The sequence below is a fragment of the Nocardioides ultimimeridianus genome (genome assembly GCF_054777895.1).
This window is the reverse complement of record NZ_BAAHAB010000010.1, coordinates 110,436-168,106: the sequence shown is the minus strand read 5'-3', so window position 1 is coordinate 168,106 and position 57,671 is coordinate 110,436. Positions and strand designations below refer to the sequence as shown.

At 70.5% G+C, this 57,671-nt stretch carries 48 protein-coding genes (2 of these 48 cut by a window edge); 25 read left to right on the top strand and 23 right to left on the bottom strand.

Features of this window, described 5'->3' with window-relative positions; translation table 11 throughout:
- Positions 1-415 carry the 5' portion of a hypothetical protein gene (locus ACYU8V_RS11415; protein ID WP_460792988.1) on the bottom strand. The gene continues 80 nt to the left of window position 1, outside the view, so only the first 415 of its 495 coding nucleotides appear in the window; the start codon lies at positions 413-415; its stop codon lies beyond the left edge, outside the window.
- Between the two features lie 1,218 nt (positions 416-1,633).
- Entirely contained in the window at positions 1,634-3,913 is a 2,280-nt protein-coding gene (locus tag ACYU8V_RS11410) for a cutinase family protein (protein ID WP_460847452.1), read from the bottom strand.
- A gap of 919 nt (positions 3,914-4,832) precedes the next feature.
- Here ACYU8V_RS11410 and ACYU8V_RS11405 point away from each other — a divergent pair.
- The 4 genes from ACYU8V_RS11405 (at position 4,833) to ACYU8V_RS11390 (ending at position 11,871) form a co-directional block, all read left to right on the top strand.
- Positions 4,833-5,729, top strand: a complete 897-nt coding sequence (locus tag ACYU8V_RS11405; RefSeq protein WP_460847450.1) for a DNA polymerase beta superfamily protein — start codon at positions 4,833-4,835, stop codon at positions 5,727-5,729.
- Between the two features lie 569 nt (positions 5,730-6,298).
- Positions 6,299-7,858: a TROVE domain-containing protein gene (locus tag ACYU8V_RS11400; protein WP_460847449.1), complete on the top strand. Its 1,560-nt coding sequence runs from the start codon at positions 6,299-6,301 to the stop codon at positions 7,856-7,858.
- A 91-nt stretch (positions 7,859-7,949) separates the two neighbouring features.
- The gene (locus ACYU8V_RS11395; RefSeq protein WP_460847447.1) at positions 7,950-9,362 is read left to right on the top strand and encodes a 3' terminal RNA ribose 2'-O-methyltransferase Hen1; all 1,413 of its coding nucleotides are present in this window, start codon (positions 7,950-7,952) and stop codon (positions 9,360-9,362) included.
- Complete coding sequence (locus tag ACYU8V_RS11390; protein ID WP_460847446.1) at positions 9,355-11,871, top strand: polynucleotide kinase-phosphatase; 2,517 nt, start codon at positions 9,355-9,357, stop codon at positions 11,869-11,871. The genes ACYU8V_RS11395 and ACYU8V_RS11390 overlap by 8 nt, the downstream gene beginning before the upstream one ends.
- A gap of 39 nt (positions 11,872-11,910) precedes the next feature.
- Here ACYU8V_RS11390 and ACYU8V_RS11385 read toward each other — a convergent pair whose 3' ends face one another.
- From ACYU8V_RS11385 to ACYU8V_RS11335, 11 genes are all read right to left on the bottom strand, one after another.
- Positions 11,911-12,846 carry a glycine betaine ABC transporter substrate-binding protein gene (locus tag ACYU8V_RS11385; protein ID WP_460847445.1) on the bottom strand — a complete coding sequence of 312 codons (936 nt, stop codon included), beginning with the start codon at positions 12,844-12,846 and terminating at the stop codon, positions 11,911-11,913.
- On the bottom strand, positions 12,843-13,592 hold the full coding sequence (locus ACYU8V_RS11380) for an ABC transporter permease (RefSeq protein ID WP_460847442.1): 750 nt from the start codon (positions 13,590-13,592) through the stop codon (positions 12,843-12,845). Before ACYU8V_RS11380 ends, ACYU8V_RS11385 begins: the two co-directional genes overlap by 4 nt.
- Complete coding sequence (locus ACYU8V_RS11375; protein WP_460847440.1) at positions 13,589-14,281, bottom strand: ABC transporter permease; 693 nt, start codon at positions 14,279-14,281, stop codon at positions 13,589-13,591. Before ACYU8V_RS11375 ends, ACYU8V_RS11380 begins: the two co-directional genes overlap by 4 nt.
- On the bottom strand, positions 14,278-15,399 hold the full coding sequence (locus tag ACYU8V_RS11370; RefSeq protein WP_460847439.1) for an ABC transporter ATP-binding protein: 1,122 nt from the start codon (positions 15,397-15,399) through the stop codon (positions 14,278-14,280). The genes ACYU8V_RS11375 and ACYU8V_RS11370 overlap by 4 nt, the downstream gene beginning before the upstream one ends.
- 88 nt (positions 15,400-15,487) lie before the next feature.
- Positions 15,488-16,663: a GGDEF domain-containing protein gene (locus tag ACYU8V_RS11365; RefSeq protein ID WP_460847438.1), complete on the bottom strand. Its 1,176-nt coding sequence runs from the start codon at positions 16,661-16,663 to the stop codon at positions 15,488-15,490.
- A gap of 288 nt (positions 16,664-16,951) precedes the next feature.
- Entirely contained in the window at positions 16,952-19,582 is a 2,631-nt protein-coding gene (locus ACYU8V_RS11360; protein WP_460847437.1) for a YDG domain-containing protein, read from the bottom strand.
- A gap of 153 nt (positions 19,583-19,735) precedes the next feature.
- Positions 19,736-19,957 (bottom strand): CDGSH iron-sulfur domain-containing protein, encoded by a 222-nt coding sequence (locus ACYU8V_RS11355; RefSeq protein ID WP_460847435.1) that lies wholly within the window; start codon positions 19,955-19,957, stop codon positions 19,736-19,738.
- On the bottom strand, positions 19,954-20,910 hold the full coding sequence (locus tag ACYU8V_RS11350) for an iron-containing redox enzyme family protein (RefSeq protein ID WP_460847433.1): 957 nt from the start codon (positions 20,908-20,910) through the stop codon (positions 19,954-19,956). Before ACYU8V_RS11350 ends, ACYU8V_RS11355 begins: the two co-directional genes overlap by 4 nt.
- Positions 20,907-21,545, bottom strand: a complete 639-nt coding sequence (locus ACYU8V_RS11345) for a hypothetical protein (RefSeq protein ID WP_460847431.1) — start codon at positions 21,543-21,545, stop codon at positions 20,907-20,909. Before ACYU8V_RS11345 ends, ACYU8V_RS11350 begins: the two co-directional genes overlap by 4 nt.
- A complete protein-coding gene (locus ACYU8V_RS11340; RefSeq protein ID WP_460847430.1) occupies positions 21,542-22,771 on the bottom strand; it encodes an NRAMP family divalent metal transporter in 1,230 nt (409 codons plus the stop codon). Before ACYU8V_RS11340 ends, ACYU8V_RS11345 begins: the two co-directional genes overlap by 4 nt.
- On the bottom strand, positions 22,768-23,229 hold the full coding sequence (locus ACYU8V_RS11335; RefSeq protein WP_460847428.1) for a hypothetical protein: 462 nt from the start codon (positions 23,227-23,229) through the stop codon (positions 22,768-22,770). The genes ACYU8V_RS11340 and ACYU8V_RS11335 overlap by 4 nt, the downstream gene beginning before the upstream one ends.
- Positions 23,230-23,273: 44 nt before the next feature.
- Here ACYU8V_RS11335 and ACYU8V_RS11330 point away from each other — a divergent pair, with 44 nt between their 5' ends.
- From ACYU8V_RS11330 to ACYU8V_RS11320, 3 genes are all read left to right on the top strand, one after another.
- Positions 23,274-24,482 (top strand): alpha/beta fold hydrolase, encoded by a 1,209-nt coding sequence (locus ACYU8V_RS11330; protein ID WP_460847426.1) that lies wholly within the window; start codon positions 23,274-23,276, stop codon positions 24,480-24,482.
- A gap of 173 nt (positions 24,483-24,655) precedes the next feature.
- Positions 24,656-25,429, top strand: coding sequence for a hypothetical protein (locus ACYU8V_RS11325; protein ID WP_460847425.1), 774 nt, complete (start codon positions 24,656-24,658; stop codon positions 25,427-25,429).
- A gap of 113 nt (positions 25,430-25,542) precedes the next feature.
- Positions 25,543-25,896, top strand: a complete 354-nt coding sequence (locus tag ACYU8V_RS11320) for a hypothetical protein (RefSeq protein WP_460847424.1) — start codon at positions 25,543-25,545, stop codon at positions 25,894-25,896.
- A 5-nt stretch (positions 25,897-25,901) separates the two neighbouring features.
- On the opposite strand, the gene ACYU8V_RS11315 is transcribed toward ACYU8V_RS11320, so the two are convergent.
- Positions 25,902-26,501 carry a phosphatase PAP2 family protein gene (locus ACYU8V_RS11315; protein ID WP_460847423.1) on the bottom strand — a complete coding sequence of 200 codons (600 nt, stop codon included), beginning with the start codon at positions 26,499-26,501 and terminating at the stop codon, positions 25,902-25,904.
- 118 nt (positions 26,502-26,619) lie between these two features.
- Here ACYU8V_RS11315 and ACYU8V_RS11310 point away from each other — a divergent pair, with 118 nt between their 5' ends.
- The 11 genes from ACYU8V_RS11310 (at position 26,620) to ACYU8V_RS11260 (ending at position 40,420) form a co-directional block, all read left to right on the top strand.
- Positions 26,620-27,975, top strand: a complete 1,356-nt coding sequence (locus ACYU8V_RS11310) for a pyridoxal phosphate-dependent decarboxylase family protein (RefSeq protein WP_460847422.1) — start codon at positions 26,620-26,622, stop codon at positions 27,973-27,975.
- 360 nt (positions 27,976-28,335) lie between these two features.
- A complete protein-coding gene (locus tag ACYU8V_RS11305) occupies positions 28,336-28,689 on the top strand; it encodes a type II secretion system protein (RefSeq protein WP_460847421.1) in 354 nt (117 codons plus the stop codon).
- A gap of 86 nt (positions 28,690-28,775) precedes the next feature.
- Complete coding sequence (locus tag ACYU8V_RS11300; RefSeq protein ID WP_460847419.1) at positions 28,776-29,879, top strand: type IV pilus twitching motility protein PilT; 1,104 nt, start codon at positions 28,776-28,778, stop codon at positions 29,877-29,879.
- A gap of 4 nt (positions 29,880-29,883) precedes the next feature.
- Entirely contained in the window at positions 29,884-31,617 is a 1,734-nt protein-coding gene (locus tag ACYU8V_RS11295; RefSeq protein ID WP_460847418.1) for a GspE/PulE family protein, read from the top strand.
- 1 nt (position 31,618) lies between these two features.
- Positions 31,619-32,824 carry a type II secretion system F family protein gene (locus ACYU8V_RS11290; RefSeq protein ID WP_460847416.1) on the top strand — a complete coding sequence of 402 codons (1,206 nt, stop codon included), beginning with the start codon at positions 31,619-31,621 and terminating at the stop codon, positions 32,822-32,824.
- Positions 32,824-33,321, top strand: coding sequence for a type II secretion system protein (locus ACYU8V_RS11285; protein WP_460847414.1), 498 nt, complete (start codon positions 32,824-32,826; stop codon positions 33,319-33,321). The genes ACYU8V_RS11290 and ACYU8V_RS11285 overlap by 1 nt, the downstream gene beginning before the upstream one ends.
- Positions 33,321-34,010: a prepilin-type N-terminal cleavage/methylation domain-containing protein gene (locus ACYU8V_RS11280; RefSeq protein WP_460847412.1), complete on the top strand. Its 690-nt coding sequence runs from the start codon at positions 33,321-33,323 to the stop codon at positions 34,008-34,010. The genes ACYU8V_RS11285 and ACYU8V_RS11280 overlap by 1 nt, the downstream gene beginning before the upstream one ends.
- Entirely contained in the window at positions 34,007-36,235 is a 2,229-nt protein-coding gene (locus ACYU8V_RS11275; protein WP_460847410.1) for a hypothetical protein, read from the top strand. The genes ACYU8V_RS11280 and ACYU8V_RS11275 overlap by 4 nt, the downstream gene beginning before the upstream one ends.
- Positions 36,236-36,240: 5 nt before the next feature.
- Positions 36,241-37,065 carry a prepilin peptidase gene (locus ACYU8V_RS11270; protein WP_460847409.1) on the top strand — a complete coding sequence of 275 codons (825 nt, stop codon included), beginning with the start codon at positions 36,241-36,243 and terminating at the stop codon, positions 37,063-37,065.
- A 530-nt stretch (positions 37,066-37,595) separates the two neighbouring features.
- Positions 37,596-39,671: a glycosyltransferase gene (locus ACYU8V_RS11265; RefSeq protein ID WP_460847408.1), complete on the top strand. Its 2,076-nt coding sequence runs from the start codon at positions 37,596-37,598 to the stop codon at positions 39,669-39,671.
- The gene (locus ACYU8V_RS11260) at positions 39,668-40,420 is read left to right on the top strand and encodes a PIG-L deacetylase family protein (protein WP_460847407.1); all 753 of its coding nucleotides are present in this window, start codon (positions 39,668-39,670) and stop codon (positions 40,418-40,420) included. The genes ACYU8V_RS11265 and ACYU8V_RS11260 overlap by 4 nt, the downstream gene beginning before the upstream one ends.
- Here ACYU8V_RS11260 and ACYU8V_RS11255 read toward each other — a convergent pair.
- Complete coding sequence (locus ACYU8V_RS11255; protein WP_460847405.1) at positions 40,406-41,266, bottom strand: SDR family oxidoreductase; 861 nt, start codon at positions 41,264-41,266, stop codon at positions 40,406-40,408. The two genes, ACYU8V_RS11260 and ACYU8V_RS11255, sit on opposite strands and share 15 nt — an antisense overlap.
- 47 nt (positions 41,267-41,313) lie before the next feature.
- Here ACYU8V_RS11255 and ACYU8V_RS11250 point away from each other — a divergent pair, with 47 nt between their 5' ends.
- The 4 genes from ACYU8V_RS11250 to ACYU8V_RS11235 all read left to right on the top strand — a co-directional run bounded on the left by ACYU8V_RS11250 (position 41,314) and on the right by ACYU8V_RS11235 (position 48,173).
- A complete protein-coding gene (locus tag ACYU8V_RS11250) occupies positions 41,314-44,058 on the top strand; it encodes a penicillin acylase family protein (protein WP_460847403.1) in 2,745 nt (914 codons plus the stop codon).
- A 194-nt stretch (positions 44,059-44,252) separates the two neighbouring features.
- A complete protein-coding gene (locus tag ACYU8V_RS11245) occupies positions 44,253-46,376 on the top strand; it encodes a DEAD/DEAH box helicase (protein ID WP_460847400.1) in 2,124 nt (707 codons plus the stop codon).
- Positions 46,377-46,450: 74 nt separating this feature from the next.
- Positions 46,451-47,416, top strand: a complete 966-nt coding sequence (locus tag ACYU8V_RS11240) for a hypothetical protein (RefSeq protein ID WP_460847398.1) — start codon at positions 46,451-46,453, stop codon at positions 47,414-47,416.
- A gap of 10 nt (positions 47,417-47,426) precedes the next feature.
- Positions 47,427-48,173, top strand: coding sequence for an SDR family oxidoreductase (locus ACYU8V_RS11235; RefSeq protein ID WP_460847397.1), 747 nt, complete (start codon positions 47,427-47,429; stop codon positions 48,171-48,173).
- A gap of 148 nt (positions 48,174-48,321) precedes the next feature.
- Here the strand turns inward: ACYU8V_RS11235 and ACYU8V_RS11230 are convergent, their stop codons facing one another.
- The 4 genes from ACYU8V_RS11230 to ACYU8V_RS11215 form a co-directional block, all read right to left on the bottom strand.
- On the bottom strand, positions 48,322-48,927 hold the full coding sequence (locus tag ACYU8V_RS11230; RefSeq protein ID WP_460847395.1) for a hypothetical protein: 606 nt from the start codon (positions 48,925-48,927) through the stop codon (positions 48,322-48,324).
- Positions 48,928-48,994: 67 nt separating this feature from the next.
- Positions 48,995-49,960 carry an L-histidine N(alpha)-methyltransferase gene (gene egtD, locus ACYU8V_RS11225; protein WP_460847394.1) on the bottom strand — a complete coding sequence of 322 codons (966 nt, stop codon included), beginning with the start codon at positions 49,958-49,960 and terminating at the stop codon, positions 48,995-48,997.
- Positions 49,957-51,252, bottom strand: a complete 1,296-nt coding sequence (gene egtB, locus ACYU8V_RS11220; RefSeq protein WP_460847393.1) for an ergothioneine biosynthesis protein EgtB — start codon at positions 51,250-51,252, stop codon at positions 49,957-49,959. The genes egtD and egtB overlap by 4 nt, the downstream gene beginning before the upstream one ends.
- Positions 51,253-51,465: 213 nt before the next feature.
- Positions 51,466-52,962: an MXAN_6640 family putative metalloprotease gene (locus ACYU8V_RS11215; protein ID WP_460847392.1), complete on the bottom strand. Its 1,497-nt coding sequence runs from the start codon at positions 52,960-52,962 to the stop codon at positions 51,466-51,468.
- A gap of 109 nt (positions 52,963-53,071) precedes the next feature.
- On the opposite strand from ACYU8V_RS11215, the gene ACYU8V_RS11210 reads away from it, so the two are divergent.
- Both ACYU8V_RS11210 and ACYU8V_RS11205 read left to right on the top strand, forming a co-directional pair.
- The gene (locus tag ACYU8V_RS11210) at positions 53,072-54,340 is read left to right on the top strand and encodes a DUF445 domain-containing protein (RefSeq protein ID WP_460847391.1); all 1,269 of its coding nucleotides are present in this window, start codon (positions 53,072-53,074) and stop codon (positions 54,338-54,340) included.
- A gap of 53 nt (positions 54,341-54,393) precedes the next feature.
- Positions 54,394-54,627 (top strand): RNA-binding S4 domain-containing protein, encoded by a 234-nt coding sequence (locus ACYU8V_RS11205; RefSeq protein WP_460847459.1) that lies wholly within the window; start codon positions 54,394-54,396, stop codon positions 54,625-54,627.
- Positions 54,628-54,639: 12 nt separating this feature from the next.
- Here the strand turns inward: ACYU8V_RS11205 and ACYU8V_RS11200 are convergent, their stop codons facing one another.
- A complete protein-coding gene (locus ACYU8V_RS11200; RefSeq protein WP_460847389.1) occupies positions 54,640-54,984 on the bottom strand; it encodes a hypothetical protein in 345 nt (114 codons plus the stop codon).
- An 85-nt stretch (positions 54,985-55,069) separates the two neighbouring features.
- Complete coding sequence (locus ACYU8V_RS11195; RefSeq protein WP_460847388.1) at positions 55,070-55,444, bottom strand: FKBP-type peptidyl-prolyl cis-trans isomerase; 375 nt, start codon at positions 55,442-55,444, stop codon at positions 55,070-55,072.
- 274 nt (positions 55,445-55,718) lie between these two features.
- Between ACYU8V_RS11195 and ACYU8V_RS11190 the strand changes: the two genes are divergently transcribed.
- On the top strand, positions 55,719-55,982 hold the full coding sequence (locus tag ACYU8V_RS11190; RefSeq protein WP_460847387.1) for a hypothetical protein: 264 nt from the start codon (positions 55,719-55,721) through the stop codon (positions 55,980-55,982).
- Positions 55,983-56,011: 29 nt separating this feature from the next.
- Here ACYU8V_RS11190 and ACYU8V_RS11185 read toward each other — a convergent pair whose 3' ends face one another.
- Together ACYU8V_RS11185 and ACYU8V_RS11180 are read right to left on the bottom strand one after the other, a co-directional pair.
- The gene (locus ACYU8V_RS11185) at positions 56,012-57,535 is read right to left on the bottom strand and encodes a sulfatase-like hydrolase/transferase (RefSeq protein ID WP_460847386.1); all 1,524 of its coding nucleotides are present in this window, start codon (positions 57,533-57,535) and stop codon (positions 56,012-56,014) included.
- Positions 57,532-57,671: the 3' end of a CBS domain-containing protein gene (locus ACYU8V_RS11180; RefSeq protein WP_460847385.1), read on the bottom strand. Its footprint extends 292 nt past the window's final position; 140 of the gene's 432 nt are visible here — the last part of the coding sequence; its start codon lies beyond the right edge, outside the window; it ends in the stop codon at positions 57,532-57,534. The genes ACYU8V_RS11185 and ACYU8V_RS11180 overlap by 4 nt, the downstream gene beginning before the upstream one ends.

The window sequence follows — 57,671 nt, the reverse complement described above, 5'->3', positions numbered from 1 at the left end:
AGACCTCGACCTGGATCACGGGCTGCTCCGGGACGTTCTCGACCGTCCAAGAGAACTCGACGCCATGCTCATCGGCTGTGCCGCCGCTGAGTTGGCCGGTCGCGAGGATCTTTCCTGAGGCGTCGTAGACGGTGACGTCCGCGCCGTCGCGGATGTCGTCGTAGCCGCCGCCCGGACCGGCTGAGCAGGGCTGCGAACGGTTCCTTGTCAGCATCTTGTCCATCTGGTCGAGAGCTTCCCCAGCACTCAGGATCTGGCCGCACCATTCGTGATCCGAGCTCGGATACACCGCGTCGACCAGGAGCGTTCCGCGCAACGTATGGACTGGGTTTCGGGTGCTTGAGTGCCTGCCGGTGAGTGTGAAGATCGCTGCACCGGCAGCCAGGACGATGACCACGCTGGCCGAGACGAGCATGACCAGGGGCCCCCTCGTGCTGGCTGCCGGACCTCGCGGACGCGGAGCTGTGCCCGCGGTCGCTGGTAGGGCGTCGTGGAGACTCGATGCCGTCGACGGAAGGTCGCGTCGACAGAAGGGGCACACGACCGCTTGCACTCGGATGTCGCTGGCGCAGAACGGACAGCGCTTGGTTGCATCGTTGTCCTGGTGAGGCGACGGCTCATTCATGGGCACAGTGTCGATCGCAGGTCGGGGGCCTGAGGGCGAATTCGGCAATTCGCCTACCCGAAGATCGACCGCGTGCCCCAAGCGGCTCGCCTCAGAAGCCGACCGGAGCGGGGGCGGACCCCTTCTGTGCGAGCCGGTATTCCCGACTGTCGGCAACCGGGCGTACCGTCGGAGCCGGTGCAGCAAGGGGTGGCAGATGCCATGGCACCACCACAAACCCCGCTTGGAAGGCATCGGCGGAACGGCGAAGCGCTAGGTGCGCGGAGTACCCCCGCTACAAAGAAAACCGGGTCTGACCTGCGGAAACGCGAGTCGGACCTGGTTCGTTTTTTGACTCGCGAAGCGTTACTCCCCGCTTCGTCGGAAGTGACCGTGAAATCGGCCGCTGAAGGTGGTCCGCTGGCAACCGCTCCGGTCTGTCCGGGCGGTCGACCATGGCAGGCTGCTCACGTGACTCCGTCGACGAGCCACGTCGCATCGCTGTCGTCCCTCCGTGAGAGGTCTGGCCGCACGAGGCACTGAACTTCACTCCGTAGTTGCTCGACAATGGCGACGTCCTGAGCGACATGCTCGGGATGGAACTAAGCCCTCGAAGTTGCCGAGCATCCGGTCGATGACTTCTCGCTCGACCTGATCGGTCGCGACGAATTGACTGGGCGGACCGTGATCGTTGAGGACCAGTTGGGTCCTTCACGACGACGGCACGCTCCGAGATCCAACGGATCAACAAAAGCCCGAGCGGTCTGAACCAGATTGTCGCGGCCTGCGAAGAGGAGATTGGCTATCAGTTGCGGGAGAAGCGCAACTGCGACGCCGCATTCGCATGCATCAGGCTTCGTGATGACGTTCTGACTTGGAAGCCGAACAGGCGATTCGTCTTGACACCCGACGGGATGATGCATGCTGAGGACGACCTGTTCGGCGAGTGATGGGAGCCCGGGTCGGTGTGACCACAGCGGTGATGCTTATGCGCCCCGCCGCGCGACAGTGGGTAGGACTAGATGGTCATCAACCCGCCGGCTTCGTGGGCAGCGCGAACGGCGTAACCGCGGGCGACGTGCCGCCGTCGCCGACCGACCCATACGTGTTCCATCCCCAGCACCACCCTGTGTTATCGGTGCGCACGCCACAGGATGTCGCGCCCGTCACGAGACTGTCCCACCAACCTGGAAGTTGCGCGGGAGTTGTGACTACCGGGCTGGTTGTTCCGCTCCCAACTTCACCATGCGAGTTGGCTCCCCAACACCACGCCGTGCCGTCCGCCTGAATTCCGCAGGTTCGCGCCCAATCCGAAGAGATCGTGGCCCACGATCCGGCAACCTGCGACGGCGACGCCATGATCCCGCCGCTCGTCCCATTCCCAATCTTGCCGTTGGTGTTGTCCCCCCAGCACCAACCCGTTCCGTTCGTTTGCACACCGCAAGTCGATGCAAAGTTGCTGTCAACGTCGCCTGCCGTGTCGAGCATCGACCACAGGCCCGGAAGCGGGCTCGGCGAAGAGACGACCCTGTCAACGCCGGATGAGCCATCGCCGACCTGTCCGACATCGTCGGAGCCCCAACACCACCCTGTGTGGTCGGTCTGGATTCCGCATGTCGTGTATTCGGTTGGTTCGAGGCTGAGCCAGGTACCGGCAAGCTTGTACGGCGTGGTCACGACGTTTCCGCTCATCCCGTTGCCGATCTGACCTGAATAGTTGCTACCCCAACACCAGCCGGTCCCGTCCGTTTGGACCCCACACACTGTCGCTGCACCCGCAGGCCCAGGTTGCAGGTTGAGACTGGTCCACGAGCCGCTCAGTTGCGTCGCCATTCCGACGCTACCGCCGCTGGCGCCATTACCGACCTGGCCAGCAGAGTTGTCCCCCCAGCACCAGGCGGTGTCGTCCGTCCGGATGCCGCAAGTCGACATCCCGTCTGTTGTCAGGCTCCTCCATTGGCCCGGGATAGCCACAGGCGAGGAGACTATGTCACCGGTCGCACCGTTCCCTATGGCGTCGAATCGGTTGTCCCCCCAGCACCAACCCGTGTCGTCGGTCTGCACGCCGCACGTGGCTTCGCCGGTCGTTTCGATCGCGGCCCAAGTTCCAGGCAAGCGCTCCGGCGATCGGACGGACATCGGGTCTCCATTGTTGTCGTAGCCACCGGTTCCGTCACCGACAGCGCCGTATTCGTTGTCCCCCCAACAGAATCCGCTTCCGTCAGTCCCAATGCCGCAGGTGGTGTTGCGACGCGAGCCCGACACGGTCGACCAGGCTGGAGGGCCATCCCCTCGGGCAGGGGCGGCGTAAAGGGCCTCCTGAAAATCGACCGCCTGCCCGCGATGATCCCGAGCCTGGACTGTGATCAAGGTGTACTCAGCGGTGGCCAACCCCTCCAGGGCTCCGGTTGAGGAATTGATGCTTAGACCCGGAGGGCCTGCCTTAAGGCTCCAGGCGTATGGTCCGGATCCGCCATGCGCGTGAAACGAGCCGACAAAGGGCTTCCCGACGGTGCCAGGGACGATGTTGTCATCGATGGTCATGGGCAAAGTGGGGCTCCGGGACATGGTGCGTTTCGCAACATTGGCGGCCGCGACCCGCACAAACGTTGCGTTCTGGCCGACGTACTGGGTGCTGTGGATCCTCAAGCCATGGACGAATCGAATCAGGTCGGTCACCGGATCGGAGGCGATCACGTACGAGAAGTCGCACACCAAGTCCCCATGGTCGCAAACGGAGTGAAACCTTTTCGCCAAACCGTTGGGGATTGCCTTGTGGGCCGCTTTCGAGTTGAAGAGCGCGGCGGTGCGGAAAACTTGCCCAACCCCTTCACCACCACGTGCAGTGCTGTAATTGAGCCCTCCTCGGTAGCGGTCGCCGTCGGCGATCGCAATGACCCCATCGAGGCGGCCGTATCCGATCGCGGTCTGAATCAAAGTTGACCAGATTGCCCGGTGCATGATCATGGCGCCTTGCGAATATCCGGCGAGGATGTAGTGCTCGTGAGGGCAAACAAAAGATCGTTTCCTGAGGAAGTCGAGGGTGTCGCCGAGTCCGTCGTCCAGTCCGTCGAGAAAGTGTCGCCAGGCGGCAGGGCGCCAGAACTGAGAGCTCTTGGTCGGCACCGCGTACGCCGGGTAAGCAATCGGCCGGAACGCGATTCGGCGTCCAGAGACGCCCTTGAGATATGCATGAAGCGCCACGTCGACTGGGCCGCCCATTCCATCGTCACCAGTTGGTGGCGCCGTGGGCCTCAACGGTTCACCTGAGCCGCGAGCACCGAGAAAGATGACATCGACACACGGCATGCCCGGACGAAACTTGCCCTCCCACGGTTGGGTGAGGGCCGGTTCGGCTACTGCTGGGGCGACGCCCGTACTGATGCCTGGGACCGGCAACAGAGCGCCCAGAACAATCGCGAATGCGAACCAACTACTCCACCGCGCCATGCTTCCCCCAGATCAGACTTGCTGTCACCCGGCGTCAGTCAGTATCGCCTTCGGCTCGGGTCGTGGTTCGCCTTTCCCCGATCCGCCTTTCACGGACGATCGCCTAGCTGCCGCAGTTCGGCCGCACGAGCGTCATGACGTCGTCCTCCTGGGACTCGATCTGCCAGCCCGGCCCGTGCTGCTGCTCGATACGAGCGAGGAGCGCACGGAGTTAGCGAGCGAGTCGAAACCGGCCGGAACCGTCACCCGCTTCCGCTCCGGGTCCGGTGGCGGTGTGCCCTCTGGGTGCTTGACGGTGGTCTGGCATATCCTGGTCAGCTTCCATCGCTTGAGGACCCGGCACGTCATCGTGACGGGGATCCCGTCGACGCCCAGCTTGCGGACGAGCGGGTACATCATTTTCCGGCAGGTTCGCGTGGGACAGGTAAGGCGCCGCACGGCTGAGGACCTCGTTCTCCTGCTCGAGGAGTCGGTTGCAGTGCCTCCGCTCACGCAGCTCGGCATTCTCGGTCACGTTCGCCCCGGGCTTCACATCGTCCTCGACGTCGGCGGTCTTCACTCAGCTCGTTAGGCGCGACTCGCTGATGCCGAAGGGGCAGCGATCTGCGTCAGGTGGACACCCTGGATCACGGTTCCGTTGCTGGGGGATCCGCAACGAACGCGCACGCCGCACATGAAGCTCCCAGTCCGGAACGCCCGTGAGTCTGTGGTACGGCTGTTGGAGGCCGCGGTCGAAAGCGTTCGCCCGTCCCGAACGCATGCGGCTACGGTTCGCGACATGGCGCACGCAGCAGAGATCGACGGTGAGCGGTCGCTGCCGCTCGGGTTCGATCATCCGCACGCGTCGGAGGAGGCGCGGGCGATCGCGGAGGCGGGCCTGATCCTGCGTGTGCAGGTCGGGTCCGGCGTACACGGGACGTCCATCAGCGGTCAGGACGATCGCGACGAGATGGGGATCTGCCTGGAGCCGCGGGAGTTCGTCACCGGCCTCGCCCGCGTGCCCCGCGGCATCGAGGGCGAGGCGGAGGTCGAGTTCGAGCAGTTCCAGCGCCACACCGTGTGGGACAAGCCCGGGGGACTCGCGAACCGATCCGGTGCCGGCGATCTCGATGTCGTCGTCTACTCGGCGCGGAAGTGGTGCCGGCTCGCTCTGGCGGGCAACCCGACCGTCCTGCTCGCGCTATTCGTCCCTGACGAGGAGGTTGTGTTCCGCAACGCTGTCGGCGCCGAGCTCGTCGACAACGCCCACCGCTTCGTCTCCAGGCTGGCGGCGGCCCGGTTCCTCGGCTACCTGCAGAGCCAGAAGGCCGCGATGCTCGGTGAGTCCGGTGCCCACACCAACCGGCCGGAGCTCGTCGCCGTGCACGGCTACGACACCAAGTTCGCGATGCATGCCCTGCGGCTGGGCGTACAGGGCGTCGAGCTGCTGCGTACCGGGCGGATCACGCTTCCGGTGCCCGAGCCCGACCTGTCCTTCCTGCGGTCGGTACGCCGCGGCGAGGTCCCGCTGTCCGAGGTGCTGGATGCGCTCGACAGGTCCGAGGCCGCGCTGGTGGCGGCCGGTGACGACGGCGCGGTCCCGGACCAGCCCGATCGGCGGTGGGTCGACGACTGGCTGCACCGGTCGCACATCGCGTACTGGGAGTCGCGCGGCGAGGAGCACCCGGGCCGTTAAATCGCTTGGCCCGGCGCCCCGGCGCGGGCCACACTTCTCTCCGCGGCACCGTGCCGCGAAGAGAAGTCGAGGAGTCCCGGTGACGCGCAAAGAGCAGTTGATGTGGTCGGCCGGCAGGCCTGCCGCGAGCCTGCCGTGCTCGCACCTGGGTCGATGCGAGAACGAGCCCCCGGGGTCTCTCCTGTAGTGCATCCGTGCACCCCAGGGGAGCCGCCCGCTGCTGTCGCAGCCGGCGGCTCTCGTCGTTCCGGGGCGGCCACAACTGAAGACGTCGCAACGCGGCAGTGCCGGTGCGAAGACGAGGGCTACTTCCACTTCTCATGGGGTTGTTGCGGGTTCGAGTCCCGTCACCCGGTTCGGCCGGGTGTAGCTCAAGGGCAGAGCACCACGATCCTTCGTCGACCTCGGTCCTCGGCACTCCGCGTTGCGTCCGGTGTCCGGTGCGCAGACAGCGGCTACTTCGATGACAACGAACTCCTTGTGCTGGAGACGACGCCGCCGTCGCCCCTGTCCTCGGACACCACCCACCCACCACCACCCCACCCAGCCCTCGGAAGGAGGGACATGAGATGAGCAAGTTCAACCTGCGGGGCATCCTCCGCACCGGCACCAGCGGTGTCGTCACCGGTGAGCGCCCCAGCGGCGCCACCTTCGAGGGCGCACCCGGCTACGCACGGGACGCCCAGGGCGAGCTGTTCCTGCTCGCGGTCACCTCCTTCGTCGCCGAGGACACCTTCTACGAGGCGGCCGCGGAGCGGGACGCGCGGCTGCGCGGGCTCGTCGCCCGGGTCGCCGTCGAGGACGGCGACTCGGTGCTGGGGCTCGTGCGCTGGCTGCGCACCGGCGTCAACCTCCGGTCGGTCGCCCTGGTGGTCGCCGCGGAGGCCGTTCGGGCGCGTCTCGCGGCCGGCATCGACGGCGGCAACCGCGGCATCGTGGACGCCGCCCTGGACCGCGCGGACGAGCCGGGCGAGTTCCTGGCCTACTGGGCCGGGCGCTACGGCCGGGCGTTCCCGAAGCCGGTCAAGCGGGGTGTGGCCGACGCCGCGACGCGCCTCTACACCGAGCGCTCCCTGGTCAAGTACGACGGACAGGCCCGGGGATTCCGGTTCGCCGACGTACTCGAGCTGACCCACCCGTCGCCGCGGGACGACCGGCAGAGCGCGCTGTTCCGGCACGCGCTCGATCGCCGTCACGACCGGGCCGACGCGATCCCCGACCAGCTCGGGGTGCTGCAGGCTCGGCAGCGTCTGCTGTCGCTGCCGGTGGAGCAGCGGCGTGCCGTTCTCACGCAGGATGAGCAGGCCCTGGCGGCGGCCGCGATGACCTGGGAGCAGGTCGCCGGCTGGCTGCAGGGTCCGCTGGACGCGTCGGCGTGGGAGGCGCTGATCCCCTCGATGGGCTACATGGCGCTGCTGCGCAACCTGCGCAACTTCGACGAGGCGGGAGTCTCGGACGAGGTCGCGGTCCGGGTGGCGGCGCGGCTGGCCGATCCGGGCGAGGTCTCCCGTTCGCGGCAGCTGCCGCTGCGGTTCCTCGCGGCGTACCGCACGGCGCCCTCGCTCCGCTGGGGCTGGGCGCTGGAGCAGGCGCTGCAGGCGAGCCTCGCCTCGGTGCCGTCGCTGCCCGGGCGGACGCTGGTGCTCGTGGACCGCTCCGGGTCGATGTTCACCCGGCTGTCCCGGCGTTCGACGGTCACCCGTGCGGACGCGGCGGCCGTGTTCGGCGCGGCCCTGGCCGTTCGTGCGGGCACGGCGGACCTCGTGGAGTTCGGCACCGACAACCGTGCGGTCCGGATCCAACGCGGTGAGTCGGTGCTGGCGCTGGCGGGCCGGTTCGGCAACCTCGGTGGCACCAACACCGCGGACGCCGTACGCCGGCACTACCGGGCCCACGACCGGGTCGTGATCGTCACCGACGAGCAGGCCTGGGCCGGTTGGCGGGGCGCGGAGCCGACGAAGGCGGTTCCCGAGAGGGTGCCGGTGTACACGTTCAACCTCGCCGGCTACCAGTACGGCCACGGCCCGTCCGGTGCCGGCAACCGGCACACGTTCGGTGGCCTGAGCGATCAGGGCTTCGCCGCGATCCCGCTCGTCGAGGCGGGACGCGACCAGCACTGGCCGTTCTGATCGGTACGGCGGCCGCCCCCTGCGGGCGGTCGCCGTACCGATGCCTTCCGAATCCACCCACCCGACTTCCGACGTCAGACAGGATGGCGCTGTGCTGCTGACCGTGACGACCACCCACCAGCCGGCGACCGACCTCGGCTACCTGCTGCACAAGCACCCCGACCGCGTGCAGGAGTTCACCCAGTCGTTCGGCACGGTCACCGTCTTCTACCCGGAGGCCGGTGAGGAGCGCTGCACCGTCGCGCTGATGCTCGACGTGGACCCCGTCCGGCTCGCCCGGTCGCGGGGCAAGAACGCTCCCGACTTCAGCCTAGGGCAGTACGTCAACGACCGCTCGTACGCCGCCTCGTCGCTGCTCGGCGTCGCCATGGCCGACGTCTTCAGCACCGCACGCAGCGGTCGCTGCAACGCGCGCCAGGAGCTCGCCGACTCCGCCATCCCGCTGGAGATCGCCATCCCGGTGCTGCCGTGCCGGGGCGGGAGCGACATCGCCCACCGGCTCTTCGCGCCCCTGGGCTGGACCGTCGAGGCCGAGCCGATCCCGCTGGACGAGGCGTTCGCGGAGTGGGGCGACTCCCGCTACGTCCGGCTCCGCCTGACGGGCACCGTCCGGCTCGCCGACGCCCTCAACCAGCTGCACGTGCTGCTGCCGGTGCTCGACGAGTCCAAGCACTACTGGCAGGGGCCGGACGAGGTCGACAAGCTCCTCCGCTCGGGGGAGGGGTGGCTCGCCGGCCACCCGGACGCGGGCCTGATCACCCGCCGCTACCTGGGTCGTCGCGCCGCGCTCACGCGCGTGGCGCTCTCCCGGCTGGCCGAGCTCGGCGACGAGGTCGAGGAGGCCATCGAGCCGGCCGAGGACGAGGAGGTCCTGCAGCCCGCGGCGAAGCGGGTGCCGCTCAACACCCAGCGGCACGAGGCCGTGCACCAGGTGCTGCTCGACCTCGGCGCGCGCTCGGTCATCGACCTGGGCTGCGGCCCCGGCCAGTTCCTCGACCGGCTGGTCAGGACACCGGGGTTCGCGCGCGTCGCCGGCAGCGACGTCTCGACCCGCTCGCTCCAGCACGCCGCCCGGCGGCTGCACCTGGACCGGATGGGCGAGCGGCAGGCCGAGCGCGTCCAGCTGTTCCAGGGCGCGCTCACCTACGAGGACGAGCGGTACGCCGGCTTCGACGCCGCCGTGCTGATGGAGGTCGTCGAGCACGTGGACCCGCCGCGGCTCGGCGCCCTCGAGCGCGTCGTCTTCGGGGCGGCGAAGCCGGGCGCGGTCGTCGTGACCACCCCCAACGGCGAGTACAACGTGCTCTACGACGGCCTGGTCGGGATGCGGCACCCGGACCACCGCTTCGAGTGGTCCCGCGAGGAGTTCGCCGCGTGGTCGGACCGCGTCGCGGCGACGTACGGCTACACCGTCGAGCGCCGTGGCATCGGCGAGCGCGACGAGACCCTCGGCACCCCCACCCAGATGGCGATCTTCACCCGGAAGGAGAGCACCGATGACTGACACCGCGCAGCGGCGGATCACCGTCCCGGCGATGGGCCTGGTCGTCCTCGTCGGTGTGTCCGGAAGCGGCAAGTCCACCTTCGCGCGCACGCACTTCAAGCCCACCGAGGTGATCTCCAGCGACTTCTGCCGCGGCCTGGTGGCCGACGACGAGAACGACCAGTCCGCCACCCCGGACGCCTTCGACGTCCTGCACTACATCGTCGGGACTCGCCTGCGCCGCGGGCTCCTCACCGTCGTCGACGCCACCAACGTGCAGCAGACAGCCCGCGCCTCGCTGATCGCGCTGGCCCGGAGCCACGACGTCCTCGTCGACGCCATCGTGATCGACGTACCCGAGGACGTCGCGATCGAGCGCAACCGGCTGCGGCCCGACCGCGACTTCGGCCGGCATGTCGTGGCCCGGCAGCACCGCGACCTCAAGCGGTCCGTCCGGCGCCTCGCCAAGGAGGGGTTCCGCCGGGTCCACGTGCTGCACGGCACCGACGAGGTCGAGGGCGCCGAGATCGTCCGCGAGCGGCCCTGGAACGACCGGCGGGAGGTCCACGGTCCCTTCGACATCATCGGCGACGTCCACGGCTGCGCCTCCGAGCTCCGCACGCTGCTGACCCGCCTCGGCTGGCGGATCGAGTACGACGGCGCGGATGCCGTCGGGGCGACGCATCCCGAGGGTCGCCAGGCCGTCTTCGTCGGGGACCTGGTCGACCGCGGTCCGGACACCCCCGGGGTGCTGCGCCTGGTCATGGGCATGGTCGCCGCGGGCACCGCCCTGTGCGTGTCCGGCAACCACGAGGCCAAGCTCGTGCGGGCGCTCAAGGGCTCGAAGGTGACGGTGTCGCACGGTCTGGCCGAGTCGCTCGCCCAGCTGCAGGCCGGCTCCGAGGACTTCGTCGCGCGGGCGCTCGCGTTCATGGACGGGCTGATCAGCCACTACGTCCTCGACGACGGCCGGCTGGTCGTGGCCCACGCCGGACTCAAGGAGTCGTACCACGGCCGGTCCTCGGGCCGGGTGCGCGCCTTCGCCCTGTACGGCGACACCACCGGCGAGACCGACGAGTACGGGCTGCCGGTCCGCTACCCGTGGGCACAGGACTACCGCGGGCAGGCGATGGTCGTCTACGGGCACACGCCGGTCCCGAAGGCGGAGTGGATCAACAACACCATCTGCCTCGACACCGGGGTCGTGTTCGGCGGCGAGCTGACGGCGCTGCGCTATCCCGAGCGGGAGATCGTCGCCGTACCTGCCGAGCAGCAGTGGTACGAGCCGGTGCGGCCGCTCGCCCCCTCGACCTCCGCCCGCGAGGCGACGGTCCTGCGCATCGACGACGTCGCCGGCACGCGCTGGCTCGAGACCACGCACGCCGGCAAGGTCAAGATCCCCGAGGAGAACGCCGCCGCCGCGCTGGAGATCATGAGCCGCTTCGCCGTCGACCCGCGCTGGCTGATCTACCTGCCGCCGACGATGTCGCCGGTCGCGACCTCGAGGATCGAGGGCTACCTGGAGCACCCCGAGCAGGCCTTCGAGGAGTACGCCGGCTGGGGAGTCACCCGCGTGGTGTGCGAGGAGAAGCACATGGGCTCGCGGGCCGTCGCCGTCATCGCCAAGGACGCCGAGACGGCCGAGCGCCGCTTCGGTGTCGGCGATGGCAGCACCGGTGTCGTCTACACGCGGACCGGCCGGCCGTTCTTCGACGACACGACCGAGCTGGTCGACCGGCTCCGCGTCGCGGCCCGGCCGCTCCTCGAGTCGCTCGACAGCGACTGGGTCGCGCTGGACTGCGAGCTGCTGCCGTGGTCGGCCAAGGCCATCGACCTGATCAAGGCCCAGTACGCGTCAGTGGGGGCCGCCGCGCGCGGCGCGCTGCCGGAGGTCCTCGACGTGCTGGCGCAGGCGCAGGACCGCGGACTCGACGTCTCCGCCCTCGCGGACAGGTCCCGGCGCCGACTCGCGAACGCGGGTGCGTTCCGCGACGCCTACGCGGCCTACGTCCGGCCCACCGACGGCCTCGAGGGCGTCACGCTCGCGCCCTTCCAGATCCTCGCGGCGGAGGGCCGGGCACTCGCACTCACCGAGTCTCACGAGTGGCACCTCGCGGAGCTCGCCAGGCTGCAGGGCGAGCTGATCACCCCGACCCGGCACCGATTCGTCGACCTCTCCTCGCCCGGCGAGCGGGAGGCGGCCACGCAGTGGTGGCTGGACCTCACCGCGGGCGGGGGAGAGGGCATGGTCGTCAAGCCCGCGCACCTGACCGAGGGCCGGGTCCAGCCCGGCATCAAGGTGCGCGGCCGCGAGTACCTGCGGATCATCTACGGGCCCGACTACACCGACTCCCTCGACGTACTCCGGAACCGGTCGCTGGGCAAGAAGCGCCAGCTCGCCCAGCGCGAGCACGGTCTCGGCATCGAGGCGCTCACCGCGTTCGTCGAGCACGAGCCGCTGTGGAAGGTGCACCAGGCCGTGTTCGCCGTACTGGCGCTGGAGTCGGAGCCGGTCGACCCGCGGCTCTGACGGATCGGGGCCGGACGGCCCCGATCCGTCGACCAGGGACTAGCTCGCCGCCTTCGCCAGGTCGGCGATCGAGGTCAGGTGGTACTTGTCGGCGGTGGCCTGGGTGACGACCACGGCGTCGCTGTCCTGGGCCTCGGAGTACTTCAGCGCCTTCAGGCTCGCGGGAAGTGCCTTCTGCAGCGCCGCGTAGACGTCGGCCGGGGCGGAGGCGGTGGCCTTCGGGTCCAGGTAGGTGAGGGCGGTGCCGGTGTACTCGGCGAAGAGGTCCAGCGAGCCGGACTCCAGGGCCGGGAAGTACTTCTCCCGGCTGCCGATGTTGAGCTTGGTGCTGATCTGCGCGCCCTGGTCGGTGAGCGCCTCGGCGTAGATCTCGGCGAGGACGACGTTCTCGGGGAAGTTCGCGGAGCCGACCGTGAGGCTGGTGCCGGCCGCCGCCGTGCCCTTGCCCGCCAGACCGTTCTCGCTGAGCCACGCGGACGCCACGTCGGCCGGGTCCTCCTTGTCGTTCTGCACCTTGCCGACCAGCTCGGTGAGCCCCGCGGTCGTCAGCTTGGACGAGATCGCCTCGAGCGTGGACGTGACGCCGGGGGTGGCGAGCTTGGCGTTGATGATCGGCACGATGTTCTGGGCCGCGAAGACGCTCTTGGGGTCCTGGAGGATCACGAAGTGGTTCGCGGCGATCGACGGGTCGGTGGTGAACAGGTCGGCGGCGTCGATCTGGCCGTGCAGCAGCGCGTTGACGGTCACCGGGCCGCCGGTGTCGGTCACGGTGAACTTGCCGAACTCGACGCCGTACTTGTCCTTCAGGCCCGGCAGGCCGGTCGCGCGCGTCTTGAACTCCGCGGGGCCGCCGAAGATCAGGTTCGACGCGACCGTCCCGCCGGTGTTGTCGGCTGCGGTGTTGTTGCTGCCGCAGCCCGCCAGCGTGAGCCCGGTGAGGAGGGCGAGTCCGGTGGCGATGATCTGCTTCTTCATGATGTTGCTCCTTCGACGGGTCCTGGGAGATGGGCCTGGCGTGTCCTGGTCGAGAACCTACGGGTGATGCCACGGGAGACGGCGTACCTCTGCACCACGGCGAGCAGCAGGTCGACGAGAAGGGCGAGTGCGGCGACGAGTACGGCGCCGCCGATCATCTGCGGGTAGTCCTGCTGGGCGAGACCGTCGTAGATGAACCGGCCGAGCCCGCCGAGCGTCACGTACGACGCGATGGTCGTCGTGGCGATCACCTGCAGGGTGGCCGAGCGGAGCCCGGAGAAGATCAGCGGCAGGCTGCTGGGGAGCTCGACCCTGGTGAGCACCTGGCGGCCGGTCATGCCCATACCGTAGGCGGCGTCACGGACACTCGGGTCGACGTTCTGGATCCCGGCGAACGTGTTGGCCAGGATCGGCGGGACCGCCAGCAGGACCAGCACGGCCTCGGTCGGGATCAGGTAGCCGGCGTCGGTGCGCCCGTAGAAGTGCGGGGCGATGATCACGACCAGCAGCACCAGGATGCCCACGGTCGGCAGCGCGCGGACGGTGTTCACGATCGTCACCAGCGAGGTGGCGCGGCCGGTGTGGCCGATGACGAGGCCCAGCGGGAGCGCGATGACCAGGGCGATGCCGAGTGCCATCGCCGAGAAGAGCAGGTGGGCCTGGATCTGGGTCCAGATGCCGGTGTCGAAGCGGGTGTCGGACCAGTGGGCCGGGTCGGTCAGCCAGCCGAACGTGTCGTTGATCATCGCTGCACCGCCTTCCGCCACGGCGTCAGCAGCCGCTCGAGCAGGACGACGGCGAGGTCGAGGACGAGCGCGAGCAGCACGCACAGCACGATGCCGAGCACGATCGGCGGGTAGTAGGGCTGGTTCGTGGACAGCTTGAAGCCCTGGTCGAACAGCGCGCCGAGGTTCGCCATCCCGATCGTGCCGGCGATGGCGACGATGCTGACGTTGGCGACGACGGCCACGCGCACGCCGGCGCTGATGACCGGGACGGCGATGGGCAGCTCGACCTTGAACAGCCGGCCCCACCGGGTGAACCCGAGCGCGGTGGCGGCCTGCAGGGTGTCCTCGGGCACGGCGGCCAGGCCGTCGGCGACGACCCGGACCAGCAGCGCGACCGAGTAGACGGTCAGCGCGATGGGCACCTGCAGCGGGCTCAGCGGATCGAGGCCGAGGGCAGGCGGGACCAGCACGAACAGCGCGATCGACGGGATCGTGTAGAGCAGCCCGGTCACCGTCATCAGCGGCGGGTAGAGGATCTTGTAGCGCCGCGCCAGCCACCCCAGCGGCAGCGACAGGACGAGCCCGGCCAGCACCGGTACGACGGACAGCCAGGTGTGCGCCCACAGCCAGCCCAGATCCTCGGACATGTGGTCGTGGAAGTAGGCGACGAAGGCCCAGGGCGACGAGCTGGCCGCGAGCACGGTCATGACGCGGGCGCCTCGCGCTGCTCGATCAGGGAGATCACGTCGCCGAGGCCCGTCGTACCGAGCAGGCGTCCGTCGTCGTCGACCACGACGCCGCGCCCGGAGGGCGAGGACAGGCAGGCGTCGAGCGCGGCGCGCAGGGAGCTGCCCTGGACGACGGTGGTGCCGCTGCGGTTGATCCGGCCGTCCTCCGCGTCGCCCTGGTCGCCCTGGTCGCCGGCGGACAGGTCGACCCAGCCCAGGGGAGCGCCGGCGTCGTCGACGACGAGGATCCAGGCCCCGTCGCGTCCGGAGGCGGCTGCGGCGCTGGCGGGAGGGAGGGCAGCACCGTGGAGGACCGTCGGCTCGTCCTGCGTCGGCAGCACGGCACCGTCGGTGAAGCCGAGCGCGCGATAGCCGCGGTCGCGGCCGACGAACCCCGCCACGAAGGCGTCGGCCGGACGGGCGAGCAGCTCGGCCGGCGTCGCGAGCTGCGCGAGCCGTCCGCCGTGCTGCATGACCGCGATCTGGTCACCGAGCTTGATCGCCTCGTCGATGTCGTGGGTGACGAACGCGATCGTCTTGCCCAGGTCCGCCTGCAGGGCGAGGAGCTCGTCCTGGAGCTGCTCGCGCACCACCGGGTCGACGGCGGAGAAGGGCTCGTCCATCAGCAGGACCGGCGGGTCGGCGGCCAGCGCGCGGGCGACGCCGACGCGCTGCTGCTGCCCGCCCGAGAGCTGCGCCGGGTAGCGCTTCGCGAAGTGGCTCGGCAGGCCGACCCGCTCGAGCAGCTCGGCGGCGTGGGCGCGTGCCTCGCGCCTGCCCTGGCCGAGCAGGTAGGGCACCGTCGCCACGTTGTCGATGATCGTGCGGTGCGGGAACAGCCCGGCGTGCTGGATGACGTAGCCGATCCGGCGGCGCAGCTCGTGCGTGGCGAGGGTCTCCGCGTCGATGCCGCCGATCTCGATGCTGCCCGAGGTCGGCTCGACCATCCGGTTGATCATCCGCAGGCTCGTCGTCTTGCCGCACCCCGAGGGCCCGACGAAGACGGTGATCTGCCCGGCGGGCGCCTCCATCGTCAGGTCGTCGACGGCGACGGTCCCATCCGGGTAGCTCTTGGTGACATGACTGAAGCGGATCATCGAACGGCCTCCTGGAGCCGGCTTCGGGGGCGCGGCCGCTGGCAATGCCGGCAACCCTAGCGGGCCGCGCGGACAGGATCAGGTCGCGTCAGCCGCGCACGGCGCAGTTGCGACCCGATCGCTTGGCCCGGTACAGGGCCTGGTCGGCGCGGTCGAGCAGGGTGGCGATGGAGGTGTCGTCGGTGGCGGGGGCGATGCCGATGCTGAAGGTCGGGATCCGGCCGTCGGACAGGTGCACCGAGCGCTCGAACGCCTCGACCATCGCGTCCAGCTGCCGCTCGGCGTCGTCGACGGAGGCCGCCGGGAAGAGCAGCGCGAACTCGTCTCCGCCGAGCCGGCCGCAGATGCCGGCGCGCCCGACGGTGGCCTGCGCGGCGTGGCCGAGCGCACGCAGTACGTCGTCGCCGGCGCGGTGCCCGAGCTGGTCGTTGACGTCCTTGAAGTGGTCGAAGTCGACCATCGCCGCGACGGTCACCTCGCCCTGGCGGGCCAGGTGCGGCAGGGCTGCGGCGGCGTACCGACGGAACTCCTGGGCCCGCATGAGGCCGGTCAGCTGGTCGTAGAGGGCGCGCTGCCGCAGGTCGGCCAGCTGCTGCAGCGTGCTCAGCGAGGACATGCTGAACGACACGGTGGCCAGCTGGATGATCAGCAGCAGCGTCGTGGGTCCGGCGCCGAAGTACGTGGTGAAGGTGTGGCTGAACGGCCCCACCCAGAGGTACGCCGCCGCGCGGGCCGCGTAGTAGACCGCCAGCAGCCCGGAGGCGTAGCGGAGGGCCGCGACGAGGACGAGCAGGCCCTGTCCATCGGTCTCGCGGCGGTCGGTGGTCCGCTCGGTCAGCGAGCGTGCGGCCGCGCGCATCTCCAGGCTGGCCCCGGCGAAGCCCGCGCTCATCAGCACCAGGAAGGTCAGCCCGCCGGCCCAGGTGTTGTGGGCCGGGTCGTCGAGGGCGCCGGCGATGACGGCGAGCGCAGGTCCGACCAGGAGCAGGCGCCGCGGCAGTGGGCGCGTGTGCAGGGACCGCGCGCCGCACCAGGCCGCCTCCGCCCCCGCCACGGCCAGCCCGCTGCCGAGCGGGTTGAGGACCGCCTGCCCGTGCGTCCCGTTGCCGAGGAAGGCCACGGCGCTGCACAGGAACAGGGTGAGCGCGAGGGTCCACCATCCCGAGAACGGGGCCCGGGTCGGGCGGTAGGCCGCCGCGTAGAAGAGCACGACGAGGACGGCCGCGAGCATCGCGAATGCGATGCGCAGTGTCGCAACGTCCACCGTCGTGCCGCCCTTCGCATGGCGCCCGTGCCTGCTGTCTCGTCCGGTCCCATCGGCGGCCGGATCGGCTCCCTGAGCGATGGGCGACGCGTACCTGACGAGGTCGCGGAGGGCTGCGAAAAAGCAAGAGACCGGCCAGGCGTCTCGGGTCACCTGGCCGGTCAGGAAGAGCATGCCGCGCCGTCCCGGCCGTTGTCACGAGAATCGCGTGATCCAGCGGATCCGAGGACAGCAGTCGGCCCCCGCCCGGAGCGATCCGGGCGGGGGCCGACGAGGTGGTGCTGGTGGCTACTTCGTGACCTGGAAGTACGCCGGGCCGATCGTGCTGCCGTCGACCGTGGTGACCTTGACGGAGTAGCAGCCGACCGTGGTCGGGGTCTTCCAGTTCTGGATGTACTGGCCGCCCGTGGTGTCGTAGCGCAGCGAGGTGCTGCCGGTCGTGGTCATCTCGACCGCGTCGACCGGGGCGCTGGTGTTGCACGCCACGGTGCTGACGCTGAACGCGTTCGCCGCAAAGATCGACAGCGTGGTCTGGTTGACCCCGTTGGCGTCCGCCTCGTTGAACTTCAGCGGGACGGTCTGACCACCCTTGATCTTGTTGAACACCCCGTTCATGTCGACCGGCTGGTAGAAGCCGGTGCCGACGTACGCCGCGGTGATCTTCGCGGTGGCCGTCGCCGTGGTGTTCGTCAGGTGGTAGTTGCCGGCGTCGGTGCCGCTGATGGCGAGGTTGGTCGAGGTGACCGTCCAGGTGCCCACGCTCGAGCTGCTGAACGTGCCGGTGCCGGTGACGTTCACGACGTCGCCGCTGATGACGCCGCCCAGGGTCGGGTGGATGACGGCCGTGGTGGTGCCGTCCCAGACCTTGTTGTCCGCGGTGATGCTGGCGGTGACGTCCTTCGCGGAGATGTTGGCCGTGGTCGTGCCGAAGGTCGGGGCGAGGACGTACTGCGGCGCCCGTGCACCGGTCAGGCTGAACGTGCCGTTCACGATCTTGGCGGTTCCCACGTTCCGGTCGATGAACGCGACCGGGTCGACGACCAGGCTGACGTCCTCGTGGTTGACGACGTTGGTGAGCGCCGTCGAGTGGACGGTCGCGGTGGTGGTGCGGTCGTACACCTTGTTGTCCACGGTGAAGGAGCCGCTCGTCATCCGCTGGTAGATGCTCGCGTCGTGGCTGACCGAGGTGCCGGCGCCGAGGGTGTAGTCGCCGAGCGCGTTGTCGGTCAGGTGGACCGTGGCCGTGACCGTGTGAGCGCCCACGTCGGTCCCGTCGAACGAGGCGGAGGTGATGGCCACGCCCACCGTGTCGGGGGAGACGACGTCGCCGTCGGTCAGGTGCACGCTGACGTCGGTGGCGTCGGTGGTGCCGTCGTACTCCTTGTCGCCGGCGTACAGGACCGCCGTCACGAGCCGCGGGTTGATCGTGGCGGTCGTGGTGATGGCGTCGTCGGAGAGCGTGTAGTTGTCGGCCGCGGAGCCGGACAGCCCGGCACCGGTGAGCGTGACGTCCTGGGTCCCGGCGTCCTTGGTGGCGAACGCGGCGGAGCCGCCCGTGAGGTCCACGTCGTCACCGGGCACCGCGTCGGTCAGGGACTCGTCGGTGATGGCGGCGTCGGTCGTGCCGTCGTACGCCTTGTCCGCGGCGGTGAACGCACCGTGCACGAGCAGGCGGTCGATGGTGAGCTGGCCGGTGACCGAGCCGGAGTAGTTCGCGTCGACCACCGTGGCGGTGAAGTCGTAGGTGCCCGCGTTGGTCGGAGCGGCGACGTCGGTGCCGTTCTGGCTGTAGGTCACCTCGACCGTCAGCCCGTCCGGGGTCGTGGACGTCGTGATGGCGTGAGCGTTGCCGTCGTAGGTCTGCTCGAGGTCGGAGACGTCGAGCGTGGCGCCGGCCTTGTTGATGGCGAAGGTGTGTACGACGTCGGTGGCGGCGTCGTAGTCGCCGTTGCCGGCCTGGCTCGCGGTGATGGTGCACGAGCCGGCGCCGGTCAGCTGGACGGTGGAGCCGGTCATCGTGCAGTTGCCGCCCGCGGCGAATGTCACCGCGAGTCCCGAGTCGGACGTGGCGCTGACGTCGAAGCTGCCGTCGCCGTAGGTCTTGTCGGAGGGCGCCGCGAAGGTGATCGTCTGGGCGGCCTTCGCGATGGAGAAGGACTGGGCGACGTCGGTGGCGGCGGTGTAGCCGTTGCCTGCTGCCTGGTGGGCGGTGACGGTGCAGGAGCCGGCGTGGTCGAGGTGGACCTGGGTGCCGCTCACGATGTGGCAGTCGCCCGAGGCGGTGTAGGTGATCGGGTTCGCGCTGCTCGTGGACGTGGCGCCGAGGCCGAAGTCGGGGTCACCGAAGGTCTTGTCGTCGAGGGCGCCGAAGGTGAGCACCTGGGTGCCGCCGGTGATCGTGACCACGGGGGACGCGAGGACGGGCTCGGCGTTGCTGCTGCTCGCGGTGCCCTTGAACGCGGTCGTGGTCCAGGTCTGGGCTCCGGCGCCGCTGGCGTGCGCGGTGACGTGGACGTCGAGCCAGTCGCTGTCGACCAGGCCGTGCGACGCGTTCGGCGTGGAGAACACCACCGTGTTCGGGCTCTCGACGGTCTGCGACCACGGCTGACCGAACGACGGGGCGGAGTAGTGGAAGCTGCCGGGCACGACGTTGACGTTGTCGAACCCCGCGGGGACGGCGACCTTGATCAGCGACGCGGCGTTGCCCGTGAGGTCGCCGGCGGCGATGTGCAGGTCGAACTCGGTGGTCGAGCCGCCGATGACGCTGGTCGGGGTCACGGTGGCGGTGACGGCGTTCGTGCCGGTCGGCGCGGCGTGGGCCGCGGACGTGCCGGCGGCGAGGGCGCCGACGCCCAGGACGCTGACGGCGACCGCGGAGACGAGGCGCCGGGTCCGGCGCGGAGGTGCGTACAAGGACATGGAGGTTCCTCGGGTTCGGCGTAGACCCCGAGGACCACGGTGGAGAGCCCCGCGAGGATGCTTCGCGGGTGGTACGGGCTCGCGATGCTGTGGGGAGCGGTGGCCCGTCGCGCCGACTCTAGGGGCGATGCCTGCCCTCGGTTGACCGAATCATCATTCTGGGGCGTCCGCGGAAGTGCGGGTTGTGCCGTGGCCGGGCGCGACCTTGTGGGTGCCGTCGCACCAGGGCTTGCGCTGGCTCAGGTCGCACGCGCACAGCGCCACGACCGGCCGCTCCACGGCGTGTGTCCGGCCCTCCTCGTCGAGCACCTCGCTCGCTCCCCGGACCAGGACCGGGCCGCCGGCGACCGGCACCACCTGCACCGGCCTGCTCATCGCGCACCCCAGGAGTCGAGGAGCTGATCGGCGGCCAGTCCGTCGAGCGCCACGCAGGCCGCGGCCCCGAGGAGTACGTCGTCGCGCAGGCGCGGCTCCTCCGCGACCAGCGCACCGCAGATGTCGCGCGCGGCCAGCTGCTCGTGCACCGCGTCCGCCTCGACGTGCTCGTCGAAGTAGCGGACCACCCGCGCGTCGCAGCCGAGTCGCTCGGCCGCCTGGACGTAGCGCCGGCTCGGCAGCGAGCTCGTCATCTCGAACGCGGCCAGGTGTCCCATCGCGGCGCCCCGCAGCCGCCGGTGCAGCCCGAACATCGACATCGCGTTGTTGTGCGCGAGGACCTGCCACGAGGTGCGGTCGATGTAGGCGCCGTACGACGGGTCGAGGCCGGCCGCGTCGAGTGCCTCGGCGTACAGACGGCTGTGCAGGCGCTCGGGTACGCCGCCGCCGTACTCGTCGTACACGAGCTCGGCCAGCGCCACCTTGGCCCGCCCGCCCAGCCGCGGCAGCGCCCACGCGTGCGGATCGGACTCCTTGAGCGTGTAGACGCTGCGCTGGACGAGGTAGTCGCGGAACTGCTCCTCGTCCGCCTCGCGCTGGAGGTACGTCGCGAGCGCGCCCGGCTGGTCGCGGGTGAGGTGCTCGAGCTGCGCGACCAGGTCCTCGGAGGCCGCGGTGGCGTCCTTCACCTCGGTCGCGGTGAGCTCGCGCAGCCAGTGCTCGAGGTCGTCCTCGAGCGCGTTGCGCAGCCGGATCAGCTCGGGATCCCACTCCAGCCGGGGATCGACCTCGTCGAAGCCGCGGTAGTGCAGCTCGTGCAGCATCCACAGCGACAGGTGCCGGTCGTCGTCGCTCTCGGCCAGGTCCGGCGGAGGCGTGGCCCGGCCGGAGCCGGTGCCCACCAGGGAGACGAGCCCCTCGCTCAGCGCGCCGCGGGGTCGGGGGAGTCTCATCTGTTCTCCTGTCGTGGGTTCACCTCACCTGCGGACCAGTCGATGCTGACCTCGCTGACGTCGATCACCCGGGTGTGCCGGTGCCAGGCGCGGATCAGCTTCGCGACGACCCACGGGCCCTGGTCGTCGCGGCGCTCGTAGCCGAGGTACGACCCGGGTCCGCCGCGACCGACGACGAGCGCGCGCAGCAGGAACCGCCCGTCGACGGGCTCGAAGCGCGCGTCGATGACCTTCCCGCGCTCGCCGGTCATCCGCATGCCGGCGAGGTCGCCGAGCCGGAGCCGCTCCGGCCCGAGCTCGAGTACCCCGTCGCGGTCGACGCCGAGGTGGACTGCGCTGTCGACGTACTGCACCTTGTCCAGGGGGATCCGCCAGGGCCGGGTGCGGTTCGGCTCGGCGGGCTGGAGCTCGCCGTACCCCCGCACCAGGCGCTCGCCCACCCGGCCGCCGATCCGGTGCAGGAAGGCGCTCGCTCCGGTCAGCAGGGCGGTGATCTCGATGCCCTCGCCGAGGTCGGCCAGCTCGAGGTCGTCGACGTTGCCGGCCATCTTGCCGTCGGCGTCGACGATCTGGCGGTCCAGCAGGTGCAGGACGGCGTCGAAGGAGTCGGCGAGGCGGTTCTCGATGGCGGTCATCGGCCCATCCCCGTCCAGATCAGCAGCGGGATCGCCGCGACGGCCGCGATCAGGACGAACACCAGGGTGACGACGCCGAGGCCGTTCGCGACCCGGCCGTTGGTGTGCTCGCCCATGTAGTCGGGGTCGTTGGCGACGACCAGGATCGGGAAGTAGGTCAGCGGCAGCGCGACCGCCGAGAACACCACCGACAGCTCGGTGACCATGATCGGGTCGACGCCGGTGACGAGGACTCCCGCAGCGACCAGGGTCGCCAGGGCGACGACGACGTGGAAGAACATCGCCTGCGGCGGCCGGACGTACTTGCCCCACTGGGCGCCGATGTACTGACTGATGCTGTAGCCCACGCTCAGCCCGGTCTCGCACGCGGCGCCGAACGTGGCGGCCACGAACCCGACGATCGCGACGGCCACGCCGATCTTGCCCAGGGCCACCGCGATCGGGAGTCCGACCTGACCGAGGTCGTCGACGCTGACGCCGAGCGGTCCGAGCAGCACCCAGGCGACGCCCGCGATCGACACCGACAGCAGCGCACCGAGGGGGAAGCCGATGAACACGTTGGCCCGCATGACGCCGATGTCCTCGTCGGTCCAGCGCTCCTCGACGCCGCCGCTGGAGAAGAAGAACACCTCGTACGGCGTCATCGCCGCGCCGAACAGCGCCACCGCGTAGTAGGCGTACGTCGACCACAGCTCGTCGTGCGGCTTGGCGAGCGTCGCCGCCTGGTGGACCAGGCCGCCCCAGTCCGGGCCGAGCTGCCAGAGCGCGACCGCGAAGACGATGAGCGCCAGCCCCATCAGGCCGAAGGCGTTCTCGATGATGTTGAACTTCGCCCGCCACAGCACCAGCCACACCAGCAGCGCGATCAGCGGCGCGATGAGCACCTCCTGCACTGACGCGACCAGCTCCAACGACAGGGCGACACCGCCGATCTCGGCGATGAACGTCAGGAAGGTGACGAGCATCGAGGCGACCAGGTTGGTGAGCCCGAAGCGCGGCCCGAGGCGTTCGCGGACCAGGTCGAAGGTCGCCCGGCCGCTGACGGCGGCGACGCGGCCGGACATCTCCGCGAACACACAGATGCCGACGGTGCCGAGCAGGGTCGCCCAGACCAGGGAGAGCCCGAACCGCGCGCCCACCTGGGCGTTGGTGACGAGGTCCCCGATGTCGACGAAGCCGCCGATGGCGGTGAGGATGCCGAGCGCGACCTGCAGGTACTTCTTCACGGCTTGCCCCGCAGTCCGCCGAGATCGCTCTCGACCTTGTCCAGCGCCTTGGTCTGCTGGGCGAGCTGCTTCAGGAGCGACGGGTAGGACGCGCTGTGGTCGCGCACGACCGCGATCCGGACGTCGGCGAGCACGTCCCCGGCGTCGGAGAGCACGGACGTGACCTCGTGGTAGCGGGCGGTGTCGACGGGCGCGGGCTGCATCGCGCTGAAGGAGCTCGACTGCTTGCCGGCGTCGTCCTCGGCGGCGATGAGGGCGGCTCGCGCGTAGTTCCGCTGCAGGCGGCCGTCGGTCAGCTGCTGGACGACGAGGGTCGCCGTGGCGACCGCGGACGAGGTACCCGACACCGCGTAGTAGGCGTCGTCGCGCCACTCGGGGCGTTCGGGGCTGTTCGGCTCGCAGGCGGTGAGGAGGATCCCGACCGAGAGCACCGCCACCACCAGGGGAATTCGGCTCACAGGAGCGCGGTACCCGAGCGGAGGTTCGAGTAACGCTGACGGTCATGGCACCGCTGGGAGATCGGCCGAATCCGCCGCTCAGCGCCGGTCTCGGGTGCGACCATGGGGTCGACCCCCGCACAACCGAGCTCGAAGCGGAACGCACGATGTTGACCCCAGGCAAATTGGACCGACTCGATCCTCCGCAGGTCCGCTATGCGCGCTCCGGCGACCTGTCGATCGCCTGGCAGGAGTGGGGATCGGGCGAGGCGACGATCCTGGCCATCCCGCCCCTGGCGCAGAACATCGAGGTGATGTGGGAGCAGCGTGCGTTCTCCCGTCCCCTGCGTCGCTTCGGGGCGTTCGCCCGGCTCGTGCAGTTCGACAAGCGGGGGACCGGCTTGTCTGACCCGGTCAGGGACCCGGTCGGAGTCGACCAGCGCATGGAGGACATCCTCGCCGTGATGGATGCCGCCGGGATCGAGCGCGCCTTCCTCATGGGTCTCTCCGAGGGCGGCCCGATGTCGCTGCTGTTCGCTGCCGAGCACCCGGAGCGGGTCGCGGGCCTGATCCTCGTCGCGACCGGCGCAGGTGACTGGTTCAACGGCCCGGTCCTCGGTGAGTTCGAGGACGGCCTTCCTCCGGCGCACACCGTCCCCGACCGCATCCGGTTCTGGGAGGCCATGATCGAATCCTGGGGCGCCGGGGACGGCCGCGTCATCGCCGAATTCGCACCCTGCATGGCGAGCGACGCGCAGTTCCAGGCGTGGGCGCCCCGCTACCAGCGTTCGGCGGCAAGCCCGGCCATGTTCCGCCAGCTGGTGGAGATGGTCGCGATGCTGGACGTCAGCGCCCGGCTGCCCGAGATCGGCTGCCCGGCGCTGGTCATCCACGACCGAGGGGACCGTGTCATCCATGCGTCGAACGGCCGTGCGCTGGCGGCCCGCCTGAGGGACGCGCGGTACGTCGAGTACCCCGGCAACAACCACTTCGCCTGGCTCGGGCCGTACGTCGATGCCGCCATCGACGAGATCGCGACGTTCGTGACGGGTGAGGCACCGGCGGACCGCGCCGGACCCGTGGATCGTTGGGCCACGCTCACTCCGGCCGAGCGGCGCGTCGTCGCCTTCGCGCGCCAGGGATTGAGCAACGGACAGATCGCCACGACGCTGGTGGTGTCGAAGCGGACGGTCGAGAACCAGATCCGATCGGCGTACCAGAAGCTCGGCGTCTCCTCCCGTTTGGAGCTCCTCATGCTGGCCCCGGAGACGTGAGTCGAGCTGTCTAGCCCGGCCGGGTTTTGAGTGTGCACACGCATGCGCGTCCCGCTCCCGCCGTTCTAATCTCGGACCACGGGTCGGCTCGGCGTCCGGTGTCGTCCGATCCCCACGACCGGTCGGCCTCCTCCTCGGGACATCCACGATCCAACGAGCCTTCTGGAGCCCACATGTCCATGCTTCGTCGCGCCCTCACGACGGCGGCCGCGGCCGCCCTTGCCGTAGGAGTCGCATCCCCGGCCCTGGCTGCTGACACCACTCCTCCGACCGGCACCTACGTGGTCGACCACACGCACGGCTACGTCGGCGCCGCCGTCAGCGCCGTGGCGATCAACGTGACGAGGACGGCGGTCAGCGATGACACGTCGACCGCCGCGAACATCACCCAGGAGATCGATCCGGGCGACGGCTCCGGCTACGTGGCGTGGGGTGCGACGGCGACCCACGAGCTCGACTACCACGCGGCCGGCACCTATCACCCGATGGTGCGGCTGACGGATGAGGCGGGCAACCCCGCGGTCATCGCGCTGCCGACGATCACCGTCACCTCCGACTCGACGAAGCCGACGATCCACATCTCCAAGCCGGCACTGGCGATGCGACCGCACGTCAGCGCGTGGCAGGTCGTGCACGGCACCGCCCACGACACGGGCAGCGGCGTCGGGATGGTCATCGTGGTCGTGCTCGAGCGCCGCGCCGGGATCTGGTACGGCTACGACTACTCGACCCGCAAGTGGTCCAAGGGCTTCGCCGACCTGCAGAAGACGCTGACGACCACCGACGTCTGGCCCGCGTTCCCCAAGGTGTCCTCGACGGGCGCGTGGAAGGCGCCGAAGATCGCCGGTCTCCGCAAGGGCACCCTCCTCATCCAGGCCCACGCCTTCGACAAGGTCGGCAACATGTCGGCGCAGGCCAAGGTCAGCCAGCTGTTGACGAAGCTGTAGTCCCCCGACCTCGACGATCGGGACGAGACGTCCCGGCGGCGGCGGACTATGGGGGCCGCCGCCCCCGGGAGTTGTCTGAACACCCATTCCTCACCACCATCCTGGAGAACGCCATGAAGTCCGACCTCATCACCACGCTCGGGACCGCAGCGGCTGCTTACGGCGCGTTCGGTGTCGCTGCGCCCAAGGCTCTGACCGCCGTCTACGGCATGCAGTCCGAGTCCGAGACCTTCACGTTCATGAGCCGGCTTTGGTCCAGTAGGAACGCGGCTCTCGGCGCACTGGCGCTGACCAGCACCCCCGGCGCGCGCCGGAGCTTCACCGCGGCCATGGTGGCAATGAACGGCCTCGACGCCGTGGTCGCCCTGACCAGCCGTGACCTGCCGGCTCGCACCCGGTTGATGGCTGCCGCGACCTCGGCCGTCTTCGCCCTCGGCTCGGCCGCGGTGCTCGCCACCGACCACTGATCGGTTCAGCGCACGAGCACCCGCAGCGGGCTCTGACCGAGCCGCTCGACGATGCGGACGAGGAGCGGTCGCACGACGGCGTACGACGCCAGCGCGAAGCCGGCACCGATCGCGAGACCGGCGACGACGTCGAGCGGCCAGTGCGCGCCGACGTACACGCGGGTGAGGGCCATGAGGGCCGCGAGGGCCGCGGTGATCAGCCCGAGGCGGCGGTTCGCGAGGAGCACGCCGACGGCGGCGGCTCCGGCCATCACCGAGTGGTCGCTGGGGAAGGAGAAGTCGGTGGAGCGCGCGACGAGCGTCAGCGCGTGCGGGAAGACCGTGTACGGCCGGGTCTCGGCGACCGAGCGCGAGATCGGCTGGTTGAGCCCGACCGCCACCAGTACGCCGAACGGCGCCCAGAGGGCCGCGGCCACGTGACGCGGGTCGCCGTCGCGGCGGGCCAGCAGCCAGGACACCAGCAGCAGCGCGGCGAACACGGCGACGCCGTACTGCGCGAAGAGGCGGGCCGGGCCGTGCAGCCAGGCGGTGTGGATCGCGAACCGGTTGACGTCGCGGAACCAGCCCTCCTGGGTGGGGCCCCACAGCACGGTCAGATCCGACATGCGTCGACCGTAGGGAGCCGCGGGTGAAGGCACCATGAAAGGCGGAGTCTCGGATCCGAGAGGGTTTCGGGTGGTCGTGAGCGTGGTCGGTTCACCGCAGCCACCTAGAGTCGGGCGCGTGCATGTGTACGACGACGCCGTCGAGGCGCTGGTCCGTGAGCTGATGCGGATGTCCCACGAGCGGCTGGAGATGGCCGCCCCGCTGGACGTCACGCGCACGCCCGAGGACCTGCTCAGCGAGGTCGGGCAGACGATCACGCCCCGCGGCATGGGCGGCGAGGCGGCGCGGCTGTGGGAGCAGACGCTCGGCCCGGCCTGCCTGTCGGTGGACCACCCGCGCTACCTGTCCTTCATCCCTGGCGCGCCCAGCAAGGCGGCGGCGGCCTTCGACATGCTCGTCGGCGCCTCCTCGGTGTACGCCGGCTCCTGGCTCGAGGGCTCCGGCACCGTGTTCGCCGAGAACCAGGCGCTGCGCTGGGTCGCGGACCTGGTCGGGCTGCCGGCCGAGGCCGGGGGAGTGTTCGTCCAGGGCGGCACGATCGGCAACCTGTCGGCGCTGGTGGCGGCCCGCTCGGCGGCCCAGCACAAGCGCGGCTCGCGCCCGCCGCGGTGGGCGGTGCTGCTGACCGACGAGACGCACTCGTCGGTGAAGCACGCGCTGGAGTCGGTGATGGACGTCGACGTCGTGCTCCTGCCGGGTGACCGTCGCGGCCGGCTGACCGGCGACGTCGTACGGGCCTGGGTGGCGGGTGCCACGAAGGCCGAGCTCGACGCCGTCTTCGCGATCGTCGGCACGGCCGGGACGACCAACCTCGGTGTGGTCGACGACCTCGCGGGTCTCGCGGACGTCGCCGAGGAGCACGGTTGGTGGTTCCACGTCGACGGCGCGTACGGCGGTGCCGGGCTGGCCGCCCCCTCGGTGCGGCACCTCTATGCGGGTGTCGAGCGTGCCGACTCGTTCATCGTCGACCCGCACAAGTGGCTGTTCGCGCCGTACGACTGTTGCGCGCTGCTCTACCGCGACCCCGTCCTGGCGCGCGCCGCCCACACCCAGCGCGCGGGCTACCTGGACCCGGTGACGGTCGAGGGGGAGTGGAACCCGAGCGACTTCGCGATCCAGCTCACCCGCCGCGGCCGCGGTCTGCCGTTCTGGTTCTCGCTCGCCGTCAACGGCACCGATGCGTACGCCGCCGCGGTGGAGCGCACCCTCGAGGTGACCCGCGCGGGCCGGGACCTGATCGAGCAGGCCCCGCACCTGCGGCTGCTCGTCGAGCCGGACCTCTCGGTCCTCATCTTCCAGCGCACCGGCTGGAGCGACGCCGACTACGCCGCGTGGAGCAAGCGCCTGCTGGACGACCAGTTCGCCTTCGTCACCCCGACCAAGCACCACGGCCAGACCTGCACCCGCTTCGCCATCGTCAACCCGCTGACGACCCCCGAGGACCTCGCGGCGATCATCGCCACCATGGAGTGACGCCTCGTCGCTCGTCGAGTAGCCCGAGCCGCCCCGTCGGTGGTTGAGTAGCCCGGAGCGAGGAACGAGCGAAGGGCGTATCGAAACCCCGCCGAACACCGCGTGGCAACGTCCCCCATTCCGCCGTCGCAGCGCCCGGATCTTGCACTTGGATGCAAGGTCCAAGGCCCCTCCACGCGGGGGCGTTTTCGTTGGATGTGCAAGCGCCGGCGCTAAGCACCAAACGTCCTCAAATACCGAAAAATCCAGCATTGTAAAGAAATCAGGATTCTGCTACGCGGCCCGATCGTCGCTGTCAGTGTTCCCCTTGAAATCTCGGGAAGCACCGTCCTTCCAAACACCTCCCAGGGGGAATCCCAAATGCTTCGTGCTCTTCAGAACCAGCGCCGTCGTTCCGCTGACGCCGGCTTCACCCTCATCGAGCTCCTGATCGTCATCGTGATCCTCGGCGTGCTCGCCGCGATCGTCGTGTTCTCGGTCTCCAAGATCGTTCCCAAGAGCGAGACCGCCGCGTGCCAGTCGGTCGTCGCCGAGGTCGACACCGCGTACGAGGCGTACGTCGCCGATGGCCACGGCAGCGCGACGACCGCCGGTACCGCGCTCAGCGCCTTGGCTCCGTACTTCCACAACGGCGACACCCCTTCGGAGGCGGGTTCCGCCAACCCGCTGACGCCGGCCAGCACGGTTGCGGCCGTCGACGGGATCACCTGCTGATCCAGCTCGACCTCCGGGAGGGCCGTCGGCTCACGGCGGCCCTCCTTGGCCGTACCAAGATCGTTTCGTCTGTTTGAGGGGGCCTCATGCACGCGCATCTGCACCAGATCGGTGCCGACGTCGACCACCTGCTCGACGTGCTCTGGCAGGCCAAGGGCACCGACCTGCTGCTGACCGCCGGTCTGCCGCCGATGATCCGGGTGGACGGCGAGCTCCGTCCGGTCGCGGACGCGCGCGTGCTCACAGGCGACGACACCGAGGGCCTGCTGGGCCAGGTCCTCACCCCTGAGCAGGCGAGCCACTGGGAGGAGGCGCACGAGTACGACTTCTCCTTCTCCTGGCACGAGCACGCCCGCATCCGTGGCAATGCCTTCACCCAGCGCGGCCTCACAGCCGTCGCGCTGCGGATGATCCCCCGCGTCATCCCGAGCCCGGACCAGCTCGGGCTCCCCGCCGCTCTCCGCGAGCTGTCGCTGCGCCACCAGGGCCTGATCCTGATGACCGGCCCGACCGGCTCCGGAAAGTCGACGACGCTTGCGTCGCTCATCGACCACATCAACACCAATCGTGGCGCGCACATCATCACCATCGAGGACCCGATCGAGTACGTCCACGATCACAAGATGTCCGCCGTCAACCAGCGCGAGGTCGGCACCGACACCGGATCCTTCAATAAGGCGCTCCGGTCGGTCCTCCGTGAGGACCCCGACGTCCTGCTGGTCGGTGAGATGCGCGACCTGGAGTCGATCCAGTTCGCCCTCACCGTCGCTGAGACCGGCCACCTCGTCTTCGCCACGTTGCACACCAACGACACCGCCCAGTCCATCGGCCGGATGATCGACGTGTTCCCCGCCGAGCAGCAGGCGCAGATCCGGGTCCAGCTCGCTGCTGCGCTGAGCTGCGTCGTGTACCAGCGGCTGATCCCGCGGATCGGGGGCGGCATGGTGGCCGCCTATGAGGTGCTGACCGCCACGCCGGCGGTGCGCAACCTGATTAAGGAGGGCAAGACCCACCAGCTGCGCAACTCGGTGGTCACCGGCGCGCAGGACGGCATGGTCACTCTCGAGCAGACGCTCTCGCAGCTCGTGCAGCAGGAGGTCATCACCTACGAAGACGCGTCCGCTCGCAGCCTGTACCCGAAGGACATCGACGTCCGACCGCGATTCGCAGCGCCCGTCGCAGCGAGGTGACACGATGAGGTTCAAGGGACGCCACCGCGAGGAAGCGCCGGCCGACGAGTCGCGGGCCGACGCCGACGACAGGCTCGCGCGGGCTCTGGTCGCCGCACGCAAGCTCGAGCCGTACCAGTTGGACGCCGTGCGCAACGGCCCGGGCGTCGGCACCCTCGCCGAGAAGCTGATCGCTGCCGGAACGATCAGCGATGAGGACCTGGCCGCGACGCTTGCCGCGGCGCACGGCTGCAGCCTGGTCGACTTCCGCACCAGCGACCCCGATCCGGCCGCGGTCGCGCTGCTCCCGCGCGACCGCGCCCTCGCCTTGCGGGCACTGCCCATGTCGGCGACCGACGACGAGGTCATCGTCGCGGTGGTCGACCCGTCCCCTGAGCACGTGGCGGACATCGCGGCGGCGATCGGACGCACGGTGCGTCCGGCGGTTGCCACGCATCGGTCGCTGGACCGCATCCTCGACTCGGAGTACCGCGCGACTGCCGAGGTGGGCACCCACCTCCAGGCATTCGAGGCCCGCGACGTCCTGCGCCGGGAGGCGAGCCAGCTCGAGACCGCCCAGGTCAACGAGGATGCCCCGGTCGTCCAGGTGGTGCAGAAGATCATCACCCAGGGCCTGCGCGACCGCGCCTCCGACATCCACGTCGAGCCGTCCGGTGATCGGGTCCGGATCCGCTACCGCATTGACGGTGCGCTTTCCGACGTCCTCGATCTCCCGGGCTCCATCGGACCCGCGATCGTGAGCCGGGTGAAGATTCTCGGCGGGATGAACATCGTCGAGCGACGCCGACCGCAGGACGGCCAGATCTCCATGGCCATCGAGGGCCGCGAGGTGGACATCCGGGTCGCCACGACGGCCGTGGTGGGTGGCGAGAAGGTCGTGATGCGGCTGTTGGACAAGAGCCGACCGCTGTTCCAGCTGGCCCAGCTCGGCATGCCCTCGGATACGGCCGACCGCTACCGGAAGCTGATCCACCAGCCCTACGGGATGATCATCTGCGCAGGGCCGACCGGCGGTGGCAAGACCACCACGCTGTACGCGTCCCTCGGCGAGCTCGACACCGTCGACCGCAACATCATGACGATCGAGGACCCGGTCGAGTACACCTTCGACTCGATCAACCAGATCCAGATCAACGAGCAGGCCGGCATCACCTTCGCCGGCGGCCTCAAGTCCATCCTGCGCCAGGACCCGGACGTGATCCTGGTCGGTGAGATCCGTGATGTCGACACCGCCCGGATCGCCGTCCAGTCGGCGCTCACCGGACACATGGTCCTGTCGTCGCTGCACGCCACGGAGTCTGTCTCGGCGCTCTACCGCCTTCTGGACATGGGCATCGAGGCCTTCCTCGTGGCGTCCTCGGTGAGCGCGGTGGTCGCCCAGCGTCTGGTCCGGCGCAGCTGCACGAACTGCCTGGAGCGCTACCACCCGACCGCCGACGAGCTGGGCTTCCTACAGAGCCTGGGCGCCCAGGAGCCAGCCCTCGGATTCGTGCATGGCGCCGGTTGCCATTTCTGTGCGCACACTGGCTACCTGGACCGGGTCGGCGTCTACGAGCTGTTGACCGTCAGCGATGAAGTACGGGAGTTGATCGTGGAGCGCGCGCCCCAGGACGACATGCGCAAGCTGGCGCGCAGCCAGGGCATGCGCACCCTTCAGGAGCAGGGCGCCCGCTTGGTCACTGACGGGATCACCACCCCGGCCGAGGTCATGCGCTCGATCTACGTGGCAGGAGTCTGAGATGCCCAAGTACGCCTACTCTGGTGTCGCTCTCGACGGCAGCCCGGTTAAGGGGACGCAGAAGGCAGGGAGCCGTGGCGACGCCGAGGTCGAGCTCTACGGTCGCGACCTCCGCGACCTCAAGGTCACCGAGAAGAAGAGCATCCTGCAGTACGAGATCTCCGGCCCGCGGATCAAGCGGGAGGAGGTCATGCACCTCTCCCGCCAGATCGCGGCTTTTCTCCGCGCCGGACTGCCGATCCTCGACGCGGTGCACGCGATCGGCGCCGAGAGCGAGAACTCCTCCGTCCGCCGGATGATGAACGACATCGAGGACGGTCTTCGCGGCGGCGAGCGCTTCTCGGATTGCCTCGATGCCTACCCGAAGGTGTTCCCGGAGTTCTACCGCGGCATCGTCCGTTCCGCCGAGCTGACCGGTGAGCTCGACACGGTGCTGGCGCGGCTGTCAACGTACATCGAGCGCGACCTGGCTGCGCGTCGCAAGATCAAGTCGGCCGCGATGTACCCGCTGGTCGTCGCGGGCATGTCCGTCGTCACGATCCTGGTGCTGGCGATCTACGTCCTGCCGAAGTTCAAGGACTTCTTCGCCAGTCTGGACGCGAAGCTCCCTCTGCCGACCCGGATGCTGATGGGCTTCACGAGCTTCCTCGGGCACTGGTGGTGGGCAATCCTCGCGGGGTTCGGTGCGCTCGCACTGATCTACGTCCTCGTGACCCGCTTCGAGCAGGGCAGGTACGCGCGTGACGCCTTCCTGCTCAAGATCCCGGTCGTCGGGGAGACGATCCAATATGCGCTGGTGGAGCGGTTCTGCCGGGTGCTGTCCTCGATGGTGTCCGCCGGCGTGAACCTCACCGAGTCGCTCCAAGTCACCACGGATGCCTTGCGGAACAGAGTCTTCATCCGGCGGCTCAACGGCGTCGCCGAGCAGATGCTCGAGGGACAGGGCATCGCCGGGCCGCTCGCCCGCACCCAGCTGTTCCCCGGCACGGCCACGTCGATGCTGCGCGTCGGTGAGGAAACGGGTTCGCTGGACAACCAGCTCGAGGTCACGGCGGAGTACTACGAGGTCGAGCTCGACTACAAGATCGCCAAGCTCACGGCGCTCTTCGAGCCGGCGGTCATCATCGTCATGGGTCTGATCGTCGGGTTCGTCGCCGTGGCGCTCGTCTCCGCGATGTACGGCATCTTCAACCAGGTGAAGGTCTGATGCAGCGACGTCGGGGGGAGCGGAGGCATCGCTGGCGAGGGAACGACCGCGGGGAGACCCTCGTCGAGGTGCTCGCTGCCGTCGCCGTGCTCGGCATCGCAGGAGTCGCCGTGCTGGCCGGCTTGATGCTGGCCATCAAGGCGTCGGACATCCATCGTAAGCAGACCTCGGGGAGCGCCTACGTCCGCAGCTTCGCCGAGGCGATCCAGAGCTACGTCGCCTCGGGCAACTACAAGCCGTGCGGCAGCGCGGGCACCAACGCCTACAAGGTCAGCGCCGTCACCGACGTGCTCAACCTCCCGTCGGGATACACCGCGACCCAGGGCGCCGCCAAGAGCCTGAACCAGGCGGGCGGCACCGGCGCCTGTGCGGTGGCCGCGGACGACACCGGCCTCGAGCAGCTCACCCTCCACGTCGCGAGCACCGACGGCAAGGCGAACGAGTCAGTGGTCATCGTGCTGCGCAAGCCGTGCGCGTCGGGGCAGGGGGCGTGCTGATGAACGCGTCCAAGCGGCTCCGCTCAGGTGATGAGGGATTCACTCTCATCGAGATGGTGATCACCGTCGCGATGGTCGGTCTGATCATGGTCGCCCTCACGGGCGTGGTGATCAGCTACCTGAAGACGACGGTCAGCACCTCGGCCCGGCTCACCGAGTCGCACGACGTCCAGTTCGCCGCCGTCTACTGGTCCAGGGACGTGGCGAGCATCGGCGTCCGTTCAGCGACCTATGACAACGGCAGCGCCCACACCTTTCCTCTGCTCCAGTCGGTCTCCGTCGCGCCCGACACCGGGGTCTCGTCGGGTTGTGGCCTGCCGAGCGGTGCGACCAAGGTGGTCACCCTCGCTGGGAGCCAGTACACCTCCCTGGACTCCTCGCAGACACCGACGACGGTCACCGTCACGTATGCCACCGAGGGCTCGTCGGCTCCTTACACGCTCATCCGCAGGCGGTGCGTCGGCGGGGCTACCGACTCGACGATCACCGTGGCCGACAACCTGACCTCGGTGCCGACCGTGGGGTGCCCGGACACGAGCACGCCGCCGAACTACACAGCGGCGAAGTGCAACACGTCCGGATCGTCGGTGCCGGACGTCGTGCGGATGGTGCTTACGTCGAGCGACCCGAACAACAACGACGGCACGACCTACTCGGCCGCGCTGACCGGAGAACGGAGAGAGTCATGATCCGGTGGGCCAAGCGCCGGTTCGTCGCCAGGCGCGACGAGGGCGCGATCCTCGTCTTCGCGCTGATCGTGGTCACCGCGGTGGCCCTCGTGGTCGGCACTATCCTGACGCGTGGTCAGGGAAGCCTGATGGCCACGGTGTCGCTGCGCTCGGCTGCGGCGTCGCCCTATGCGGCCGACGCGGCCGCGAACGTCGTCCTCAACGACCTGCGCACGGGGACGTGGCTCGGCTCGGCCGCCAAGACCTCGCCGACCTGGGGCTACGACAACAACGCCTTCGACGGCTGCTTCGGACGCGACGCGGTGGGTGTCAGCGGCGACACCACCCCTGTGTCCACGGTGACGTTGAGCAACGTGTATCCGGCGAGCGGATCACAGACGACCCCGACCTCGGCGTACGTCGTCTGCACACCTGAGAACGCCACGGGCGAGCAGGGCACGCCGGTCGCCATCAACAACAGCAACAAGCCCGGCAACGCGATCCTGACGCTGGGAACGAGCAGCGGAGAGACCGGCTTCACGTTCAAGACCAACGGCTCCGGCGGCGCGTTCCGCGTCAAAGGCGGCGTGTGGTCGAATTCGACGATCGCCCAGTCCCAGAATGGCAACCTCGAGTCGACGACGTACATTCGCGCGCACTCGGGGTGCTCCCCGCTGTCCGCGATGTCGGCACCGATCGTCGACTGCGGCGCCGCGACGGTCACCGACCCCGGACTCCTGGCCCAGACGGCAACGCAGTACCAGAACGACATCACCCATGACGGCTTGGCATTCCCGACGCTGCAGACGGTGCCGGCCAACTGCAACTCCGGGACTGTCACGCTCTCGCAGGGCTACTACGACGACGTCACCAATCTCAACGCCCTGACTTCGGCGGGTGGCGGCAACTGCTTCATCCACTTCAACCCCGGCGACTACTACTTCGACTTCCACAACAACTCGGCGGACCCGCTGTTCCAGTCGGCGATCGCACCCAACACGGGCGACGTCTGGAACATCAACTCCGGGACGGTCGTCGGCGGCACCTTGACGACCGACACCACGATCCCCGGCCGTTGCGTCAGCCCGATCGACAGCGCCGTTCAGAACCAGGGCGTTCAGTTCATCATGGGCGGCGACAGCCGCATCTCGGTGGACAAAGGTGCCCAGGTCGAGCTGTGCGGTAACTACCACCCGGACCGTCCGCCGATCGCGGTCTACGGTCAGTCGACCGGAAGCAACCCCTCACTGACGACGCCGTCGGCCATCACCATCTCGAACGCCTCGCCCGCGCCGACGGTCTCCCCGGCCAACAGTTGGATCCACGGCACCACCGGGAGCGCGGCCCCCACGGCAGCGGACATCGTCACCAACGGTGACGGCAACGTCACGACCTTCAAGAGGTCAGGTGGCACCAGCACCGCGACCATCACCGAGAGTGGATTCACCCCGGGGACCAACATCCCCGCCGGTGCGATCCTGACCGGGATGAGCGTCAAGGTCGGTTACAGCGAGACCAACGGTTCGGCCGCGAGCTTGGTCGTCACACCGAAGAGCTCAGCCGGGACGGGTTCGGCGATCAACGGTTTCACCCTGCCTGGGACGACGCCGGCGACGCAGCCCTACCTCGCCGACCTCCCGACGATCAGTGCGGGAAACTTCGGCACGCTGCAGAAGTACGTCCACGACAACGGCCTCACCGGGATGAGCATCGGGTTCGCCGCCGGCCCGAAGAACAACGGTGACACCACCACCCTGGACAGCCTCAACACCGTCACCCTGAAGTACTACGTGCCGCAGATCCGCGGCGAGACGACGACCACGATCCCCTCCAACACGGTCGCGACGGTGGGCGGTTCGCCCGTCGTCCAGGCGCAGGGCAACACCACGGTCTTCTACACCCAGGGCACGACCTACGTGCCGCAGGCATCGATGTACCTGTCACTCAACAACATCTCCGAGTCGGTCTTCCGCTTCGGCGTCATCGCGCGATCGTTGCAGGTCTTCGAGACGGGATCCTTCGCCTTCACGGGTCCCGTGATCGAGCTCCCGGACGACTCGCCCGGGTGGGGCACGCAGAGCACGCTGGTGCAGCTCAAGGTCTACCTGTGCCCCGGCAGCTCGACCTGCTCGGACACGACGGGGACGAAGGCCCTGACCGTACGCGCCCAGATCTGGGACCCGACGGCCGTGGTCAACCCGCCCGCTCGTGAGGTGAACATCCTGAGCTGGAGCAGAAGCAGCTGAGTGCCATGCCTCTCGGGTTGATCGTCGGCTTCGCCGCACTGCTGGGACTGGTGATCGGGTCCTTCCTCAACGTGGTGATCCACCGCGTGCCGAGGGGGGAGTCGATCGTCAGCCCGCCGTCGGCGTGCCCGCGGTGCGGGCACGAGATCCGCAACCGGCACAACATCCCGGTGCTGGGATGGCTGATCCTGCGGGGGAGGTGCGCGGACTGCGGGGAGCCGATCAGCGCGCGGTACCCGCTGGTCGAGCTCGGGACGGCCGTCCTGTTCGGGCTCGTCGCCTGGCGGATCGCCGCCCTCGACACACCCTCGCCGACCTCGACGTACGCGACCGACGACGGGCACCTCGGGTGGGGTGCGCTGGCGGCGTACCTCGTCTTCGCGGCGATCGGGGTGGCGCTGGCGGGCATCGACCTGGACGTACGCCGGCTCCCCGACGTGATCGTGCTGCCGGCGTACCCGGTCCTCGGGCTGCTGCTGCTCATCGACCACGAGCGGCACGCGCTGCTGCGGGCGGCCGAGGGCGGCGCGGCGCTGTGGGCGTTCTTCTTCATCGTGTGGCTGATCGCGCCCGGCGGCATGGGCTACGGCGACGTGAAGCTCTCCGGGATCGTCGGCGCGATGACGGCGTACCTGTCGTGGGGGACGCTGCTGGTCGGCGCGTTCGGCGGGTTCCTGCTCGGCGCCGTCGTGGGCGTGCTGCTGATGGCGGTCCAGAAGGCCGGTCGCAAGAGCGCGGTGCCGTTCGGGCCGTTCATGATCCTCGGTGCCCTCATGGCGATCCTGGGGGCCGGGTACCTCGGGGACTCCTACCTCAGCCTGCTGGGCTGACCGCGGCCGCCGGTGCCTCGCGGGGCGCTAGGGGGGACACCCCGCGAGGCTTGCGGTTGATCGAGCTCAGCTGATTCCGAAGCAGACCAGGCACGACTGCGGGTCGTGCTGGATGTTGCTGCGGTGCAGACGGTTGGCGTAGCCGATCAGGTCGTCCAGGGCCCTCTCAGACTCTGCGACTTCCAGGATCGTCTCCCTCAGCTCCGGGGACACAGTGCGCTGGGTAGCCGTCCGTGGCTCGAGCTCCGGCATCTTCAATGCAGTAGCGGACATCATGTTCTCCCTTGTGTACGCCGATACGTGCTGCCCCTCCGCAGCTTCGGCTCCTTCAGGGTGGCGGTCGTCACGGGCCGCCACAAGATCGGCGGTTGTTCCTTTACCGGTCCGAGGTGGGTTCGGACCGACCGTTCCGGTACCCCTGGTCCGGAAGGACCATGCCGGTCGGGACGGAAGGGGACGATGGCCCCGGACGCCGGGACGAGCCGCGCGCCTTCACGAGTCCTTCATGCCGGCGTTCCTAGCCTGCCGACATGGAGGATGTCCCCACCATGAAGCCGGCGTCGCGCGCCCGCGCACGGCTCCGGTTCGTGGCCTCCTGGCTGCTCGCTGGGGTGCTGGTCGCGGCCGGGCTGCCGCAGGTCGTGTCCGTCTCCTGGCACGGCGTGCTCCCGGTCCTGGAGGGCCTGCACCTCAGCGAGCTTCTCGGCCTGGTCGGACTGTGGGCGCTCGGCCTGTACGTCCACTCCTTCGTCCTCACGGCGGCCGCGCCGAACCTGACGCACCGGCGCGCGCTCACGCTCAACGTCACCGGCAGCGCGGTCGCGAACGTCGTACCTCTCGGTGGGGCGGCGGGCGTCGAGCTCAACCGCCGGATGATGCGCGCCTGGGGCATCGACACCCGCGGCTTCGCCGGCTACACCTTCGTCACCAACCTGTGGGACGTCGGCATCAAGCTGATCCTGCCCGTCGTCGCCGTCGGCGCCCTCGCGCGCGCGGGCGAGCACGTCGCCGCGCCGCTGAAGCTCGCGGCCCTCGGGGCCGGCGTCGGCTTCGTTGCGCTCGTCGGCGTCGTCACGGCGCTGCTGCTCAGCTCGCGCGGCCCAATGGAGGAGATCCGTCGGCAGAGCCGGCAGCTGGTCGCGAACGGCTGGCTCCGGATGTCGGTGGGGATGGTCGGGTACGTCGCCCTCCAGGCCCTCCTGCTCGGCTGGTGCCTCCACCTCACCGGTGCCGGCAACAGCGGCACCGAGATCCTCGCCGGGTTCGCGCTCGAGCGGCTGATCACGATCCTGCCGATCACGCCCGGCGGCGTCGGGGTGGCCGACCTCGGCCTGGTCAGCGTGCTGCTCGCCCTCGGCGGCGACCCGGTCGGCGTGACCGCGGGGGCGGTGCTCTACCGGGTGTTCGTGTTCCTCGTCGAGATCCCGGTGGGCGGTGGGGCGCTGGGGCTGTGGCTGGTGGGGCACCGCCGCAGCGAGCGCGTCGTCGCTGCCGGGACCGTCGCCCGGACCGGCGAGATCCGGCGTATCGCCCACGTCACCGATGTCTTCCTGCCGCGCCTCGGCGGCATCGAGACCCACGTCGACGACCTCGTCCGGCACCAGCGTGCCCGCGGACTCGAGGCCGACGTGCTCAGCCCGACCCCAGGCGGCGGACCCGACCCCGCCTGGGTTCGGCGGATCCCCGCCGCCCGCGCCCGCGCCGAGATCGGGGGGTACGACGTGGTGCACGTGCACCTGTCGGTGCTCTCGCCGTACTCGATCAGCGTGGCGCGGGCGGCGATGGCCGCCGGCGTACCGACCCTGATCACGGTGCACTCGATGTGGGCCGGTGCCAGCGCGATCGTGCGACTGGCGGCGCTCGCGTCGCTGCGGCGGTGGCCCGTGGCGTGGTCGGCCGTGAGTGCCGCGGCGGCCGAGGCGTTCCGGCGCTCGCTCGGCGGCGCCCCGGTCGAGGTCCTGCCGAACGCGGTCGACGTCGCGTCCTGGCGGAGCACCGGGGCGGTGTCGCGGGCCGCGTTCGATCCGCTGACCGTCGTCAGCGTGATGCGGCTGATGCCCCGCAAACGGCCGTTGCCGCTGTTGCGCATGTTCACCGACGTACGCCGCCTGGTGCCCGGCCGCGACGTCCGGCTGCTCATCGTGGGCGACGGTCCGCTGCGCGGCCGCCTCGAGCGCTACGTACGCCGCCACGGACTCACCGACGTCGTCACCATCACCGGCCGGGTCGATCGCGACCAGGTGCGCGAGCTGCTCCGCTCCGGCGCGATCTACCTCGCCCCCGCGCCCAAGGAGTCCTTCGGCCTGGCCGCCCTCGAGGCGCGCTGCGCCGGCCTGCCCGTCGTCGCCAGCCGGCGCAGCGGCATCGGCGAGTTCGTCCGCGACCGCCGCGACGGGCTCCTCGTCGACGGCGATCACGAGATGGCGGTCGCGACCGCGACGCTGCTGACCGACGACCTGCTCCGCGAGCGGATCCGCGCCCACAACGACCGGGTCGCGCCGGCGTACGACTGGAGCGACGTTCTCGACACCACGATGGGGCTCTACCGAGCCGCGGGGGAGCGGATCGCCGTACCGCCCGCGGCGCGGCAGGCGGTGACGCGGTGACGACCGTCGTCTCCCTGCACGCCCACCCCGACGACGAGGTCCTGCTCACCGGCGGCTGGCTCGCCTCCCGCGCGGCCGCGGGCGACCGGGTCGTCGTGGTCTTCGCGACCGACGGGGGAGCCGGCCTCGCCGGGGACGCCCGGGACCTCGCCCGGCGGCGGCGTACCGAGGGGGAGGCCGCGGCCCGGGCGCTCGGCGCGCACCGCGTCGTCTGGCTCGGGTACGACGACAGCGGCATGGCCGCCGCCCCCTCCGACGGCGGCCGGCGCCTGGTCGACGCCTCCGTGGCGTCGGTCGCGGGGGAGGTCGCGCGGATCCTCGACGAGGAGGACGCCACGGTCCTCACCGGCTACGACGCCAACGGCGGCTACGGCCACCCCGACCACGTGCACGTGCACCGGATCGCGCGGGCGGCCCAGGACTTCGCGCAGCGTCGGCCCCGACTGCTCGAGGCGACCCGCGACAGGGACGCCCTGCTGCGGCTCGTCCGGCTCGCCCGACCGTTCGCGCGGCTGCTGCCCGGCCTCACCCTGCCCGGCGACGAGATCTACACCTCCCGCGCGGAGCTCGCGCGGCTGCCGGCCGAGCGTGCCGACGTACGCGCCCATCTGGAGGTCAAGCGCGAGGCCCTCCGCGCCCACCGCAGCCAGGCCCGCGGCGGCCTGCGCACCGTCGCCCTCCTCCTCGCCCTTCCCCGCCCCCTCGCCGCTCGGGTGATGGGGACCGAGTGGTTCCTAGTCGTCCCGTAGGGAGCGGAACTCCCGCATCCGCCGCAGGTACGCCGGGAGGCGGCGGGTCGGGACGCGGCGAGGCCAGTCGTCCGCGCGGAACCAGGCGTCGGAGCCGCCGTCGACGAAGACGATGCTGCCGCACAGGAAGTCGGCGGCGTCGGAGAGCATCAGCACGACCCAGTCGGCGAGCTGGCCGGCGTCCCCATAGCCGCCGATGGGCACCGGGAAGCTCTTGATCTGGCGGGCCTCGGCGGGCGTCGCGAGCTGCTTCTCGAGCAGTGGCGTCATCACGGCGCCGGGGGCGATGGCGTTGAGCCGGATGCCGGCGCCGGCCCAGTCGCGGGTGACGGCCTGGCGGCGTACCCACCGGGCGAGGGCGATCTTGCTGCCGGCGTACGCCAGGGGAGGGGCGGCCTTCCCGAAGACCCGGAGCGTGCGCAGGGCGCGGTCGGTGTCGCGCTCGAGCAGGGCGGCGACCAGTCGCTGCGGCACCAGCGGCACCGTGGTGGTCGAGTTGCTCGCGAACGCGACCACCTTGGCCCGGTCCGCGGCGGCGAGCGCGGGCCGCCAGGCGTCGAGGAGCTCGACGACGCCGAGGTAGTTGACCTGCAGGATCAGCCGCGCGCGGTCGCGTCCGGTGCCCGGACCGATCCCGGCCGCCAGCACCGCGCCGTCCAGCACCCCCGCGCACCGCTCGAGCACCGCGGTCGACGCCTGACGCCGGCCCAGGGGTGTCGACAGGTCCGCGACGACGTCGGCGTCGCGCAGGTCCACGGTGATGACGACGTGCCCGGCGGCGCGCAGCCGCTCGACGACGGCCGCGCCCATGCCGGAGGCGGAGCCGGTGACTGCGTAGGTGCCCACGGCGGAAACCCTAGCGGGGAGATAGAACACGTTCTATGGTCGAGCCCATGCGTCGCTCCCTGCTGCTGACCAGCCTCGCCGGACTGCTCGTCGCCGCGCTCGCCACCGGCCCGGCCGCGTCGCCCTCGCAGGCGGGCACCACGCCGTCGTACGGCGGCGACCCGTACGGCGCGCTGTGGAACATCGTGCCGCCGGGCTCGCGCGGCAACATCGACGCGACCCAGCTCGCCCAGGTCCTGCTCGGCGGCGGCACGACCGCGGTCGACGGCAAGAGCGCTCCGCCGAACTACGCCGACCAGCTCGAGATGTACGACGCGCTCACCAAGCAGGCGCCCAGCAGCATCACCCGGGCCGATCTCTCCACCCTCTACAAGCGCGAGAACTTCACCCCGCAGGTCGTGACCAGCGACGAGAAGCCGCGCGACGGCACCGACATCAAGCGCGACCAGTTCGGCGTCCCGTACATCACCGGCAAGACCTACGACGACACCATGTACGGCGCCGGGTTCGCCGCGATCGAGGACCGGATGTTCCTCATGGACGTGCTGCGCCACACCGGCGCCGGCCGGATGGCGGAGTTCGTCGGCGACACCCCGGCGAACGTCGCCATGGACCAGGCCCAGCTGCGGATCGCCTACTACACGCCCGCGGAGGCGGCCGCGCAGGTCACCCACGCCGCGAAGCGGTACGGCGCCGCCGGCGAGCGCCTCGTGCACGGCCTCGACGCCTACATCGCCGGCATCAACGCCGCCCAGAGGAAGCTCTGCCCGCTCGGCGTGACCGGCCTGCAGTGCCCCGCGGAGTACGCCGCCCTGCAGAAGACCGTCCAGCCGTGGACCCGCGCCGACGTCGTGTACGTCGCCTCGCTGGTCGGCGGCATCTTCGGCAAGGGCGGCGGCGCGGAGGCGGCGAACGCGACGTACCTCCAGCTGCTGCGCCACCGCTTCGGCGCGAAGATCGGCGACGGGGTCTACCGCGACCTCCGCGAGAAGATCGACGCGGGCGCGCCCACGACAGGCTCGGTCAGGATCGGGTACGGCGGCGGCCGCGGGCTCGAGCTCGGCAAGCCCGGTGTCGCGCTGCCCGACCTCGGGGGCGCGACCGCGCCCGGGACGGGCCACATCGCCAGTCGCGTGACGACCAGGGGTGCTCCGCGGACGGTCGCCACCGGGCTTCCGGCGGGCGAGGCGGGCCAGCTGCAGAAGGTCCGGTTGGCGTTCCAGCACGGCGGCATGTCGAACGCGGTCCTGGTGACGGCCAAGGAGTCGACGACCGGGCACCCGCTGGCCGTCTTCGGCCCGCAGACCGGCTACTACAACCCGCAGCTCCTGGTCGAGCAGGTGCTCAAGGGGCCGGGCGTCTACGCCCGCGGCGTGTCGTTCGCCGGCACCAACCTCGTCGTCGAGCTCGGCCGCGGCAAGGACTACTCCTGGTCGGCCACCAGCGCCTCCAACGACCTCGTCGACACCGTCGCGGAGCGGCTGTGCAACACCGACGGCTCGCGGCCGACGGTCGAGTCCACGGCGTACCGGGTCGGCTCGAGGTGCGTCCCGATGCGGCACAACCAGCAGGTCGAGCACACCACACCGAACCTGACCGCGCCCGGCCTGCCGAAGACCTACACCTTCGACATCTGGCGCACCCGGCACGGCATCGTCCAGTCCCGCACCACGGTGGGCGGCAAGCCCGTGGCGCTGGTGCTGCAGCGATCGACGTACGGCCACGAGGTCGACTCGGTGCTCGGCTTCTCCCAGTTCAACGACCCGCGCTACGTGCACGGTGTGCAGGACTTCTTCAAGGCCGCCAGCCACGTCGACTTCACGTTCAACTGGTTCTACGTCGACAGCCGCCACATCGGCTTCTACACGTCCTCGCTGCTGCCGAAGCGTGCGCCCGGGGTGGCGTTCGACTTCCCGCGCTGGGGCGACCGGAAGTACGACTGGCAGGGGTACGTCGGCATGGCCGGCCACGCCCACCAGGTCGACCCGTCCTCGGGCTACCTGGTCAGCTGGAACAACCGGCAGACCAAGACCTGGTCCGCGCCCGACGACATCTGGTCCTGGGGCGACGTGCACCGCTCGCTGGCGCTCAGCCAGCGGGTCAAGGCGGCGATCCGCGGGTCGCGGAGGATCGCGATCCAGCAGCTGGTCGGCGTCATGGCCGGCGCGGCCACCCAGGACTCGCGGGCCCGCTACCTGCTGCCCGACCTGCTCAAGGTGATCGGGAACGACCGGGCGCTCGCGCCCGCCACCTCGATCCTGCGGCAGTGGTCGAAGGCCGGTGCGCCGCGGGTCGACCGCGACCGGGACGGCGCCTACGGCTACCAGGCCGCGATCGCGCTGTTCGACTACTGGTACCAGCACGGCACGAGCTCGCTGGCCTACGACGTCATGCGCGGCAAGCTCGGCTCCCTGGTCACCCGGGTGCCGCAGATCCTCGACGACCACCCGCGCCAGGGCGTGGGGTCCTCCTGGCTCGACGCACCCTGGTACAGCTGGGTCCAGAAGGAGCTCGACGCCCGCCTCGGCCACCCCCAGGCGACGCCGTTCACCTACCGCTACTGCGGCACGGGGACCCTCGCGTCCTGCCGGCGCGTCCTCCGCGCGTCACTGGCCCGGGCCGTCGCCTACGCGCTGAAGACCCAGGGCGTCACCTCGGTCTCGCAGCTGACCTACGACAAGACCCAGGACGACATCGTGTCCCAGACGGCCGGCGTCGTCGGCGTACGCCCCATCGACTGGCAGAACCGCCCCACCTTCCAGCAGGTCGTGGAATTCCACCGTCATAGGTGAGTTGTGTCTCGCCGCTGGTAGACTGCCCTCAAGCATCGACCAGCCGAGCCGTCGGCGTACGTCGGAAACCGACGTCCCCACCGGCCGCGAACCCCCACGGGTGGCCATGCGATCGGACGAGTGGATCGCGGATCCACGACACACGGCGTTGCCCGGGTGCACCTGCACCGGGGCCCCGTCCTGGAAGGACATCTGTGGCTCAGAGAAGCCAGCGAGGTGGTGGCGGCCAGCGCCGCAACCGCAGCAACGCACCCAAGCACCGCAACGAAGAGGGCATCATCCCGGTGCTCGCCAGGGTGGTGCGCGAGGTCGAGCAGGCCGTGCAGCGCCAGTCGACGGTGCTCTCGGTGCGCACGAAATTCCAGGTCATCGCGCTGCTCGTGCGTGAGGAGCGGATCCGGATCAAGGCCGACGACACGCTCTCCGACGGGCGTCGTGCCGAGGAGCTCAAGCGGCTCGACGGCATCGCCACGATCCTCGCCCAGACCGCGGCCCGCGACTCGACGCTGTTCACCCTGCTCGACCCGGACGCCGAGATCTCCGACGACGCCCGTGCGCTGCGTCGCGAGCTGCTCGGCAAGGCCGGCGTCGTCGAGCCGGAGCCCGAGGCCGCCCCGGCCGCTGCCGACAACGTCATCGCGGTCATCGACCGGCGGGTCACCCCGGTCTCCGTCGCCGCGGCCCAGCTCGCCAACCCGTTCCAGCGGCCCGACTTCGAGGGCGTGCGCCCGCCGGTCCGGCCGCGCCGGCTCGCCGGCTGGGAGTTGCTCGAGCCGCTGTTCCGCTCCTTCGAGCGGGCGCCCGAGGGTGCCACCGCGATCATGGAGCTGCCCGAGCCGACCTCGCTGAAGACGGCGTACGGCCGGGAGCTGATGCACCACCAGGCCCAGCTCGTCGCCTCCGCGGCCGCCGGCCACCGCACCTTCCTGCTGGCCGACGAGCCCGGCCTGGGCAAGACCGCCCAGGCGCTGCTCGCCGCCGAGGCCGCGGGCGCGTTCCCGCTGCTGGTCGCCGTGCCCAACGTCGTCAAGACCAACTGGGCGCGCGAGGTCCAGCTCTGGGTGCCGAACCGCACCGCGACCGTGCTGCACGGCGACGGTGACGACGTCGACGGGTTCGCCGACGTGTTCGTGGTCAACTACGAGATCCTCGACCGGCACATCGGCTGGCTCGGCAAGCACGGCTTCCGCGGGATGATCGTCGACGAGGCGCACTACATCAAGAACAAGACCTCCCAGCGCTCCCAGCACGTCCTGGAGATCGCCGACCGGATCCGGGCGCGGGTCCCGCGGCCGCTGATGATGGCGCTGACCGGCACCCCGCTGATCAACGACATCGAGGACTTCCGGGCGATCTGGCAGTTCCTCGGCTGGATCGACGAGAAGGTCCCGCTCGGTCCGCTGATGGAGGCGCTGGAGGAGACCGGCCTGACGCCGGCCGACCCGGCGTTCTACCCGGCCGCCCGGCGATGCGTCGTCGACCAGGGCATCGTCCGTCGCCGCAAGATCGACGTCGCCTCCGACATCCCCGCCCGCCGCGTGGCCGACCTCCCGGTCGAGCTCGAGGGCGAGGCCGGACGCTCCATCCGCAAGGCCGAGCAGGAGCTCGCCCGCCGGATGGTCGAGCGCTACGACACCGCGCTCGCCAACCGTCGCGCCGGTGCCGTCGTCGACGGCATCGACCACGACCTGGTCCGCCAGGTCGCCGGCTGGGAGCGCGAGGACTCCTCGACCAAGACCGGCGAGAACGTCTTCGGCATGCTGCGCCGGATCGGCCAGGCCAAGGCCGGCCTCGCCGCGGACTACACCGCGCAGCTGGCGCGCAACGTCGGCAAGGTCGTCTTCTTCGCCAAGCACATCGACGTCATGGACATCGCCGAGGAGACGTTCGCGGCCCGGGGGATCAAGTACTCCTCGGTGCGCGGCGACCAGTCCTCCGCCACCCGCCAGGCCCAGATCGACGCCTTCGTCAACGACCCCGAGGTCCACGTCGCGGTCTGCTCGCTGACCGCGGCGGGCGTCGGCCTGAACCTCCAGGTCGCCTCCAACCTGGTGCTCGCCGAGCTGTCCTGGACCGACGCCGAGCAGACCCAGGCCATCGACCGGGTCCACCGGATCGGCCAGACCGAGCCGGTGACCGCGTGGCGGGTCATCGCGACCCAGACGCTGGACACCCGGATCGCCGAGCTCATCGACCGCAAGGCGGGTCTCGCAGCACGGGCCCTGGACGGCGCGGGCGAGACCGGCGAGACCTCGATCGACCTGCAGACCGAGGCGCTGGTCGCGCTGCTCACCGCCGCCCTGGAGGCGCGCGGCTGAGGTTGGTTTCGATACGGCCTCGCCTGGCGGCTCGGCCTACTCAACCAACGAGCGGGCGGGCCGATGATGGTCGGGTGAGGCGAATCGCTGCCTACCTGGTCGCGTCGGCGCTCGGCGCCGGGTGCGTGGCCGCGCTGCCCGCGGCACCGGTCCGTGCGCGGGCCGCGGTGGCCGGCTGCCCGGTGTTCCCGGCGGACGACTACTGGCACGCCGACGTACGCCGACTCCCGGCCGACCGCCGCAGCGCGACGTGGCTCTCGCACATGTCGCCCGGCGTGGACCTGCATCCCGACTTCGGGCCGTCCTTCGGCGACGGTCCGAACTACGGGATCCCGATCACCGTCGTGTCCGGCACCCACCCACGGGTCCCCGTCTCCTTCACGTACGCCGCCGAGAGCGACCGGGTGCGCTACCCGTTCGGCTCCGACACCCGGATCGAGGGCGGGCGCGACTCCGGCGGAGACATGCACGCCATCGTGGTCGACCGCGACCACTGCCGGCTGTACGAGACCTGGCAGACCCGGGTCCGCGACGGTCACTGGCGGGCCGGCTCCGGCGCGACCTGGAGCCTGCGGTCGGACCGCCTGCGACCCGACGGCTGGACGTCCGCGGACGCGGCCGGCCTGCCGATCCTGCCCGGCCTGCTGCGCTGGGCCGAGGTGCGCGACGACCGGATCGACCACGCGATCCGGTTCACCACCGACCTCACCAGCAGCCACCACCTCTGGCCGGCGCGGCACGACGCCGGCAGCACCGCGTCGTGGGCCTACCCACCGATGGGCGCGCGGTTCCGGCTCCGCTCGTCGTACGACGCCAGCGGACTCGGGACCTACGCCCGGCGGGTCGTTGCGGCGATGAAGACCTACGGGCTCGTCCTCGCCGACAACGGCAGTCCGTGGTACTTCCAGGGCGAGCAGAACGCCCATTGGCCCGCCGGTCTGGTCGCCGACCTCAAGCGGATCCCGGCCCGGGCCTTCGTCGCGGTCGACACCTCGTCGCTGCGGGTGTCGAGCGACTCGGGAGCGGCCGCCCGGCACTAGGGTCTGGCCCATGACGATCCTGGCAGTGGCCGGCGGCACGGGACTGGTCGGCACCCTGGTGGTCGAGGAGGCTCGGCGTCGGGGGTACGACGTCCGTGTCCTCTCCCGGGGCACCGGGGTCGACCTGACCACCGGCGCCGGTCTGGCGGCCGCCCTGGAGGGGGTGGCCGCGGTCGTCGACACCAGCAATGTCGTGACCATGGCGAAGGCACCCGCCGTGCGCTTCTTCGGGCAGGCGACGGAGACGCTGCTGGCCGCCGAGCAGGCGGCGGGCGTGGAGCACCACGTCGTGCTCTCGATCGTCGGCTGCGACCGGGTCGACCTCGGGTACTACTTCGGCAAGCGCCGCCAGGAGGCCCTGGTGGGCGTCGGGCGGGTGCCGTGGACGGTGCTGCGGGCGACGCAGTTCCACGAGTTCGCCGGGCAGCTGGTCGAGCGCAGTCCCGCGCCGTTCGCGCTCGGTCTGCGGATGCGGACCCAGCCCATCGCGGCTCGCGAGGTGGCCACGCACCTGGTCGACGCCGTGGGCCGCGGCCCCTCCGGGCTGCTGCCCGACCTCGGCGGGCCCGAGGAGCACCGGATGGACCGGCTGATGCGGGAGTGGCTGCACGCCACGGGCCGCCGCCGGCTTCTGGTCCCCGTGCCGATGGCGGGCCGGGCCGGTCGTCAGGTCAACGAGGGCGGCCTGCTGCCCACCCCCGGCGCCACCCTCGGCACGCAGACCTTCGGCGCGTGGCTGGCGGCCTCCGTCGGCTGACGGCGCCGCGCCGAGGCAGGGGCTGCCGAACACACGTCAGGCGGTTTCGGGAGGTCGATGGGCCCGGCCGAACGGACGTCCGTTCGCCCAGGCCCCGAAGAGGCTCCTGAGCGGCTGACAAGCGTTCGGCTGCCGCTCGAGCCGACGGTCAGCAATCCGAGAAGCCCGCCCGCGGCGGCAGGCGAAGGACGTCGGTCCAGTAGCCGAGGACCAGCGTGGACGCGTCGCCGAGGGGCAGCGGCTCGATCGGGGACACCATCTGCGTGCGGAGCCCGTCGGCGAGCGCGAGGAGGCCGTCGACCTTGGCAGCCTCGGGCCAGCTCCCGTGCGCGTCGCGGATCGCGTCGGCCAGGAAGCGCCGCTCCCGGCCGAGGACCCGCTCGACCGCCTGCCACGGCTCCCTGTTGCCGGCCTGTGCCTGCGCCGCCGCCACCGCGCGCAGGCTCGACCACACCCGCACCCCGACCTCGTCCGAGGGTGCCTCGGGCAGCCGGACCGGCGTGGGGTCGGCGTACCCGCGGCTGAACCAGTCGTACCAGCGGAAGCTGAACCGGGAGATCAGGGAGACGTAAAAGCCCGTGATGTTGCCGTGCGCCTGGTGGATCGAGGAACGCGCCATGTTCAACGAGCGCGCCACCGCGCTCATCGTGATCTGGTCGACCCCGCCCGACTCGTGGAGCAGCACGATCGCGTTGAGAGAGTCCTCGGCCGTGTTGAAGGAGTCGCGTACGTAGAAGGGGCTGTCCTCATCCATCGGCACAGCCTGCACCGATCGCGCGCCGATCGGCGCCCGTCATCCACAGGCGCCGGAGGAGCCAGCGTCAGCCCTTCACCGCCAGCGTGACCAGGAAGTCGCCCGCGGCGTCGGTCCACTGCTCGGCGACGGTCAGTCCCGAGGCCGCCAGCTCGGCGGCGATCCGGTCGCGGGTGAACTTCGTGGAGATCTCCATCCGGATCTCCTCGCCGGCCGCCAGGTCGAGCTCGACATCCGCCCCCGGGATCCGCACCCGCTGCGGCACCTCCGAGCGCAGCCGAAGATCCATCCGCTGCAGCCGGGGATCCCAGAACGGGACGTAGCCGAAGGAGTCGGGGTCGAAGTCGGCGCCCAGCTCGCGGTTGAGCACGAGCAGGCCGTTCTTGATGAACGCCTCGGTCACGCCCTCGTCGTCGTCATAGGCCCCGATCAGGCGGTCGGCGTCCTTGACCAGGTCGGTGCCCAGCAGCAGCCCGTCGCCGGGGGCGAGCGTGTCGCCGAGCGCGCCGAGGAAGGCAGCGCGCTCCTCGACGTACAGGTTGCCGATGGTGCCGCCGAGGAAGACCACGAGCTTGCGGTCGTAGCGCGCCAGGTGGCCCAGGTGCAGCGTGAAGTCGCCGACGACCCCCTCGATCGCGGTCTCCGGGTAGCGCGCCTCGAGCATCGCCGCCGCGTCGCGCAGCGTCGACTCCGACACGTCGACCGGGACGAACCGCTCGAGGTGGCCGGCGTCGGCGAAGGCGTCGAGCAGCAGCCGGGTCTTGTCGCTGGTGCCGCTGCCGAGCTCGACCACGGTGGTCGCCCCGCTGGCCGCGGCGATCTCGGTGGATCGCTCGGCCAGGATCGAGCGCTCGGCCTCGGTCGGGTAGTAGGCCCCCAGCCGGGTGATCCGGTCGAAGAGGTCGGACCCCGCGGTGTCGTAGAGCCACTTGGGTGGCAGGCTGCGCGGCTGCGATCCCAGCCCACGACGTACGTCGGAGACCAGCGCGGCCGCCGCCCAGTCCGATTCCAGCAGCACCTCGACCTTGTTCATGCCACACCCTTCTCTGATCCGTCGGCTAGCCGTACCCCGGACATCGCCCAACGTGCGCCGTGCGGGAAGAAATTCCGGTACGACGCTCGCGCGTGACCTGCCGGCGTCAGCGCGCAGCCGCCGCGCAGCACCATCTGGTTGGACATGAACTTGCCGTTGTACTCGCCGATCGCGCCCTCGGCCGGGTGGAACCCCGGATAGGGGTGGTACGCCGAGGAGGTCCACTCCCAGCAGTCGCCGAACAGCTGCCGCAGCCCGCCCGTGGCCGGCCCGGCCGCCTCGGGGTGGAAGGTCGTGGAGTTCGCGAGGTTGCCCGCCACGGGCGCCGACCGGGCGGCGTGCTCCCACTCCGCCTCGCTGGGCAGCCGCTTGCCCGCCCAGGTGGCGTAGGCGTCGGCCTCGTAGTAGCTCACGTGCGTCGCCGGCGCGCCGGGGTCGACCGGGAAGGTGCCGTGCAGGGTGTGCTCGAACCAGACCCCGTCGACCTCGGTCCAGTAGAACGGCGCCGCCCAGCCCTCGTCCTTGATCCGCGCCCAGCCGTCCGACAGCCACAGCTCGTGGCGCCGGTAGCCGCCGTCGGCCATGAACTCCAGCCACTCGCCGTTGGTGACCAGCCGGTCGGCCAGCCGGTAGGGGGTGAGCCACACCTGGTGGCGGGGGAGCTCGTTGTCGAAGCAGAAGCCGGCACCCTCGTGCCCGATCTCGACCAGCCCGCCCTCGACGTCGACCCAGCCGAGCGGGTCGGGCGTCGAGGGCGTGGCGGGGCGTCCGGCGTACACCGGCTGGAGGGGGTTGCGCGACAGGACGTGCTTGATGTCCATCAGCAACAGCTCCTGGTGCTGCTGCTCGTGGTGGAAGCCGAGCTCGATCGTCGACGCGATCTGCGCCAGCGCGCCGTCGTCGAGCCGGGTGAGCAGGTCGCGCACCCGGTCGTCGACGTTCGCACGGTAGAGGCCGACGTCGTGCGCGCCCGGGCGCGAGATCAGCCCTCGCTCGGGGCGGTTGTAGCGCGGACCGACGCCCTCGTAGTAGCTGTTGAACAGGAACCAGTACTTGTCCTGGAACGGCGCGAAGTCCGGCTCCTGCTCGGCCAGCACGAAGGTCTCGAAGAACCACGTCACGTGCGCGCGGTGCCACTTCGTCGGCGACACGTCCGGCATCGACTGGACCGTCTGGTCCTCGGGCGAGAGCGGCAGGGCCAGCTGCTCGGTGTGGGCGCGGACCTCGTCGAACCGGGCACGGAGGGCCTGCGGGTCGGCGGTCGCGCTCGGCGCGGGGAGCGTCGCAGTCATGACAACCAACGTAATGCGCGCCACCGACAACGCCAGGGCGGAAACCTTACGAACCGGTGATCTTCCGGCCCGCGACGGCGGATCTCCGCCCCAACATTTACCCATGACCGCCGAAACCCGCCGCAGGATCCGTCGTTGGAGGGGCGTAGGGCGGGCTACGGCGATGACTGGGGGGTGTCGCTGTAGCCCGCCCGCCGCGTCTCCGGGAGGCGCCTACGAGCGCGAGGGCCGGGCGTGCCGCCGTCGCTCGACCGGCGCGACCACGCTGGCGTCCACGCTGAAGCGCATGTCGTCGTCCCGTGGCCGGCCGCTGCACGAGAGCAGCGTGCCGCGGTCGCACACGTAGCGCGCCGAGCCGTTGACGAGCGTCAGCACCACCGAGGCCACGCGGGCCGGCGCGAAGTCGGCGACGGCCACGCCCACACCGCGGCGCAGCAGGACCGGCCAGCTGCGCACGGTGCCGTCGCGGTCGCGGATCGTCACCACCGCCCGCCCGCGGTGACGCGGGCCGTGCACGGTCAGCTGCAGCCGCCGGGCGTCGCCGGAGGCGGGAGGGCGGAAGACCAGATCCTGGGCGGCGAGGTGGTCGACCCGCGCGGTGAGCGTCCGCTCGCCGCGGGCGTGCCGCATGCGGGCGCGGGCGGCGTACGTCGCGCTCGGCCAGGCCTTCCCCTCCGGGTACGCGGTGGCGGGGTCCAGGTTCGCGACGGCGTACGCCGTGAGCGCGTCGGCCAGTCCCGAGGTCGTGCCCGACTGCTGGTTGAGCACGTGGCTCAGGGCGGCGATCGAGGACTGGGCGGGCGCGCCCCTCCGCGCGTCGACGCGGTTCCAGACGCGACGGATCAGGCCGTCGCCGTAGCGGTGGGTGAGGAACTCCCAGAACGCCCAGTTGCCGTACTGCGCGAGCCCGGTGGTGCTGTAGCTGTCCAGCGGGACGCCGGGCCGGTGCACGTCGCCGTAGGGGAGGTAGCGCCGGTTGTCGTTCGCCGCGTCGGCGTAGCTCTCCTCCATCCAGACCGCGGTGCTCTCCATCAGCCAGGGGTCGGCGCGGAAGTCGTAGCCGAACTGGATCGCGTGGAAGAACTCGTGCGCGGCGGTCACCTCGAGCGAGATCTGCCGCGGGGCGCCGTACTGGCTCTTCGCGAAGTCGTTGTCCAGCACGCAATAGCCGGACGCGGCGAGCGGCTGACCCTTGACGCGTGTCTCCGGTGCGCAGTAGCCGTACAGCCCGCGCGCGCCCAGGTCGGTGAGGTAGACGTCGAAGCGACCGTCGCCGCCGCGCCTGCCGTCACCGGGCGGGCGGCGGAAGCCGAGGTCGCCGACCTCGTGGTCCCACACGCTGCCCATGGTGCGCAGCACGTGCCGCACCCACCCCTTGCCGGGCGGTGCGTCCGCGCCCTTGCGGACGTAGTGCACGCAGAAGCGGCGCCCGCACAGCTCGGTCGAGCGCGTCGGGTAGCCGTCGCCCTGCGGGTCCTGCGCGCCCTGGGTGGGGCGGGCCAGGATGGCGCTGGCGACCATCCGGTCGAACAGCCCGAACTCCGCACGGGCCACGAACAGGTCGCGCAGCTGCAGGGTGAGCTCGGGCGCGTCGCGCTTCGCGGCAGAGGGGGAGTGGTGCGGCTTCGCGTCGCTGATGGGTACCGGTCCGACCGCGAGCAGACCGAGGAGCGCGGGGACCACCAGCACACGCCAGGTGTTCGAGCGCACGACGACTCCTCGGTCCGGGGAAGGTGACCAGCATCGAGTAGACCAGGGTCGGGCACTCCAGCGTGGGAGGCGACCGGCCTGCCCGAGAACGTGTCGCCGGTAGGGAAGGATGCCCATCGTGAGTGGACCAGCGCTGCCGACCGACGCCGCCGCGGACGCCGTACGCCGTCGGCGCCTGCGCGAGATGCGCACCGTCGCGGTGGCGCTGCTCGGCCTGGCGGCGGTCGTGTACGCCGCCACCCTCGGCCGGCACGGCGCCTGGGGCTACGTCAACGCCGGCGCCGAGGCGTCCATGGTCGGTGCCATGGCGGACTGGTTCGCCGTGACCGCGCTGTTCAAGCACCCGCTGGGCCTGCCGATCCCGCACACGGCGCTGATCCCGAAGCGCAAGGACGACCTCGGCAAGGGCCTCGAGGAGTTCGTCGGGGAGAACTTCCTGCAGGAGTCGATCATCCGCGAGCGCGTCCTCGGGGTGCACATCGCGCAGCGGGTGGGCGACTGGCTGGCCGAGCCGGAGAACAAGCAGCGCGTCGTCCGCGAGGTCGCCGACGTCGCGCGGGTCGCGCTCGGCAAGGTCCGCGAGGACCACATCGAGGCCCTGGTCAACGAGGCGCTCACCCCGCGCTTCCGGGAGGAGCCGATCGCGCCGCTGCTGGGCGGGCTGCTCGACGAGGCGCTCCGCGACGACCTGCACCACGGCGTCGTCGACCTGATGATCGAGGAGATGCACGACTGGCTGATCGCCAACCCCGAGACCGTGCAGGAGGTCATCGGCGAGCGGGCTCCGTGGTGGGCGCCGGACTCGGTCAACACCTACGTCATCGGCAAGCTGCACGTCGAGATGGTGCGCTGGCTCGCCGACATCCGCTCCAACCCCGACCACCGCGCCCGCAAGGCACTGGACTCCATGCTGCAGCGCCTCGCCACCGACCTGCAGACCAACCCCGCGACCCAGGAGCGCGCCGAGCGGCTCAAGCTGCGCGTCCTGGACCACCCGGCCGTCATCGCGACCGCCATCACCGTCTGGAACGCCCTGCGCAAGGCGCTGCTCACCTCGCTCGGCGAGGAGGACGGAGCGGTACGCCGCCGGCTCATGATCGAGGTCGACGCCCTCTCCGCGCGGCTGCGCTCCGACGCCGACCTGCGCGAGCGGATCGACCGGCTCTCGGCCGACGCCGCGGTCTTCGCCGTCGACCGCTACGGCGACGAGCTGACCAAGGTCATCACCCACACCATCGAGCGCTGGGACGGCAAGGAGGCCGCGCGCCGCATCGAGCTGCACGTCGGCCGCGACCTGCAGTTCATCCGGATCAACGGCACCATCGTGGGCGGCCTGGTCGGCGTGGTCATCCACGCCGCCTCGGTCGCCCTACGATGAGACCTGTGTTCAGCCGGAGGAAGAAGGACCCGCAGGCCGCCGCGCCTGACGTGATGGACGTCCCCATCAAGGACGACATGATCCGGCTCGGGCAGTTCCTCAAGCTCGCCAACCTGATCGACAACGGCGCCGACGCGAAGGTCGTGTGCCCCTCGGGCGACGTCAGCGTCAACGGCGAGGTGGAGACCCGCCGCGGCCGCCAGCTCTTCGAGGGCGACGTGGTGACGCTGGGTGGGCAGGCGGCCCGGGTCGTTCACGGCGACGTACCGGACAACCTGCCGTGGTGAGCTGAGCTCGGCTCAGTCGCAGCCGGGCGGGGCGACCTTGGTGCTGGTGCCACCGCCGACCACCGGGGTGCTCGTCGCGGCGTCCCAGCTACCGACGTACGCGGGCAGCTGGTGCAGGTAGGTGGGGACGAGCCCGCGGAGCGGGAGGTAGTGCCCGGTCTGCGCCAGCGCGGCCTCCTCGGCCGTCTCGACGACGGCCACCTCGGAGCGGCACGCCGCGAGCGCGGCTGCCGCGACGTAGCGGTTCGAGGTCGTCTGCGACGTGGGGTCGGGTGGTGGTGCTGCGGAGCTCGATCCGCCGGACCCGCAGGCGGCCAGCAGCCCGACGACGGGGAGCAGGAGCAGCGCGCGCTTCATGCTCGGATTGTGGTGCCTGGGAACGACCGATGGCGCGGTTCGGGCGAACTCGCCCGAACCGCGCCATCGCGGGTGGTGCCGTCGGTCAGGAGACCCCGAGGAGGTCCACCACGAAGATGAGGGTCTCGCCGCCCTTGATCACGCCGCCCGCGCCGCGGTCGCCGTAGCCCAGGTGCGGCGGGATGACCAGCTTGCGCCGGCCGCCCACCTTCATGCCCTGCACGCCCTGGTCCCATCCGGAGATGACCTGGCCGATGCCGAGCTGGAACTTCAGCGGAGTACCGCGGTTGTAGGAGGCGTCGAACTCCTCGCCGGTGCTGTGCGCGACGCCGACGTAGTGCACATTGACGGTGTTGCCGGCCGCGGCCTCGGCGCCGTCACCGACGGTGATGTCCTCGATGACGAGGTCCGCCGGGGGCGGGAAGTCGGGGAAGTCGATCTCGGGCTTCTCTGCAGTCATGGCGACGAGCCTACCGAGGCCGGGGACCACGCGCCGTGTCGGCGACCGCCGGGGGTGCAGACGTGCTGTGGGTGAACATCGAGAGCCCGGCCTCGCGACCCGCCGCCGGGCGGCCGAACACCCGTCAGCCTCCCCATGGGGGCCATCCCGCCTCGCCTGACGGACGTTCGTTCGGCGACGCAGCGTGGGCCCGCGAACCGCCTGACAACCGTTCGGCTGCCCGTGCCTGCACGAGGTCGCCGTGGCGCCGCCCGCGGTGCGGCACACTGAGCACGTGATGTTCTGGACGCTGCGCCCCGAGAGCTGGGTCGGCTGGGCGCTGATGGCGCTCAGCGCCGCTATCACCGTCTACGCGCTCGTCGTGATCGCGCGTGACGCGCGACGTCGCCGGTTCAACGGCTGGGATCTCGCGGCGCTCGCGTTCGTGGGCCTCGGCGGACCGGGCGCCGCGCTGGCGTTCGTCGCCGCGCATGACTTCTTCGAGCTCCGCGCGCGGCGCAAGGCGGACCGCTCGCGGCACGCGCGCGTCGCTTCCTGACCAGGACCCGGCCGGGGAGTCGAGCGGCCCTACGGCCGGGGCTCGGGCAGCGGCCCGAAGACCTGGTTGCAGTCGGCGCCGGAGCAGGTCGACAGCTGGTCGAGGCGACCCTGGAGCGCGGTGCGGATCTCGGCATAGCGCGGGTCGTTGAACACGTTGACCAGGCCGTGCGGGTCCAGCCGCCGGTCGAACAGCAGGCCGGAGGTGGGCTCGCTCGGGTTGACGGCGTACAGGTAGCGGTTGGTGGTCACGCCGCGGTACGCGAACCCGGGGCTGCTGTCGTCCACCGCGTCGCCGGTCTGCACCAGGAGCGTGTCGCGCAACGGCGGCGACCGGAGGATGTCGAGCAGGCTCAGGCCGTCCTGCGGCCGGCCGGCATATCCACCCGCGATCTGGAGGTACGTCGCCGGCAGGTCGACCAGGCTCACCGGGACCGCGGACTCCGTGCCGGACGGGAAGTCGGGCCCGGTCGCCACGATCGGGACCTGCAGCGACTCGTCGGTGATCCAGTTCTTGCCGTGCAGCCGGTGCTCGCCGAGGTTGAAGCCGTTGTCGGAGACGAACACGATGTCGGTGTCGGCGAGCTCGTGGGTACGCCGCAGCGTGCGCACGATCCGCGCCACGCCGTCGTCGACCGAGCGCAGCGCACAGATCCGGGCACGCGACTCGGTGACGTAGTCCGACGCCGGCAGGATCTTGCTCCACATCGACGCCGGCAGCCCGTTGACGGTGCGGGTCAGGAACGCCGGGTCGTTGAGGTAGCCGGGCTGGAGCGAGTCGCACGCGTGCTGGTACGCCGGCGCCGGGACCGGCAGCGAGAAGCCCGAGGCGTCCACGGCGTCATGGGGTGCGAGGTAGTTCGAGACGACGTAGAACGGCCGGCCCGAGTCGTGACCGGCGCGGATGGCCCGGTCGGTGAAGCGGGTCGTCGTACCGGCGACGTAGCCGTGGATCACGTGACCGCCGTAGTAGCGGACCGCGTGGTAGTCGTAGACGTCGTGGACGGCCGCCTTCCACATGTTCCAGCCGCGGATCCGCTCCTGGCCGGTGTAGGAGTTGAGGTACTTCCCGACGAACGCGGTGTAGTAGCCGGCACCCTGCAGCCAGGCGCCGAGGTTGTCGTCGGGATCGATGAGGGACGGGAAGCCGCCGTACGGACCGGTGTTGTGGTGCACGCCGTTGTTCTGGGCGTACTCGCCGGTGGTCAGCTCGGCGCGCGCCGGGCAGCACATCGGGTGCGGCGAGATGGCGCGGGTGAACCACACGCCGCGGTCCACGATCAGCCGCTGGACGTGCGGCAGGTAGGCCAGCTCGTCGGTGCGCATGTCGTCGGTGACGATCATGACGATGTTGTGCTGCTTGGTATGGACGGCCGGGGAGGGCACGAGCGGCGGCTGGTGCAGCACGCCCGGGGTGGGCGACGGCGCCACGTGCCGCGGGGGAGAGAGCAGCACGACGAGCGTCGCCGCAGCCGCCGTCAGCAGGATCGCGACGACGGCGAGGATGAGCCGGCGCGTCGAGATGTCGGCGCGCTGGTGGTGCGGGGCGCTCAACCCTGGTGCACGTAGCTGTCGAGCTGGTCGCGCTCGAACTGCAGCTGGTCGATCTTGTGCTTCACCAGGTCGCCGATGCTGACGATCCCGACGAGGGCGCCGTCGTCGAGGACGGGGATGTGCCGGAAGCGGGCGG

Coding starts and splice junctions, on each gene's coding strand:
- ACYU8V_RS11410 (WP_460847452.1), bottom strand. CDS start 3,913: ATGCCGTGTGTCGATGTCATCTTTCTCGGTGCTCGCGGCTCAGGTGAA.
- ACYU8V_RS11405 (WP_460847450.1), top strand. CDS start 4,833: ATGGCGCACGCAGCAGAGATCGACGGTGAGCGGTCGCTGCCGCTCGGG.
- ACYU8V_RS11400 (WP_460847449.1), top strand. CDS start 6,299: ATGAGCAAGTTCAACCTGCGGGGCATCCTCCGCACCGGCACCAGCGGT.
- ACYU8V_RS11390 (WP_460847446.1), top strand. CDS start 9,355: ATGACTGACACCGCGCAGCGGCGGATCACCGTCCCGGCGATGGGCCTG.
- ACYU8V_RS11385 (WP_460847445.1), bottom strand. CDS start 12,846: ATGAAGAAGCAGATCATCGCCACCGGACTCGCCCTCCTCACCGGGCTC.
- ACYU8V_RS11380 (WP_460847442.1), bottom strand. CDS start 13,592: ATGATCAACGACACGTTCGGCTGGCTGACCGACCCGGCCCACTGGTCC.
- ACYU8V_RS11375 (WP_460847440.1), bottom strand. CDS start 14,281: ATGACCGTGCTCGCGGCCAGCTCGTCGCCCTGGGCCTTCGTCGCCTAC.
- ACYU8V_RS11370 (WP_460847439.1), bottom strand. CDS start 15,399: ATGATCCGCTTCAGTCATGTCACCAAGAGCTACCCGGATGGGACCGTC.
- ACYU8V_RS11360 (WP_460847437.1), bottom strand. CDS start 19,582: ATGTCCTTGTACGCACCTCCGCGCCGGACCCGGCGCCTCGTCTCCGCG.
- ACYU8V_RS11355 (WP_460847435.1), bottom strand. CDS start 19,957: ATGAGCAGGCCGGTGCAGGTGGTGCCGGTCGCCGGCGGCCCGGTCCTG.
- ACYU8V_RS11350 (WP_460847433.1), bottom strand. CDS start 20,910: ATGAGACTCCCCCGACCCCGCGGCGCGCTGAGCGAGGGGCTCGTCTCC.
- ACYU8V_RS11345 (WP_460847431.1), bottom strand. CDS start 21,545: ATGACCGCCATCGAGAACCGCCTCGCCGACTCCTTCGACGCCGTCCTG.
- ACYU8V_RS11330 (WP_460847426.1), top strand. CDS start 23,274: ATGGCACCGCTGGGAGATCGGCCGAATCCGCCGCTCAGCGCCGGTCTC.
- ACYU8V_RS11325 (WP_460847425.1), top strand. CDS start 24,656: ATGTCCATGCTTCGTCGCGCCCTCACGACGGCGGCCGCGGCCGCCCTT.
- ACYU8V_RS11320 (WP_460847424.1), top strand. CDS start 25,543: ATGAAGTCCGACCTCATCACCACGCTCGGGACCGCAGCGGCTGCTTAC.
- ACYU8V_RS11315 (WP_460847423.1), bottom strand. CDS start 26,501: ATGTCGGATCTGACCGTGCTGTGGGGCCCCACCCAGGAGGGCTGGTTC.
- ACYU8V_RS11305 (WP_460847421.1), top strand. CDS start 28,336: ATGCTTCGTGCTCTTCAGAACCAGCGCCGTCGTTCCGCTGACGCCGGC.
- ACYU8V_RS11300 (WP_460847419.1), top strand. CDS start 28,776: ATGCACGCGCATCTGCACCAGATCGGTGCCGACGTCGACCACCTGCTC.
- ACYU8V_RS11295 (WP_460847418.1), top strand. CDS start 29,884: ATGAGGTTCAAGGGACGCCACCGCGAGGAAGCGCCGGCCGACGAGTCG.
- ACYU8V_RS11290 (WP_460847416.1), top strand. CDS start 31,619: ATGCCCAAGTACGCCTACTCTGGTGTCGCTCTCGACGGCAGCCCGGTT.
- ACYU8V_RS11285 (WP_460847414.1), top strand. CDS start 32,824: ATGCAGCGACGTCGGGGGGAGCGGAGGCATCGCTGGCGAGGGAACGAC.
- ACYU8V_RS11280 (WP_460847412.1), top strand. CDS start 33,321: ATGAACGCGTCCAAGCGGCTCCGCTCAGGTGATGAGGGATTCACTCTC.
- ACYU8V_RS11275 (WP_460847410.1), top strand. CDS start 34,007: ATGATCCGGTGGGCCAAGCGCCGGTTCGTCGCCAGGCGCGACGAGGGC.
- ACYU8V_RS11270 (WP_460847409.1), top strand. CDS start 36,241: ATGCCTCTCGGGTTGATCGTCGGCTTCGCCGCACTGCTGGGACTGGTG.
- ACYU8V_RS11265 (WP_460847408.1), top strand. CDS start 37,596: ATGGAGGATGTCCCCACCATGAAGCCGGCGTCGCGCGCCCGCGCACGG.
- ACYU8V_RS11250 (WP_460847403.1), top strand. CDS start 41,314: ATGCGTCGCTCCCTGCTGCTGACCAGCCTCGCCGGACTGCTCGTCGCC.
- ACYU8V_RS11235 (WP_460847397.1), top strand. CDS start 47,427: ATGACGATCCTGGCAGTGGCCGGCGGCACGGGACTGGTCGGCACCCTG.
- ACYU8V_RS11230 (WP_460847395.1), bottom strand. CDS start 48,927: ATGGATGAGGACAGCCCCTTCTACGTACGCGACTCCTTCAACACGGCC.
- egtD (WP_460847394.1), bottom strand. CDS start 49,960: ATGAACAAGGTCGAGGTGCTGCTGGAATCGGACTGGGCGGCGGCCGCG.
- egtB (WP_460847393.1), bottom strand. CDS start 51,252: ATGACTGCGACGCTCCCCGCGCCGAGCGCGACCGCCGACCCGCAGGCC.
- ACYU8V_RS11210 (WP_460847391.1), top strand. CDS start 53,072: ATGCCCATCGTGAGTGGACCAGCGCTGCCGACCGACGCCGCCGCGGAC.
- ACYU8V_RS11205 (WP_460847459.1), top strand. CDS start 54,394: ATGGACGTCCCCATCAAGGACGACATGATCCGGCTCGGGCAGTTCCTC.
- ACYU8V_RS11200 (WP_460847389.1), bottom strand. CDS start 54,984: ATGAAGCGCGCGCTGCTCCTGCTCCCCGTCGTCGGGCTGCTGGCCGCC.
- ACYU8V_RS11195 (WP_460847388.1), bottom strand. CDS start 55,444: ATGACTGCAGAGAAGCCCGAGATCGACTTCCCCGACTTCCCGCCCCCG.